Genomic DNA, 55,705 nt, shown 5'->3' on the forward strand with positions numbered 1-55,705 from the left:
CGCGGCGGGCTGACCCAAGAGCAGCGAACCCAGCTCGCCGAACTCGGAGTCGACTGGGCGGGAGGAACGGCATGAGCAGCAAGCTCTTATGCTGCGGGCCCGCTAGTGATGGACGGACCATAGGCCGTTCCAGAAAACTGGAACGGCTGGGACTGGGTCCGGTGGGGTTGCCGGGCTGCGGCCGGCTACCTGCTCGGGCGGCTGCGCCCGTGGCAGCGGGCGGGTGACTGGGCGGCCGGTCAGGTCCGCTTCACCGGGCTGTGGGTCCGGGCCCGGCTTCGGCCGCCAGGCCGTCGTCGTCCTGGTCCACGTCGTCACCACGCCGCGCACCAGCGGGCGCATCGTGCGAGCCCCGGCCAGCGAGACGCGGGCGCCGGTGCCGGTACGCGATCCGGAGTGGGTCGCCAACCGCTCCTGGGGAGAGCACGAGTAGACGGTAGGTCTCCGACTCCCTTACTGGCATTCGACTCGCTAGGACTTCGACAGGGCAAGGCCCGGACCAGATGTCCGGGCCTTCGTCGTGCCCAGGATCTTTTCTCCCGGTCGCTGCTGTCCGGGTGCCGGCTTCCGGCCCTACGGGGTGAAGGAGAAGCCGTGCCCGCCAGTACGAGACGCAAGCACCTGAGTCCTGCCACTGTCCCGCCCGCCATGTCGAACTCACGCCAGAGGCAGTACCGATGACCACCCGCCAGACACCCAGGGTGGCTTCGTTCACTTCAGCCGACAGCGTTTGTTCGTGGGTTCCGACGGCGTTCAGTGATCATCGACACTCTGAATGTTCATGAGAAATAGCGGCAGCGCCACCCTCTTGCCCATCCCACTCGTCGACCTGCTTCGCAGATCGACGCGATCGTTCTGCGGAAATGAAGCCGCGCTGTCTGCGGTAGAGCTGACACCATGCGTGTCATGGCAGATGACAGCACCAGTGGGTTTCGGGCGGGCCAGACGGGACTCATCGTCCGGATCCCGGAGGCAGAGCCGCCCGTCCGCAGGTGGCGTGAACGGCTCGACCCCTCAGCCCAGGCCGGGGTCCCAGCCCACGTCACCGTGCTCTTCCCGTTCCTCGACGAGAGCCGAATAGACGCGCTCGTCCACTCCGCACTCGCGGAGTTGGGCAGCCACCCGGCCTTTGACCTGCGGTTCGAGAGATGCGGACGGCTTCCGGAAGTGCTCTATCTCGTCCCCGAACCTGACACACAGCTGCGGCAGCTCACGGAGGCGATTGCTGATCGTTGGCCTGAGGCTCCGCCCTATGGCGGCCGATTCGCCGAGATCGTCCCGCACCTGACCATCGCTCAAGGTCAGGAGGACGCCGTCTTGGAGGAGATCGAGGCCGACCTCGCGGGCAAGCTCCCGTTCACCTCCCACGTCTCCTCGGTTGAACTCATCGTTCACGACGGGACGAAGTGGCAGGAACGGGCGTCGTTCGCACTCGGAGAATGAGGCCAGTCAAGAAGACCTGGCCAGGCCGCTGTCCGTTGGGCAGAGGCCCAGCAGAAGCCTCAGGTCAGCTGGCCTCAGCGTGTTCGGTGCGTGCGCGCGTGCTGGCGAGTCGGTAGGAGTCGGTGCCGGTCTCGATGATCGTGCCGTTGAAGGTGAGGCGGTCGACGATGGCCGCGCAGAGGCGTGGATCGCTGAAGGTCTTGGTCCAGCCGCCGAAGGACTCGTTGGAGGCGATGGCGACGCTGTTCTTCTCCTCGCGTTCTGTCAGGACCTGGAAGAGGAGTTCGGCTCCGCGGCGGTCGAGTTCCATGTAGCCGAGCTCGTCGATGCAGAGGAGATCAACGCGGCCGTAGCGGGCGATGGTCTTGTTCAGCTGCTTTTCATCTGCGGCCTCGACCAGCTCGTTCACCAGTTTCGTGGCCAGCGTGTAGCGGACCCGGTAGCCCTTCATCGCGGCCTCGGTGCCCAGGGCGATGAGCATGTGGGACTTGCCGGTGCCGGAATCGCCGATCAGGCAGAGCGGCTGACTCTTCTTGATCCATTCACAGCTGGCGAGGGTGTGGACGGTGGCGGCGTCGATGTTCGGGTGGCGTCGAAGTCGAAGGCTCGCAGGGACTTCTCCCTCGGGAAGCCCGCTGCCTTGATCCGTCGTTCCGAACGGCGCCTGGCCCGGTCGTCGCACTCGGTCATCAGCAGCTCGGCGAGGAAGCTGCGGTAGGTCATCTGGTCCTTGATCGCCCGGTCGGCGATCTCGTTGAACTCGTTGCGGATCGACGGGAGCCGCAGCAGGCGGCAGGCGGTGTCGATCGCCGCGTCGGCGGCCTGCTCGGTCAAGCCTCGCTGGCGGGGCAGGGTCACTGGACTTCTCCCTCATGATGGCCGCCGCCGCTGGTGCGACGGCGTCGTAGCAGTTGGTCGTAGGGGGTCACCGACGGCAGCGGCCGAGTGTCCGGCGGGAGGTGTGCCAGGCGCCACTCGTGCAGCGACGTGACGGTCGCCGGCGTCTCACCGGGCATCTGCGGAGCGGATGCGCCGACGACCGGCTCGTCCTCCGCCTGGGCGGCCTTGCGAGCCTCCAGCGCAACGGCATCAGCGGTCAGGTCGCCGGCTCGCAGGGCGGTGGCCAGGCCCGCGACCACGTGCTCGTGGGCGAGGTGCCGGTTCACCAGCAGGACCTCGATCAACGCCCGGGTGCCGTCCCGCTCGCCGTGGATCTTGCGGGCCTGGGCCCACCAGGCGTCATGGACCGGAGTGAATTTGCCCGCTGACCGGGCCTGTTCCAGGGCCGTGGCACCGGGGAACGCGCCGGGCTTGCGGATAAGGGCTTCGAGGTAGTGGTCCAGGTCCAGGCGGCAGCCGCCCTTCGCGATCAGCCTCTCGTGCCGGGCAACCTCCACGTTCCGGTCGTAAACCACCAGGTGAGAGGCGTGCAGGACGACGCGCACCCGCTTGCCGATGAGGCGGGTCGGGACCGAGTAGCGGTTGGTTCGGACGTTGATCTGGCTGTAGCGGTCGACCCGTGGCGTGAACAGCCGGCCCGTCTCGAAGGGCTCCTGAGGCAGCGGCATCAGCAGCGGCTGCTCGACGGCGAAGTACTCGCCGACGGTCCGAGGCCGCGAGCCGATCCGGCGGTGCCCGTCGTGCAGGTCCCACTGGTCGACCATCTCGTTCAGCTCGGCGAGGGAGTCGACTTCCGGGACCGGGGTGAAGTGGTTGCGGCGGAAGTAGCCGATCATTCCCTCGACGCCGCCCTTCTCATGGGCGCCTTCGATGCCGGGCCGGCAGTAGAAGCTCTCGATGCTGAAGTGCGAGCGGAAGGCGATCCACCGCTCGGTCTCCACCCTCGCCCGGCTCAGTCCGAGCACTTAAGCGACGGCCGACTTCAGGTTGTCGTAGCGGATCTTGGTCCGGGGAACACCGCCCAGCGTGCGAAGCGCGTGCACATGCCCTTCGAAGAACGCTTCCTGGCCGCACGAAGCGAACACCCGGTGAACGGCCTTGCCCGAGTAGGACAGGCGAAGCGAGAACAGGTAGCAGGTCACCAGCTCGCCGGCCAGGCGCACCGTCACGTCGCCGAAGTCGACCTCCGCCTCGTGACCGGGCAGGTGGGTCTGCGGCACGAATGCTTCCACCGGGGCCTTGCCCGAGGCCGCGAGGATCTCCGGTTTCCGATCGGAGACGTAGCGCCGGACCATCTGGTAGGAGACGTCGGCGCTGTGTGCTTCGACGAGTCGGTGGAAGATCCGGGTGATCGTGTGCCGTTGCTTGCGCGGTGCGTCGAGGTCCGTCCGCAGCATCTCGTCGATGACCGGCTTGTACGGATCAAGCGCGGTCCGCCGTGGCGGAAGCTTCTTGCGCGGCTCCGGCCAGACGGAGTCTGCGGCCTTCTTCACGGTCCGCCACGACACGTTGTACTTGCGCTCAAGCTCGCGCATCTTCATACCGGCACGGTGATCACGCCGGATCGCCGCGTACAGCTCGACCTTGGACATCTGCGGCATGACCAGGACCTTTCGCCAGGAGCATCCCGATGCTGCCCTGGCAAGTACCGCGGTGCTGTCGAAACTCGTGAACATCACCCGACCGTGGATCTGGGTGCCTCCCAAACCCGTGAACAACCGACGGCACTACTGGGGCTCTGGCTCATCTTCTGTGGAGCAGTGACGCTGCGTCCTGTCGAAACCCTGCTCACCCGACCTGGGTCCCAGTTGGCGCCCCTCCCGTCTCAGGGCCACGGCAGGCTTACTCCGCCGCGCGCCATCAGCTGCGTGCTCGTCGCGAGAGGATGGGGTGGTGATCCGCTATGACCCCGAGATACAGGCCCTGTACCGCCGCTATTGCCTCCCTGCGCGCCGCTACCTGAAGCTTGGCGGAGCGGTACTTCGCATGTCGCGCGAGGAGTACGAGCCATTCGTTCATGCCCTGGCCGCTGATGCGAGGGCTGTTACCGACGCCGAGCTCACCATCCTCTTCGAGGGCAGCTGGCGCGAGCGGCGCACCGCGGCATGGCTCGCCGCCGTCTCGCGCCGTGACCACTTCCGCGAGCGTCTGGGAGCGCTGCTGCTGGAGAGCGAGGTCTGCTTCGCGGGTGGGGCCTACAGCGTGGCGTTGGCGAGTTTCGGCACCGCGCGGGACGCCGACCTGCTCGCCGCTTACCTGGATCACTACCTGCATCGGCCCGACCTCGCCTACGACCAGCCGATAGCCATGGGCGCCCTGGCGTACACCGACTCCGTCCTGCACAGCGACCGGGCCAGCCGTTTCCTCCAGGAGGGCGGCCTGTGGCGGCAGTGGTTCCAGGACGCGCCCCACATGCACGGCGAGGACGGTATCTCCACCTACCTGGGCGGCATCCGCCTCGCTTGCACCGTCATCGACGAATGCGCCGACACCTGACCCCATCGGTCTTGTTCGCGTCGAAGACTCTGGCTCGTCGTCCTTGACGCGGCGACCCTCCGCCACGCCCACAGAAGTTGAGCCAGAACCACTACTGGTGAATAAAGCCACAGGGGTAAGCGCGACCAGCGACAGACGTTCGTCGTGTCCGTTGGGCCGCTGCGGGCGTGGGACCACGCGTCGGTGAGACCGGCGTTTCCGTCCTGAATCGGCAAATGGCAGGACGGACCATCTCCGACCGGGGTGGGCGGGTGTGGTGCGGTCCGTCGGTGCCAACTCCTCCATCCTCCGGCCGCCGGGATGGAAGCATGGCCCTATGGCAGACCTGCGTCGTAAACCGTCTCAAGAACCCTGTGTACCCACGCTCATCCTCGATACCTGCGTGGTCACCGCGCTGCCGTGGAACAGCACGGTCTGGGAGTTGTTCCGTGCCGTGCGCGCGGCCGGGACCGGGCGGATCGCCATCTCGGAGATGGTCCTGATCGAGCTGCTCGCTCAGAGGGGCCGGGAATACAGCTCGGCGCTCGACAAGGCCACCGCCGCCCATCAAGCCCTGTGGAAGCTGCAGTTCGTCGACATCGACGGGACACATGTCTGGCCGGCCGTCTACAGCCCGGAGGATTCTCTGCAGAAGTGGGAGGACATCTACCGCCAGACCATGGAGGTACTGCCCCTGACCCGGGAGGCTGCGGTGGAGGGCCTGCGCCGTGAGGCCCACCGACTGCGTCCTGCCCGGGCGTCCGGGAAGACGGCAACGGGCAGCAGGGACGCGGCGATCTGGATGACCGTGCTGGAGCAGGCGAAGGTTGATCCCACGTGCCCTGTGTACTTCGTCAGCAGCAATGTGACCGACTTTGGCCCGAACGGAAAGCTGTACCCCGACATGGCGGACGAGGTGAGTGCCGCCGGCGTAAGCATCGAATACCTCACCGACCTCGACGAAGCACTCAGTCGGATCAGCCGCCGCGAGGACCTCGCCCACGACGACGAGGGCCTGGCCGGGCGCGTCACCGCGGCGACAACGACGCAGGCTTTGTGGTCGTTCATCGTCGAGTCGATGGAGGGGCAGCAGGTCGCCGGCGCCGTCGTTGACTTCGACGATGAGGACCCGTTCGTCGAGTGGGAGTCCGCCTGGTCCGATTTGCAGGTGCGGATGATGGAGGTCTCGTCCTGGAGCGACGAGGCCTCCTACGCCGTCGGAACGGCCGACAGCCCGGGCAGCCCGGTCAGGACCCTGGCCGTCACCGTGAGCATCCTGGTCGGCGGCGAGGCACGGCGCTGGACCCGGCGCATGGGAACCGGTGATGTGGAGCCCGTCGCCTTCGCCATCGACCTACGCCTTCTGTTCGGTCACGGCTCCATCAGCGTCGCATCGGCCGGCGAACCGAGAACCTTCACCGCCGCGGAAGACGATGCCGCCACCGCCATGGCGGTCCGGCTGTGCGCGGATCACGGATAGTCCGTCCCCCGGCGCCCCCAGCACCAGGAAGCGCTCTAGCGTCCAAGGCGCGTCAGCGGAATGGCCCACCATCTCGTGTCAGTAGCCAGCCATCGCCATAAGCCAGAGACCCGCAAGAGGAAGCCGTAACTGATCAACCGTCACTACACCGGATCATCGACATGAAGCCAGCGCATCGCAGCTGCGGCTCCGTCTCCCGTCCCGACGGTCACGCGCACGACGAAGGGGGCCTGAGCAAGGCACAGGCAGCGTTCCAGCGGGGTCTGGCGGCCCTCAGGCAATGGTGGAGCGAGAGGCGACCGGCCGGTGCCAAGGGGGCACAGCGAAGAGATCACGGTCGACGGCGAGGCAGAGCCAGTGATCGTGCAGCTGGGCGTTGGATCTCCAACACCAAGACCAGGCGCGACAAACTCACCCAAGAATGGCAGCAGCAGGTGTCAGGCCCATTCCATGCCGAGCCCTCGTAGCGCGCTGGGCTGTTACCTCCAGGCGAAGGTCCCCCAAGCGGTGTTCCTCCAGCGCCCGCAACTGCGCGCTGGTCAGGCTGTAGTGCAGGTGAGGCCGTTCCACGCAGTCAGGGCGGAACGCCAGGGTCACCGCGGCCGCGCCCAGCCGGCCCCGGTGTCCGTCGCCGTACGGCGCGTAGAGCGCGGTCTCCAGGATCAGCACCCTTCCGGCCTCGGCGGCCGCCGGGGTCTTAACCTCCAGTTGCAGGCGCAGGCCGTGCGCGCCCAAGTCCTTGAGAATCATCAAGCCGTTGTCCCGGTGGCCGATGGCCAGGGACCCGATGGGCGCATCGAAGCGCAGTTCGTCCATCCTGGAGTGCCTTCCTGGTGGTTCGTATGCCGGGCCGATTCTCCACTCCCAGCCCGGGACGCCGCCCGGCATTTACTGCAACGACGCGGGCCCCGGCCGATGCACGCTCCTGGCCAGGCGCGGGGTCCGTCTCCGACCCGCGGGACGGCCCACAAACGGCCCGTCGAAGAAACGTCTTTGGCCTGCATCGATGTCGGAAGCCACTGATAGCATCCGCGCACTTGCGCGGAGGACACACGTTCCTTCGTGGGGAGGGGAACACCACATGGGCCTTCATGCCCTCAGACGCGAACGTCTGGCCACGGCAGTCACGGTCGCGGCGCTCGCCGTTGGCAGCGTCACCGCCTACCCGCTGATCACGGCAGCACCGAGCAGCGCCGCGACGCTCGCCCCCTGGGGTACAGCGACACCGATCACCGGCACCGGGGTCGACACCTCCGTGAATGAACTCGTCACCGCGACCGATGGCTCGGCCGTCGCCGTCTGGAACCAGTTCGCCAGTACCAGCAGCAACGAGCGGAAGCTGTACGCCGCCGTCCGCCCGGCAGGCAGCGACACCTGGGGAACTCCGGCACTGCTGGCGACAACTCCGACGGAGGGCGGATCCGTCGAACTGCATGCCTCCGCTGACGGCACGGTCACCGCCGTGTGGGTGGAGTTTCCCGACTCGCCCGCCCCAGGGGCGGGCCCGCTGAACATCCGGATCGTCAGCTCGGTGCTGTCGGCCGACCACTCCGCCTGGTCCGTCCCTGTCGAGCTCGTAGGGAAGGACGAGGCCTGGACCGACGGCGGCATCGACCTTGCCGAGGCGTCCGACGGCTCACTCACCGCGGTCTGGGGGACCAGGGCTACGTCCACCGGCAAGCTGGAGGTCAGTACCGCGACCCGAGGCCCGGACGGCGCCTGGAACGACCCCGAGCAGATCAGTACTGCCGTGGCGGACGGGGCCAACACAGCCGCGAGCCCGAGCGTGGCCGTCGCCGCCGACGGTACGACCGTCGTCGTCTACGACCAGCGGGCCGGAGAGGCTGCCTCGCTGCAAACGGTCACGAGAGCGGCTGGATCCACCGCTTGGACGGCTCCGTCCGCGGTGACCGGCACCTACCAGTCGGTGACCGCGCCCCAACTTTCAGCTGCGGACGACGGCTCGCTGACCCTCGCCTGGGAGGGGCACGCCAACGAGTCGCAGGCGGCCATCTATACCGCCACTCGCGCTGCTTCGGGGGGCGCCTGGTCGGCCCCCCAGGCCGTGACCAACACGGACTCGCTGGTCGAGACACCTGAGCCTCTGATCGCCCCCAATGGCGAGGTGACCCTCGTCTGGGTCGACTACACCACCACCTACGGCACCCGCACCACCACCCGCAGCAGCAACGGCACGTGGTCGGCCGTACGGACCCTGTCGACCAGTTACGTGCCCGAGCAGTACGACGTCGCCATAGGCGACGACGGCACCGTCCACGCCCTGTGGACCCAGGTCAGCAGCACCGGGCGCGTCCTGATGGAGTCCGCACGCAGCGGCGGCACGTGGACCACCGGCACCCAGCTCCCGGGCTCCGCCACCGCCTACGTCCGCGGCCAGGTCTCCGTCGGACCTGACGGGGGCGCCACCGCCATCTGGGCCGGCGCCACCAGCGTCAGCAGCGTCAACCGGCTCTATGGATCCCGGACCGTCTGGCCCACACTCGCCGTCAGCGGATCCGCCGTCCCGGCGACAGCCGCCCTCGTGGGCAGCACGGCCTCCAGTAGCGCCTGGGCTCCGGTCTGGCAGCTCAGTCGCCCCACCTCGTCGTGGTCGCTGACCCTGACCGACCCGGCGGGCAGAACCGTACAGACCCTCACGGGCAGCGCCGACGGCCTGAAGGCAGCGGCGAGCTGGAACGGCCGTACGAGCAAAGGCGGGTACGCACCCAACGGACCCCTGACCTGGACACTGCGCGCAACCCAGTCGGGCGCAGCCACAGCGGTGAAGCTGGCATCCGGCACGCTCACCGTCACCGGTGGCGCCGCCGTGGCCCGTGACTTCAGCGGCACCTCGGCGACCCCCGACGGCACCGGTGATCTGCTCACCCTCAATTCCTCGGGCACTCTGACGTACCAGCTGGGCAAGCGCACCACGGGAACGTTCTCCGGAAAGGCCAGTGGCGGCGGCTGGGCCACCTCCGTCAAGGCCCTGCCGATCGGGGACCTCAGCGGCGACCGCTGCAACGACGTTCTCGTACGCCTGAGCAGCGGCTCGCTCCGCCTCTACAAGCCGGGCTGCGGCAAGGCTGTCACTCCGGCTACGTCGTACACCTCGCTCGGCACGGCCTGGGACCAGTACAACGTCGTCACCTCCCCCGGGGACATCTCGGGCGACGGTAGGCCCGACGTGATCGCCCGCAACTCCTCCACCGGAGCCCTCTACCTCCACAAAGGGACGAGCTCCGGCACCCTGGCCACGCGCGTGAAGCTGGCCACGGACTGGTCCGGATACAAGAAGATCGTCGGTGTCGGGGACCTGAACGGCGACGGGTTCGGCGACCTCCTGGCCCAGACTGGCGCCAACACCCTGTACCGCTACAGCGGCACCGGAACAGGCACGTTCAAGGCTCGCGTGAAGCTGTCCAGCAACTGGGGCGGCTCGTACAACACGGCCGTCGGCGTCGGCGACATCACCGGTGATGGCAAGGCGGACCTCGTTTCGCGCGACAGCGCGGGCAACGTCTACCGGAACAACGGCGACGGCAAGGGATTCTTCGGCTCCCGTACCCAGATCGCCACGGGCTGGTCGGGATACAAGTCCCTCTCCTGACGACCGCACACCAACGGGAGCCCGGGACCCCACAGTCGCGGGCTCCTATTTAGACGTCGTTTCTTATGGCTTGATCGTTCGTTGAACCGTGCATGATGAATCTGGTTGAGCGGTTGGTGCCAGACGAGTTGTGAGTGCTGTTCCGGCGGGTGGTGCCGCCCACGGAGGCGAAGCGTCCGCAGGGTGGGGGCCGGCGGCGGGCGGGTGATCGTGAGGCCCTGGCCGCGATCATCTTTGTCGCCACCTCAGGCTGCACTTGGCGGCAGCTCCCGCCGTTGTTGGGCCCGGCCTGGCCGTCGCCCTGGAGAGGAACACGCTTTACCCGGGCTCGCCAGTGAGGCAGGCGTGGCAAAGGCATCGGTCCGGGTGCGGACTGTACGGCGCCGTCTCGGCGCGGTACTGGCGCGCATACCGCTCCAGCGTCGCGGAGGCGTCCGCTGCGTAGTCCGCGCCGAGTCCACGTTCGCGTCCTGCCTCACGCAGCCGCTCCAAGACGCGCGGGGCGTGAACGAGCTTCGGCCGGAAGCCGTGGAGGTGGCGCGTCGCCGTGTCGATGACGATCCACCGACTTGTGTGCCGCTCACGTCCGACCACCGTGACCCGATCGCCTCCCGGACCCCAGTACGCATCGGCCACGTACACCTTCGCCCCGCCCTTGAAGCACTTCGTCCCCGGGCGCAGTTCCTGGCCGCCGACTCCGCATCGACGCCAGGCCACAACGTTCGCCGCCACCAACCAGGCCGGCTCCTGCCGCGGGACATCGGACTCGTTCACACGCCCCGCCCTCCTCGCGGACACCCTGCCGGATCCGCAGCACAGCACTCCACATGGCGTTGGCCGACAGCTGTGGTGCTCAACCGTGTAGCTGGTCAGCAGAGTGGCGGGACGCACGCCCATCGTGGCGAGGTCATTGGCGTTCTCGACCAGGTTGTCGAGCGGGCCTGATGACGATGAGCATAGTGGCCCGCTCGACCAGGGAGCAGGGCAGGTCGCGTGCGGCAGGTTACGGAACCAACGCGGCTCCTGCGCCTGAGGGGTGAGACTTCGGAAAAATCCCCCAACGCCACAGGAGCCTCGTGCGTCACGGGGGTCGAGCCCGTCACCCGATCAGTGGCCACGCTGAAAGAGCTCAGTAGGTCAGCGCGTCCTCGGCGGTACCGAAGAAGCTGGTGACCTGGCTGTCGTTGACCGTGACGGGGCCATCGTTGACCGGAACGGTCATCGGGCTCTCGGAAGCGGCGAGTGCCACTTCCACCTTGTCGGCGCTCTTGCCACCCGCGGTGTCGGCGCGCGAGAACATGATCCCGGCATACGCGCTCTCGCCGGGCTTTAGAATCCAGTCCTTGCCGGCGGGTCCCATGTACCCGGCGGCGCCGTCGAGCCCCGGAATCGTGATCACCAGCTCGTTCGGTGACAGCAGACAGGGGTTGCTGCCTTTGTTGCTGGCGGTCAGCAAGGCGTGGTTGACCGGCCTGGACGCGACGGTGACGTTGTAGGTGAGGTCGGCCGTCTCGCACATGCCGACACCTCCGTCCTGATCGTCGTCGGCCCCGGGCTTCGGCGACGGCGGCGGGGTGCTGGGGCTGTCGGAGGACTTCCCGCTGCCGCTGCCACCGTCACCAGGGTCGGCGGACGAGGGCATGTCGGTGCCCTCGTCCGTACCTGTAGCGGAAGGGCTCGCGTGCGTGCCCGGGGTGGCCACGTCGTTCTCGACGTCACCGTTGCATGCGGTCAGGGCCAGGATGCCGATCGACAGAGCGGCGAGCGCGGCGGTGGTACGGCGTGAACGAGCTGTGTGAGCCATGCGAAGTCCCCCGGGATTCGGAATGTCCCGGTGATCGTGCCTCATGGGAGCGGTGTTGCCGATTGATCGCACCGAGCGGGAGCGGTCTTCGAACAGGTTCGTGACATTGTGACGGCGGCCGTGGCGAGGGAGTACCCGGCATCGAGCGGTGGCCGTACACGCGGCCGGCCCGGCTCGGCGAGGCCCTGAGCAGGGTGAGGTCGGCGTTCACGGCGGCGCGGTCGAGATATGGGCGACAACTGGGCCCACCTGTGCACAGTGGCAAAGAACGGATCGACCCCATGGACGAGCTGGGTGCCGATCCAGGCCGAGCGGCTCCGTACTGGGGTTGGGGGAACCTGCCGGATCAGTACGCCCGCCGCTCGGACAAAGACGACGGGGAGGCCCGCACGCCGGAGCGTCCTTCCCGCAGCGGCCTAGGCCGTGTCGAAAGTGGATCTTGAGCGATGGATGATCACGGTTCATGGGGCGGGGAGATCTCACGGACGAGCAGTGGGCGGTGTTGGAGCCGTTGTTGCCGAAGGGGACGAAGGCGGGGCGGCCGCCCGTCTGGCCCCGGCGGCAGTTGATCGACGGTATGCGGTTCCGTGTCCGTACCGGTGTGCCGTGGCGGGACGTGCCTGTCGAGTACGGGCCGTGGGGCCGGGTCTACGACCTGTTCCGCCGGTGGCAGCGGGACGGCACCTGGCAGCGGATCCTCACCCGGCTCCAGTCCCTGGCCGACGCGAAGGGAGCGATCACGTGGGACCTGAGCGTCGACTCCACCGTGTGCCGTGCCCACCAGCACACGGCCGGGGCCCGAAGGCAGGGTGACCTGCAGAAGGAACCACCCGGCGGTGTCTTCACCGAGCCGGTCGATCACGGGCTGGGACGCTCACGCGGCGGGTTCACCACCAAGCTGCTCCTGGCCGTCGAGCAGGGTCAGAAACCCATGTCGATCGTGGTGACCGCAGGGCAGCGCGGCGACTCGCCGCAGTTCGAACCGGTGCTGGAGAAAGTCCGCGTGCCCCGCATCGGACCGGGCCGACCGCGCGTCCGCCCCGATCGCGTGCGGGCCGACAAGGCGCGCAACCGCCAGAAGCGAGGCTACCGCGGCGGCCGGCCACCACGTTTCGATCCGGTCGACTACCGCAAGCGCCACGCGGTCGAGTGCGGGATCAACCGCCTCAAGCGCCACCGAGCCGTAGCCACCCGCTACGACAAGCTCGCGGTCCGCTTTGAAGCCACTGTCCTCGTCGCAGCCATCAACGAGTGGCTGTGACCAGCACGCTGCTACCACTCGTAGTCCTGGGCCAGCTCCCCCCAACGAATGCTGCGAAGCGCGAGGTCGGCATCCTCACCCGCCGGTACCTCCGGTGCTGGCTGGAACCAGGCGACGACGAGAGTGGAACCGTCCATTGCCGGATCGAGCGCCGTGGAGCCGAAGACACCGACGCAAGCCACGGAAGGCAGCACCTCAACGGGACCGAAGGCGCCTGCGGTCTCATCCGGGCACTCGCGCGAGGGCGGAACGAGATGGACCGGCAGGGAGGGAAATGCATGCTCGGCCTGCCGCTGGAGCCAGCTGACCTTCAGGTCGTTGATGCGCTTGCACGGGTAGCCCTCCAGCATCCCCCCGTAGGTCGAAGACATCCGTAGCTCGGTGAGCCGGATCGAGCGACCCGACAAGAGGACTATGTGACCCAGTGACATGCCGACACCCTATGCACACGGTTCACTTCCGATACACGGCCTAGGTCTCGGTACTCACCACTCTGGGACCGTGACCCCTGCCGCCGCGAACGGGTCCAGCAGCACCCGGTACTGCTCCTCCGTCAGTTTCGTACGCTTGCAGACAGCGCGCGCGGCGATCGAGCAGGCGGGCTTGATGTCGAAGCAGAGGTCCGGGCGGAAAGCGTCCAGTTCGTGGGTGCGGCGCAGGAGAGCGGTGCGGACGGCACGTTCGATCGCGGAGTTCTCGGACGCGGAAACCCTGGTCGCATGGCTGGCATCGCGGCCGCCCATGCTCCAGCGATCGAGGGAGTCCTCGTACAACGCGGCGAGCGCCGCCGGCGGCAGAGCCGTGGACTCCTCAATGAACCGTGCAGTGGCTGCCTCCATGCCCCGTCCCTCCCAGATCTCGGCCAGGGCACCCACACTACGGCGCGGATCGGACAGCCCACACCACTCCCAGCATTACTGAGTACTGGTAGCCAAACCTGTCGGTGATCGGCTTCCCCTCCCGGCGCAGGGCAAGCAACCGGCGCACGTAACGCCCGAACAGCCACAGCGGGCAACCCGGTCCATCCGAAACCCGGTGCCACTCCTCCTGCTCCTGAACCACGCATCGAGCACACCAACCACCCACCGGCCGAAGGATAGGAACTCACGAAACTGAGACAACGTCACCCGTCACGCGATAACACCCCAAGACAGGCCACCTACCCTGATCTCTCACCCCATGACAGTAAATCCGCACCGCAAGAAAGGCCGCTGACCAGCAACAAATCCTCACAAGCAACGGTCTCTCACAACCACTGTCCCGAACCCGAGAGATCGCAGCCGGAAAGTGACACCGAGCCGGAGCAGCGGTTGCTGCTGCGGTTCGGGGCGCACCGCGACCCTGTTCTGGTCGCGCGGCTGGTGCAGTACAACCTGATCGGGCCGGAGCACGCGAACTGGAAGGCCGGCCACCGGGCGGCCGTTGCGTACCGGGAGCGGGAGAGGGTCTCGCGGTGCCGTATGACCACGTCGAGGGCGGGGGTGGCGAAAGTGGGGGGCGGGTATCCGCCGGGGAGATGGCTGTCGGACCAGCGCAGGGCGATGCGGGCCGGAACCATGCTGGCGGAGCGGGCGCAGGACCTGGAGGTGCTGGGCATCGTGTGGGAGCCGGCGGACGCGGCGTGGGAGGAGAACCTCGGTGCGGCCAGGGCGTACTTCGAGGCGTACGCGACGCTGGCCGCTCCGGTCACGGCCGCGATCATGGACCGGCCGGTGGGCCAGTGGTCGGCGAACGCCCGGAAGGTCGGCGGGCTCGGGAAGGACTCCGCCCGTGCGGGCCGCAGGGCGGCGCTGCTCGGGGCGATCGATCCGGACTGGCCCGTCGACTGGCAGCGTCACTACGCCGCCCTGGCGGGCCTTGTGGCGCCCGGCAGCGTGCTCGCGCATGTGGAGCCCGGGTCGATGGTCCACGGGATGGACGTGGGCCGGTGGCTCGCCACACAACGGGAAACTGGGACCGGCTCGCCGTCGGGCAACGCGAGCGCCTGGCCCGGCTCGGTGTGAAGCCCGCCCCACGATCGGCGGGCCCGGCCCGCAAGACTCGGAGCGACCGGGGAGCAGCGGGCGGTGCGTTCGAGCGCGGTATCGCCGCGCTCACCCAGTACAAGGAACGGGAGAGGACGGTCGTCGTGTCGAGGTCCTGGGAGGGGGAGCTACCCGACGGGACAACTGTCCGGCTGGGCGTATGGCTCTCCAACACCCGCAGCAGGCGGGCCGGCCTGACCCAGGAACAGCGAACCCACCTCGCCGAACCCGGAGTCGACTGGGCGCAGTAGCAGGGCGGGGGGCGGTCCGGTTCGGCCGCCGCTCCCCACCCCGCCCGGTCATCCGCGTGAGGGTGGGTTGGAGCTGGTTGCCGGTTCATTCAGACAGGGCGGCTCGGCGCCGGTGGAGGAGCCGTCTCCGACGCCGAAGAGGAAGGCGAGCAGTGCCAGGGCAAAGGCAGCGGCCCCCAGAGCTGCCAGCAGGTCACCGCTCGCGGCTGACCTGGCGGTTGACTGCTGATTCTTTGTACAGCGGTAGACGAGCCCACCGACGGCGCAGGCGGCCGCGAAGAGCAGCGCATTCTCCGCGGAGATGTACAGGTTCACCCGAGGCCTTAGGGTCCGTGGGGCCCCGATTGCGGGAGCCCCTCGCGAGAGGTAAGAACCTCTTCCGCAGTGAGCCCTGACTAGGTCTCGAATCGCCTATGACGTTGTGACGTCAGCCGGAAAAGGTTTTTAAACCTCCCGGGCCAACTGGGCTCCAGGATCCTGCAGTCCGCGCCTGTGCGTGGATCCGAGCACTGCTCTGGGCGCCAAGCCTACCGAATCCCGGGGGCATATCCTCCGCACCCGTGCAGGCCGGTTGGCTCGCACGTCGCGCCTCCGAGGAACGTGCCCTCAGCCGTACCAGAAATCTGGAACGGCGACGGCATCGTGGCGTCTCCGGGCGAGTTACGGCTGCGGCGGTGTCGGCGTGCGGGTGTGGCCTGCTGTCGGGGTGGTGGAGCGGCATCTTGCCGCGATCGGGGAGACGCGGGGCTCGACCGCGCCCGATGGGAGCGAGCACCGGACGGGGGTGTGGACCGTGAACCAGAAGCAGCGCCGCGACCGGCTCGACCCCGGGCAACTGCGCGCGCTCGCCGAACTCGGCATCGACCGGGCCCGGGAGAAGGCGTGCCTCGCCAGCCCGGCCGTCATCTCACAGGCTGTCCTGTGACACCGAACCCTGACCGTTTGCCACTGAAGATTGGCCGATGGTCCGTAGGCAGGATGTAGCCATGGAATACGAAGTGCCGTTGTCCGGAGGACGCATCACCTCGGGCGTAGTCAGGGTCGGCAACACCGTCCGGAGGCCGGCCACCGCGTCGTCCTCGTTCGTCGCCGAGCTGCTTGGTGCCCTCCAGCGGAAGGGCTTCGCCGGCGCTCCGCGTCACCTCGGGTTCGACAGGGCCGGTCGGGAGATCCTCACCTACCTTCCCGGCCACGTGCCGACCCGATTCAAGCGTTGGACCGATCCCCAGGTGGCTGCCGCCGGCTCCCTGCTCCGCGCCTTCCACGACGCCACACGTGGCAGCCGCCTGGCCGGTCGGCACCCCGTGGTCTGCCACCACGACCCGGGGCCGAACAACACGGTCTTCGCAGACGACGTGCCGGTCGCCTTCATCGACTTCGACACCGCTGCCCCCGGCGATCCCCTCGAAGACCTCGGCTACATGATGTGGACCTGGTGCATCTCCTCCAAGCCTGACGCTCCGCCCGCTACCGTCCAGGCCGCTCAGGTACGCGTCCTCGCCGACGCGTACGGGCTCGACGCCACCTCCCGCTCATGCCTCATCGATGCCGCGCTCGACCGCCAGACCCGCAATGCCCAGTGGTGGCGCAGCCACCTCGCGGGCCCTTCCCCGCACGTCGCCGACGACCACGAGATCGCCGGGCGAGTCCGGTGGTCTGAGCGGGAGTACGCCTACACCTCAGTCAACCGCACGACCTTCGACGCAGCTCTGGACTGACAATCCGGCGTTCTGGCTGCGATCTCTCGGTTTCGTGCCAGTGGTGCTTGAGGCGATCGCAGCACCGTTCCACTACGTTGCGACGTTTGTAGAGTTGCTTGTCGAAGGCTGACGGGCGACCGCCGAGGCTGACGCGCCGGAGTCGGTTGCGGGCCTGGTCGGCCCGCTCGGGGATGGTGTGGCCGATGCCGCGCTGCCGAAGCCAGGTACGGATGGCTCTGGAGCTGTAGCCCTTGTCGCCCAAGACGTGGGCAGGCCGCACTCGGGGCCGTCCCGGGCCGATGCGAGGCACTCGTATCGCTGCCATCACGTTGGTGAACTGGGTGCAATCGGGTGGGGTGGATGCGGCAGGGCTGGGAGCGGTGTCGGGATTCGCGCGGGATGCGAAGCACTACGGAGTTCGGGCGTCGTTCTGGCTCTGTAGCCTTGATCAACATCGTTCAGTCTTGATGTCGCTCGTGCGTTCGTTCTGAGCGATGGCCGGGCCAGGGCGACCGTTCCCTCTCGTCCCTCTGCTGACGGGAGGGAACGTCCGGTGATGCCGTGCCAGGGAGGGGCTGTGGTGTTCGCTTGAGCTCTGCGAACCCGGAGCGGCCAGATCCTCCCCTCGCGCTGGAGAGTGTCGTGATGGGCGGGTATCGGTACCCGCGAGCAATCACTACGAGCTGGGGATCTCCCTGACCAGGCGGGAGGTCCAGTTGCACCAGATGCGGCCGGGCAGGAAGGGGCCGCCGACCTCGTCCAGGTGGTCTTCGACGTAGGGGATGCTCGAGTCGCAGACTTCAATGCCCTGGTCGAAGAAGCTGGTCTGTTCGGGGTCCGCCTGGAAGCTCCAGCGCGGGTTGTAGGAGGCCGGCCGGGGGATGATCCGCGTGAGCACGTGGGGCTCGTCGTCGGTTTCGCCGCTGATGAGCGCGCGTGCGTGCGCGATTTCCTTACTGCTCGTCAGCTTGATGACGAACTCCTCGCGCGTGATGTCGGTCATCACGAAGTACGCCGGGTCCGACGCGGCCGCGCGCACCGACCCCTGCAGTGGAGTGCTGGCCTGAGAGGGCTGCGCCACGGTGAAGGCGAGCACGCCGGCGGCGGCCACGCTGGCTGCCTTGGTGAACACATGTCGCATGAGGGGTCTCTTCCCGTTCCAGGTCGTCGCACCGATCGCGACTGACTACTGAGAGTATTGAATCAGTAACTTGGTGTGATCGAATTGATCTCAGCGTTTGAGTCGCGGGTGACGTTCCCCCTCGCAGCTCACAGCGTCCCGGGCAACATCGCCTTCACCACGCTCCGGCCAGGCCGCCAGGGGCCCCGGATCACGCCATGGCGCGGGCGTTACTCAGTGCCACACCCCACCCGGCCGTAGCTATACGAGAACAGGGCCATCTACTCGTCGAGCCGCGGTGCACCAGTCCCGCCTCGGCCGCCAAGGGCATCTGAAAGAACGTCAGCACGTTCACAAAGGCGCGATTACCGCATAACAGGAATTCGAACCAAAACGCGACACTTAGGTGTATCTACATGGTCGGGTGCCCGACCTCGGATAGGTAGTGGATCTCCCCTCTTCCCTGACCGAGGAGCCCTCGTGCTTTGTCGTCGTGCCCTGGGCGGGCGTGCCGTGGCAGCGTTCACCGCCGCAGCCTCCGCCGTACTCACCTTCACCGTGCCCTCCGGCGAGGCGGCCGCCGCCGACCAACTGCATACCCAGCGGCAGGCGAGCCGGCCCGCCGCGAACGGTGACGCGATCAGCTCGGAGCCGGCCGTGTTCTACCTGGACCCACTCAAGGCGATCAAGGTCAACGCGAGCGTGCACCGGATCATGTACCGCACCACCGACCGCACCGGGAAGGCCATCGCCGTCACCGGCACCGTGCTCAGCCCCACGACTCCCCGCGCCGGCCAGCGCCCGATCATCGCCTTCTCCCCCGGCACCCAGGGCCTGGCCGACAAGTGCGCCCCCTCCCGGCAGCTCGCCGACGGCACCGAATACGAGGCGCTGCCCATCAAGAAGCTCCTCGACCAGGGCTACGCCGTGGTGGTGACCGACTACCAGGGGCTCGGCACGCCCGGAGTCCACACCTACCTGGACCGCGAGGCGCAGGGCCGCGCGGTCCTGGATGCGGTCCGGGCGGCCCAGCGTCTGGACGCCGTGGATCTGCCGGACGCCGGTCCGGTCGCGCTCTACGGCTACTCCCAGGGCGGCGCCGCGGCAGCGTCCGCGGCCGAGCTGGCCCCCACCTACGCGCCCGAGCTGAAGATCAGGGGCGCGGTCGTCGGCGCTCCGCCCGCGGACATGACCAAGGTGGCCGCGAGCATGGACGGCTCGGCCTACGGGGCGTTCTTCAACTACGCCCTCTCCGGGCTCGCCACCTCGTACGGCATCGACATCGGCCCGTACCTGACCGCCCACGGCAAGCGCGTGACGAACGACCTGCGGGACAACCTGTGCACGACGCAGGCCCTCGCCAAATACCCCTTCCTCAACTCGCGTTTCCTGACCGTCGACGGGCGCCCCCTGACCGAGCGCCTCGGACGCGCCCCCTGGGACACCATCGTGGCCGAGCAGCAGCTCGGCAAGCGCAAGCCGGCCGTGCCCGTCCTGCTCTCCCACAGCTCCCTGGACGACGTCGTCCCCCAGCAGGTCGGCAAGAACCTGGCCGCCGACTGGTGCCGCCTGGGTACAACAGTCAAGTTCTCCAGCAACACCGTCCCCGGCCACATCGCCGCGGCCGAAGCCACCAGCACCGAGGGCCTGCCCTGGCTCGCCGACCGATTCCTCAACAGGACCGCACCCACCACCTGCTGAACCCGGCGTTCCCCCTCTGCCCCGCCTCCGCAGAGGGGGCATCGCACCTGACGGCTCAAGCCGGGTCTGCCTCGGGGCAGCGCGAACCAGCATGGTCGAAGCTTCGTCGCTGCCCCGGGGGCGGCCCACGCGGCGTCCTCGGCGGCGGCGCGCCCCACCGCGGTGCCAGATGCCGAGAGCGCTGCACCGGTCGAACGGCAGTCGGTAGGAGAGGCAGGGGTCAAGGGATGCGTATGGTCCAGCTCTCGGGGCGGACGTCGATCACGGGCATGCCGGCGGCGAGAGCGGCGGCGATGCCCTCGTCGGTGTTCTCGAAGGCGAGGCATCGCCGGGGTGGGGCGGCGAGCTGTGCGGTGGCGTGGAGGTAGGCGTCGGGGCAGGTTTGAGACGGGTGACGTGTTCGCGGGCGACGACGATCGGGAAGAGGTCGGCGAGGCCGTTCGCGGTGAGGCCGATGCGGACGACCTGCCCGTCGTTGGCCGAGGCCACCGCCAGCAGCAAGGGACGTCACCGGAACCCCGACACCTACCGCCGTCAGATGACCCGGCAGCTGGTCGTCCGGCGTGCCATTCGCATCAATTATTCGAACAGACGTAGCATTACAGTGCGCCCAAGAACGTTGCTCCTCTCGACTTCCCGCAGGACCTCCGCGACTCCCAGGAAGCTCTGCACCGCACCCGCGCCGCGTACGAGCAGTACGCCGCGACGCTGCCGTGGTCGGCCGAGCCGATGCCGGGCTGGGAGGGCAGCAAGCAGCTCCACTCCGACTACCGGCCGTCGAAGCCCAGCAGTCCCGGGGACACGGAGGAGCAGCGGGTGGAGGTGGCCCGTTTCCGGGCTGAGCTGCTGGAGCTCTCTGCCGTCGTGTCGACGCATGCCTTCTGGGCGCAGGTGGAGCGGGGCGACCTGGTGCAGGCCCGTATGGCGCTGAAGCATGCCCATGAGGAGGCGGCGGGCGAGGGGGTAGTGGTGGCTGACCCGACTCAGATATCTCGCCTGGACAAGCTATTGATCACCCGCGAGTACCTGCGGTTCCAACTGCAACGGCTGGATGAGGCGATCCGGGATCTGAAGGCCCAGGAGGTTCGCGACCGGCATCGTGCGGAGCAGGCGCGGGCGGATCAGGGGGTGGAAGATCCAGCCGCAGCGCGGTGAGGCGCCGCCCGTGCTGCACCGTGGCGGCTGTGCGACCTACAAGGAGCGGAGCGGGCAGTTGCTCGACCGTGCGCAGGCGCGGCTGGCGGTGACGCACGAGACGTACGTCGTCATGTGCGAGATCTGCACCCCGCAGACGGATCTCACAGACGGATAGAGGGGGTGGCAGCGGGAGCATGTCGGGGTGAGCTCCAGGCGGTGCCGGCAGCGGTCCTCCAGTGGCTGCTCCGGCTCGCGCGACCCCTGGGCGACCGGCTCGTTGAGCGGGCATGAGTCGATCACTCCGCGCCCTGGCCGTGGGCCTTACCGCTGCTGCCCTGGTCACCTCGATGGAGGTCTCATCGCTTGGAACATGGAGCAGAATTCCCACTGTTCGGTGTAGCGGGTCGCGCGGGTGCGGGAGTCGTCGGCCGCCTTGGTGAACGCGTCCTGGAGGTGGCGCAGCCGATCGGCCGTGAGATCGAGGGCTTCCACGTCAGTGCGGGAGTCCCTCAAGGCCCGTTTCGGCGGACTGAGTGCGCCGGCCATTCGCTTCCTGAAACGCCCTCACGAATGACACCTGACGAGCCTGAGCACCCGGCCTGGATCGGCTGGCGCTCAGGCCCGGCTCCGGGCTCTCGCCCGTTGATGGACGCGATCGTCCTCACCGCCCACAGGTCTCGCACGGTGGATACGGGTCTGTGTGCAGCCTTCCCTTGGCCCGTCTCTACCCCCAGGCCCAGTTGGAGTGTCGGCGGGCTGTGGCGATGGCCGGTCGGGCGGTCTTGGGGCGCGGCTGGAGCCGGTTGCGTACCCGAGGCTTCGTGGTGGGTGTGCTGGTGTCGGTGAGGGTGCGGATGCGGTCGGTGAAGCCGGGGGCGGGCAGGGGCAGGTCGAGGCCCTCGACGTGGCCGACTGCGGCGGGAACGTAGTCCAGTACCGCGCCGACCGCTGCGGGGACGGCGGCGAAGTCGCTCTTGAGGGCCCCGAGGATGCGCAGCGCGGTGGGCAGCATGCTGGCGTCGGTGGTTGTCATGGCGCTGAGGGCGTCGCCGACCACGCCGGGCACGTCGTTCGGGGCCAGGTCGGATTCGGTGTTGGTGGGGTCGTCGGTGGAGGGGAGATCGCTCTGGATCTGTTCGGTCTGTTCGTGCCACCAGCGGGCTTCGCCCTGTTCGCCGAGCGCGAGGTGGTGGAGGTAGAGGCAGTAGGAGGCGACGGGGTCGCCGGCTCCGGCGGCGTACTGCCACCAAAAGCGGGCGTTCTCTTCGGACTCGCCGAGTTGGAGGATGCAGCCCAGGACCCGGGCGCCGGGCGGTTCGGGGAGCTGTGGGGTGAGGAAGGTGTCCAGGGTGGCGAGGGCTGTGTTGCGGGTGACGACGGTTTCGCAGAGGGTCTGCAGGTTCCGCGCCGCTTCGTGTTCGGTCGGTTCCGGCTGAAGTGGAAGTGGCGGGGTGGGGGGGGCGGGGTGGGAGTGTCGAGGCGGGCGAGAAGGCGGGCTTCGGCCGCCTCGATGTCTTCCTGGGTGTAGGGGGTGGGGACGAGGCGGGCTCGGGCGAGGAACTCCGTGATGTGGGGAACCTCGCCGCCGGAACGCTGACAGCCCGCTTCCGCCGCAAACAGCTCCTCGTCGCCGGCTGGCTGATCGGGATCCCCGTACCCTTCGCCCTCGCCTGGGCGCCGTCCTGGGAATGGATCGTCGCCGCAAACATCCTGCTCGGCCTCAACCAAGGTCTGACCTGGTCGATGACCGTCAACATGAAGATCGACCTCGTAGGGCCTTCCCGCAGGGGCCTGGCCACCGGGCTGAACGAGGCCGCGGGCTACACCGCCGTCGGCGCCACCGCCCTGCTCACCGGCTACCTCGCCACCTCCTACGGGCTGCGCCCCGTCCCGGAACTCATCGGCGCCGTCTTCGTCGCCGCCGGCCTCGCTCTGACCATCGCCGTACGGGACACCGCCGCACACGTCGCCCTCGAACTCGCCCAGCACACCAAGCCCCTGCCCAACGGTGAGAGCACGGGCCTGGCTGCCACGTTCGCCCGCACCTCCTGGCGCAACCGCTCCCTGCGCGGCGCCAGCCAGGCCGGACTGGTCAACAACCTCAACGACGGCCTGACCTGGGGCGTCTTCCCCCTGCTCTTCACCGACCACGGTCTCGGCCTCGCCGCCGTCGGCCTCATCAAATGCCTCTACCCGATCTTGTGGGGCATCGGCCAGATACCCACCGGCCACCTCGCCGACCGCATCGGCCGCAAACCCCTCATCGTTACCGGCATGCTCGTCCAAGCCGCCGGCCTCGTCCTCGCCCTCACCCTGCTGGACACTCCGCTCCTGGCCGGAATCCTGTCCGCCGTCGCCCTCGGGCTCGGCACCGCCATGGTCTACCCCGCCCTCATCGCCTCCGTCTCCGACCACGCCCACCCCACCTGGCGCGCCAACGCCCTGGGCACCTACCGCTTCTGGCGCGACATCGGCTACGCCGCAGGAGCCCTCATCGCCGGAATCCTCGGAGATCTCCTCGGCCTGAACGCCACCGTCATCGCAGCCGCCGTCCTCACCGCCGGCTCAGGGCTCCTCGCCGCCCGCTGGATCACCGACACCACAAAGCACTGACGGCCCGCGCCCAGCCGAGACAGGGGCCGGCGCGGGCGGTCATGAACCTCAGCTGTCTGGTGACGAGGATTGACGCTCGGCGTCGGATGCACTGCCGACGTGGCCGCCCAACCCGCCCGCGGTTACGGAGATGAACTGGCGGAGGCCGGTACCGCCCGCATGCAGTCGCCCGGCCTCGTCACTCCGTTCCTCATGACAGTCGGGTCTGCGCTCATGGCGCGGAAGCTGCGCCGCCGCGCGGCAAGTCGGCACTCTGAGCGACCAGAGGTGCGCCTTAACGGTTTCCTGTGGGTCTGGTCCGCGCCCAGACCTCCGAGAAACCGCCTGTCCAGGAAGAAGACGTTTGACCGCCTTGGCCCTTCATCCGGTCCTTGCCTCTACGGGACCAGGTCGGGCAGGCCCGCGGAGGCGAGAACTCCGGCCCGGTCGATGGCGATGCGTCCCTCCTTGAGCACGGCGTGCACATGAGTCGGGTCGGCGAGGGCGTCGATGTCGTCCAGGGGGTTCGTGCCGCAGACGACGAGGTCGGCGGCCTTGCCGGCGACCAGACTGCCGGTGGTGTCGCCCACGCCGCACAGATCGGCGGCGTCGGGGGTGGCTGCTCGGATGGCCTGGAGCGGCGTCATGCCGCCGATGCGGACGAGGAGCCCCAGTTCCTTGAGGTTCTGCCCGTGAGGGGCGATCAGGCCCGCGTCGGCGCCCATCGCGACACGGATTCCGGCTGATGCCGGCGGCGGAATGCTGCACGGCGGGACGACGAGCCGCCCACCCGCCCCGATCCGGTGGATGGGCGGCTCGTAGACGCTGGTGTCAGGCGTGGGCCAGAGTCGGGTAGTCGGTGTATCCGGCCTCGCCGCCGCCGTACAGAGTGACCGGGTCGATCTCGTTGAGCGGGGCATCGGTGCGCAGGCGCTCGACGATGTCGGGGTTGGCGAGCGCGAAGCGACCCAGCGGGGCGATGTCGGCCAGACCCGCGTCGATGTCGTCGGCGATCTGCTCGCGGGTGCGACCGTAGCGGACCACGAGCAGGGCGGTCGGCCACACCTCGCGCAAGGAGCGCAGCAGTTCGTCGTCGCCGACGTGGTGGACGTGCAGGTAGGCGAGGTTCAAGGGCGCCAGCTCGCCGACCAGGTGGCGGTACTGGGCGCGGACGGCCTCGGTGTCGCCTTCGTCGATCCCGCCCAGCGGCATGGAGGGGGACAGGCGGATGCCGACCCGGTCCTCGCCGATCTCCTCTGCCACCGCCCGGGCGACCTCAACGACGAGGCGGGAGCGGTTCTCGACCGAGCCGCCGTAGGTGTCGGTGCGGTGGTTGGCGTTCGGGGAGAGGAACTGGTGCAGCAGGTAGCCGTTGGCGCCGTGGATCTCCACCCCGTCCGCGCCGGCGGCTATCGCGGAGGCGGCGGCGTGCCGGAAGTCCGCGATGGTGGTCTGGATGTCCTGAATGCTCAGCTCGCGCGGGACCGAGGTCTGCTTCGGGCCGGTCGCGGTGAAGATGTCCTGGTCGGCGGAGATCGCGGAGGGGGCGACCGGCTGGCGGTGGTGCGGGGTGTTGTCCGGGTGGGACATGCGTCCGACGTGCATCAGCTGGATGAACAGTGCCCCGCCGCCCGCGTGCACGGCGTCGGCGACCTCGCGCCAGCCCGCGATCTGCTCGGGAGTGTGGATGCCCGGCGTGTTCGGGTATCCCTGGCCGTCGGCCGAGGGCTGCGTGCCCTCGGTGATGACCAGCCCGAGGGAGGCGCGCTGACCGTAGTAGGTGGCCGCAAGCGGGCCGGGCGTGCCGTCGGCGTTGGCCCGGCTGCGGGTCAGCGGCGCCATGGCGAGGCGGTGCGGGAGCTCGACACGGCCGAGCTTGAAGGGCTGCCAGAGGGAGGAAGACGTGCTCATGGGATGCGTGGTCCTTAAGGTCGAGCGTTGGATCGGTCGCCGGTCGCCGGTGTCCGCTGTGGATCAAGAGGGACCGGGCGCGTCGTCGTGGGACGATGACGGAAAGCCGCATCTGATTCCCATCAGTAACGACTATACTCATAACTGAGTGCAGTCAGAATAAATTCCCCGAAAGGTACCCCGCATGCCAGGCGCTTCCCAGCCGATTGGTCGGCGCGAGCGGAACAAGCAGCTCAAGCTCGACCGCATCACCGCCGCGGCCCACGAACTGTTCGCCGAACGCGGTATCGACGAGGTCACCACCCAGCAGATCGCCGACAAGGCCGACATCGGCACCGGCACGCTCTTCCTCTACGCCAAGACCAAGGGCGAGCTCCTCCTGCTCGTCCAGAACTCCCTCTACGCCGAAGCCCTCGAACGAGGCCGGGCGGAGGCCGAAAACATTCCGGACGCACTGGACGCCGTGATGGCGATCGTCCTTCCGGTTGTCGAATGCAACCGGACCCAGGTCGACAACGGGCGCGTCTACCTGCGCGAGATGGTCTTCGGCGACCCCGCCGAACCCCACCACCACGAGGCCCTCACCATCACCGGGCGGACCGAGCAGGCCGTGGCCGCCGTGCTGTGCCGGGACGCCCAGGTCAGCGAGGCGGACGCGGCGACAACGGCGCGCGTGGTGTCCGCCGTGATGTTCCTCGCGATGGCGGCCAGCGTGAACGTCGCCGCGAGCGTCGACGAGATCCTGCGCGACATCCGTGAGCAGATCGCAGTCCTGCTGACACGTTGACGTCGGCTGCGCAGCTCACACTTCACGGGCATGCGACGCGGAACCGACTCACGCACGGTGGGGTCGGTACACCAGGCGCCGGCAGCCTTTCAACACCTCCGCCCGGCCACGGACGCTTCGGCGCCCACGCGTGCGGTCGACGTGCACCCGCACCGCGCCCTTAATCAGCCTGCTTCGGTCAAGGTTGCGTGCGCGGCGGCGAGGATCTCTTCGGAGAGCGGGGAGCCGTTGGTGGCCCGGGACAGGACCAGCGCACCGAACAGGGTGCAGAGGCGGACGATGCCGTCCTGGTCGTCGGTGGCGAGGAAATCGGCGAAGTCGGCCACCCCCTCGGTGTAGACGCGACGGGCGTCGCGCCCCCCGCCCTCGCGCGCGATGTCGGTGGCGAGGGCTGCGACCGGACAGCCGTCCGCCGGGCCGTCGCGGTGCTCGACGGAGAGGTAGGTGTCGATCAGCGCCTGCTGGGCGGCGTCGCGCCGCCCTTCATACCGCTCAAGTCCCTCGGTGTAGCGCCGAGCGAGCTCGGCGAAGGCGTGGGCGGTGGCCTCATCGACGAGCGCCTCCTTAGAGGCGAACTGCTTGTAGAAGGCGCCGTGGGTCAGACCGGCCGCCTTCATCAGGTCGGCGACGCTGACCTGCATGCCCTGCTCCCGGAACAGCCGGGATGCGGTGTCCACCACCCGCCTGCGATTTTCCTCCGCCTGCGCCTGCGATACGCGGCCCATGGCCACCTCCCGTTTGGATGTTGACTGGCATCTATCGTAGACCCGTGCTTAGATTGTACGCATAATCTAATTTGCTGCGGGTGGCCGACGGTGCCCGCCAGGACCCAGGAGTGAGCATGGAACTGAAGAACGCGGTCGCGGTCGTCACCGGCGCCAACCGAGGGCTCGGGCGGCACCTGGCAGCCCAGCTCGTCGAGCGAGGCGCGAAGGTCTATGCGGCGGCCCGACGCCCCGAGACGGTCGATGTGCCGGGCGTCATCGCGCTGCGGCTGGACGTCACGGACGAGGCGTCGATACGGGAGGCCGCCCGCATCGCCTCGGACGCGACACTGCTGATCAACAACGCGGGCATCTCCACCGGCGCGACGCTGATCGGCGGCGACCTGGACGAGGTACGTCGCGAGATGGAGACGAACTTCTTCGGCCCGCTCGCCGCGACCCGCGCCTTCGCCCCCGTGATCGAGGGCAACGGCGGCGGCGCCGTGCTCAACGTCCTGTCCGCCCTGTCCTGGTTCCACCCGGCCGGCCTCGGCTCCTACGCCGCGTCCAAGGCCGCCGCTTGGGCGCTGAGCGACGCGACCCGCGAGGAGCTGGCACCGCGCGGGATCACCGTCTCGGCGCTGCACGTCGGTTACATGGACACCGACATGGCCGCCGGCGTGCCCGCCGATCAGAAGGTCGCCGCCGCCGACGTCGCAGCCCAGGCCCTTAACGGCATCGAGACCGGCCTGCCCGAGATCCTCGCCGACGAGACCAGCCTGTACGTCAAGCAGAGCCTGTCCGCGGCACCCCAGCCGAACGCGGGCTGACGCTCACCCCTCCACCCCGGCGCGACCGCCTTCCACCCCTCATGCAAGGACATCTCATGCGTTACACGACCTTCGGACACCGGACCGGACTGCGCGTCTCCGAGTACGCGCTCGGCACCGCGAACTTCGGCACCGGCTGGGGCGCCGGCGCCGAGCCGGACGAGGCACGCCGGATCTTCGACCGGTTCGCCGAGGCCGGCGGCACCTTCCTCGACAGCGCGGACGGCTACCAGTTCGGCGAGTCGGAGGAACTGACCGGAAAGCTGATCTCCGCCGACCGCGACCACTTCGTCCTGGCCACGAAGTTCGCCCTCGGCGCCGCTCCGCAGCCGGACATCTCCAGGACCGGCAACAGCCGCAAGAACATGGTCGCCTCGGTCGAGGCCAGCCTGAAGCGCCTGGGCACCGACTACATCGACCTGCTGTGGGTGCACTTCCCCGACGAGCTCACTCCGATGGAGGAGCTCCTGCGCGGACTCGACGACCTGGTGAGCGCCGGCAAGATCCACCACGCCGCGCTGTCCAACTTCCCCGCCTGGCGCGTCTCGCGCGCGGTAACCCTCGCGGACCTGAAGAACTGGGCTCCGATCATCGGCATCCAGCACGAGTACAGCCTCGTCGAACGCACCGCCGACCGCGAACTCCTGCCCATGGCCGAGAGCCTCGGACTCGGCGCCGCCCTGTGGTCCCCGCTCGGCGGCGGACTGCTCACCGGCAAATACCGCAGCTCCGCCGAGGGACGCCTGAGCGACCTGGGCATGGTCATCCACACCGAGAGCACCGGCCAGAAGACCGCCGTCGTCGACACCGTCCTGGCCATCGCCGAGGAGACCGGCGTGACGCCCGCCCAGGTGGCGGTCGCCTGGGTGCGCGAGCGCGCCGCCCGCTCCGTGGCCACGCTCGTCCCGATCATCGGCCCGCGCAGTCTCACCCAGCTCGACAGCTACCTCGGCGCCCTCGACGTCCAGCTGACCGACGAGCAGTACACCCGCCTGACCGAGGTCAGCGCGGTGCCGCTCGGCGCGCCCTACGAGGGGATCGCCGCTTCCCTGGACCGCCTGCAGGGAGGCGCCGCCGACCGGATCACCGCCCCGGTCGTGCCGGTGGCCTGATAGGGGAACACGGCTCAGGACACAGTGCGCCCGCGCCGCAGCGAACAAAATCACACAAACTATCTCGTACTGCGTGAATTCTGGGACGGGAAATGGAGCGGAGACGACGATGAAGGCCTTCCTGGTCGAGAAGTACGGCGAAACCGGGATGCGCGGCGGAGAGGTACCGGACCCGCAGGTGGGTGCCGACGACGTCCTGGTCAAGGTTCACGCGGCCGGTGTCAACCCGCTGGATCTCAGGATCCGCAACGGGGACTTCAAGGCGTTCATGCCCTACCGACTCCCGCTTGTCCTGGGCAACGACCTCGCCGGAGAGGTCCTGCAGGTCGGGTCGTCCGTCACCCGCTTCGCTGTGGGCGACGAGGTTTACGCCCGGCCCGACAAGGACCGCATCGGCACCTTCGCCGAACTCATCGCCGTTCACCAGGACGACCTGGCACCCAAACCGGCCACCCTCACCATGGCCGAGGCCGCCTCCCTTCCTCTGGTCGCCCTGACCGCATGGCAGGCACTGGTGGAGCGGGCACGCGTGCAGCCGGGTCAGAAGGTCCTCATCCACGCGGGAGCGGGCGGCCTCGGCTCCATCGCCGTCCAGCTGGCCAAGGCCCTGGGCACGCACGTGGCAACCACCGCGAGCACCGCCACCATCGACCTGGTCAAGGAACTCGGCGCGGACGTCGCCGTCGACTACCGCACCCAGGACTTCACCGAACTCCTCGACGGCTACGACGTCGTCCTCGACTCCCTCGGCGGCGACAACCTGGCCAGGTCCCTGCGTGTCCTCAAGCCCGGCGGCATCGCCATCAGCATCGCAGGCCCACCCGACCCGGCCTTCGCCCGCGAACTCGGCGCAAATGCGGTTCTCCGCCTGGCGATGACCGCGCTCAGCGCCAAGACCCGCCGCCGTGCCAAGCGCCTCGGCGTGACGTACTCGTTCCTGTTCATGAAGGCGAGCGGCGACCAACTGCGCGAACTCACCACCCTCATCGACACGGGGAAGATCCGTCCCGTCGTCGACCGTGTCTTCCCGTTCGACGAAACCCTCCAGGCCATGGAGTACGTCGAAAAGGGCCGGGCGAAGGCCGGCAAGGTCGTCGTCTCCATGCCATAGGGCGGGCACACCGACCCGGGCACCAGCCGCCTCCCACCACAAGAAGGCGCGTCCTCCGGCAGCGGCCGAAGGGCATCCCGGCCCCGACTGACCCGACGCCACCCGCAGCGGGCGGCGAGAAACACACCAGGAGAAATCATCATGAGCAGCACCGGCACCCCGAACAGGGGCGTTATCACCTCGTACGCACAGGCCCCGGCCCGCACCGTCACCGCCGGCGGCGTCACCTACGCGTATCGCGAGCTGGGGCCCAAGGGCGGCATCCCCGTCGTGTTCTTCGTCCACCTCGCCGCGACCCTGGACAACTGGGACCCGCGCATCGTCGACCCCATCGCGAAGGGCCGTCACGTCATCGCTTTCGATCAGCGCGGTGTCGGGGCCTCCACGGGCCAGGTGCCGGACAGCATCGAGGCCATGGCCGACGACGCCTACACCTTCATCACGGCGCTCGGCTTCGACAAGATCGACATCTTCTCCTTCTCCCTCGGTGGCATGATCGCCCAGGCCCTGGTGGTGAAGCACCCCGAGCTCGTCCGCAAACTCGTCCTCACCGGCACTGGACCCAAGGGCGGCAAGGACATCGACAAGGTCGCCCGCACCACCTACTGGGACATCCTGCGCGCCACCCTGACCCGGTCGGACCCCAAGGAATTCCTGTTCTTCAACCGCAACACCACCGGCAAGCCCGCCGCGCGCGCGTTCGTCAACCGGCTCAAGGAACGCACCACCGACCGCGACGCGAAGATCAAGACCAAGGCGTTCCAGACACAGTTGAAGGCGATCAAGAAGTGGGGACGCTCCACCCCCGACGACCTGTCGACGATCACCCAGCCCACCCTGATCGCCAACGGCGACAACGACCGCATGGTGCCCTCGGTCCTCTCCGAAGACCTGCACCGACGCATCAAGCACAGCGAGCTGACCATCTACCCCGACTCCGGTCACGGCGGCATCTTCCAGTACCACCAGCAGTTCGCCCCCCTCGCGGTCGAGTTCCTCGCCCGTTGACGACCGGCGGGCACGGGACCGTACGTCTGACGACCAGGAAGAAGAGCGCAGCATCATGAGCACATCACCGTCCGCTGCTCAGCTGGGCGTGGAGAAGAAGCACCTCACCTCCTCGATCCTGCTGTGGGTACGCACCGACCAGCCCCGCCAGACCGGCATGGACCACTGGAAGGGCCCGCACTCAGGGATCATCTCCGCCACCCCTGACCTGGAGGAGTACCGGCAGATCCACCTCGCCGAGCACAACCCGGGCCGGTGGCCGGCGACGGACGGGGTGCAGACCGCGATCCCCGGCGACCGGAAGATCGACGGCGTCGCCGAGGTCACCTTCCAATCGGCGCTCGCGCCCCTGAAAGGGCGTAGGCAGACGAAGCTGGCCCACGCCGACGAGATCAACGTGTTCCGCCGCACCCTCCTCTACGCTGGCCCGCCGAACTCCTCCCGCTGGTACGAAGTCGCCGGCCCCGGCGAGACGGTCGGCGCCCGCTCCCTGATCTACCTGCGCCGCAGAGACGGGGTCGGCGCAGGCGAGTTCCGGAAGTTCGTCAACCAACAGCTCGTTCACGCAATTGCCGACACGGCAGCTTTGAAGGAACTGCGCACGCAGACATTCCTGCCCTGGAGCGAAAAGCTCTGGGACACCCCGAACGTCGCCCACGACAACCCCCACGACCAGCGATTCCACGCCTCCCTCGTCCTCGGGTTCAGCGACAGCACAGCACGGGACGCATTCTTCACCGGCAACGCGATCGAGGGCCTGACCAACCAACTGGCACCGCTCGCCTCCGCGATCCATGCATACGACGTCGCCGCCGCCTTGACCTTCGTCAAGAACGGCGAAATCCTCCCGCGCTACCAGGAGTGAACGGCCAGAGCGTGGAGCAGGTCCGACGGGCCTGCTGAGCAATCCATCCATCCGCCCCGGGCCGGCCGCCAGTCAGATACTTACAGTGCCCACCGAGAAGGTCCCAGTGGCGCGCCCTGCTCATGATCACCCGACTCAAGCAGTGCTCATCACCTGCGGAATCCGACGTTCCCGCAGCGCCCGCTGCTCATCGGCAGGCGGATCCTAGAGTCACCGCCCTTCTCGGCGACGGAGGACTCGGCGCGCCGGGCCACGTCCCGGCCGACGGTTTCGACGGCGTGGTGATCATGCATAACGCATCCGACATCGCCCCGGCCTGGCCGCAGCAGCTCGCCGAGGGGGCCCGGTTGGTGGTGCCGCTGGAGATCGGCGGCTACACCCGCTCGCTCACCCTGGTCCGGCGCGGTGACGTGCTGCACTGCGAGCACTGGACCTTCTGCGGGTTCGTGCGGGACCGCGGCGCCGCCGCTCGCACCGCCCCATCCGTGCGTCTGGCCGACGGCGAAGTCACGGTGCGGTGGGAGGATGGGGCGCCCGGCGACACCACCGGGCTCGAAGAGGCTCTGCACGGGCGTCGGCACGAGTCCTCCACCGGCCTCGTCGTCCAAGGGACCTTCAACTTCGAGACCCTGCAGGTCTACGCCGCGACCACGTTGCCCGGGTTCTTTCGGCTGACTGTGCCGAAGGGGTCCCCGCTCGTGGCGCAGCAAAACGCGGCAGCGATCATGGCGAACGGCTCACTCGCCTACCTGACCCACCGGCAGGTCAAGGACGCCGCGGGGCCGACCGACCGGCTCACGGAGTTCTTCATCCACGCCTACGGTCCTGCTGCCGAGGACCTGGCGGAGCACTTCGCCGAGTGCGTCCGCGTCTGGGACCGCGATGTGCGTGAGAGTGGCTACCCGCCGATGACCGTCCACCCGGGGGGAACCTCCGACGACCTGCTGCCGCCCGGCGATGTACTCGACAAGCCCAGCGCAAGACTGGTCTTCCAGTGGCCGGGCCGAACCCCTGCCGGCGCACAGGACCTCTTGGCCGCGGGCGAACAGCGTGGCTGACTCCGACGAGCTGGTCCCCGCGAAGCCCGTGGCATCCTGCGGTACGTCGTCCTGCTCGGTGTGTTTGCCCATCCGGACGACGAAAGCCTCCTCGCCGGCGGTGTACTCGCCCAGCACGCTGCCGCGCACGCGCGCACTGCTGTCGTCACCATGACGTGGGCGCCTGAGAGCACGCGGGCCGCCGAGCTCGCCCACGCATTGCGTGTACTCGGCGCGGGCGTGACTCGCATGCTCGGGTACGGCGACGCCCGCAACCCGCAGGCGGCCTCCGGCCGCCCCCGACTCCTCGATTCACCATGGGACGAGGTGATCGCCGCCCTGGTCCAGCAGATCCGCTCCTTCCGCTCGGACATCGTGGTCTTCCCGGCCAAGTTCTTCTGTTCAGCTTCTCGACGTCCTGGGCCAGCTGACTGGTCCCCCGGACCACCGCCGTACCCATCAGGCCGTTCTCCTCGCCGTTCAGGACGCGGGGCTCTCGAAGGCATATCGGCGGGATTCCTCGCCGGCGGGCTCACTCCATTGCTGTCGGACCGCGCGGACCGGCGCATCGGGTATCGGGTCGTCGTCCGGGTGTCTCTCCTCACGCTCGCCGTGGCGCTCGGCCTGAGCGGCCTCGGCCTTGTCTGGGTCACCATCGCCGCGTTCCTGGTCCTGGTCGGAATTCCCGAGATCACCGCCGTGATCGTGGACAACGTGTTCAACGAGGCAGTGCCGTCGCGCCACCGAGCGAGCCTGCTGTCGATGATGTTATTCGTGGAGTCGGCGCTCATCGGCATCGGCTATCTCGTCCTCGGCGCGCTCATGGACGGGATGGGCTCCAGTGTGGGCATGGCCACCTACGCCGCAGTCCCCCTCCTGGCATGTCTCCTGTGGCTCCCGGTGCTCTTCCGAGGGGCACGGGTGACCACCGAGGTCGAGAAGCCCGCCGACCAAAAGGCATCCTGAAACAGGCCAAAGGGAGGTGCCAAGAGAGCACTCCAAGAACCCCATTGAGAACTGGGATGCCGAACAAAACGGACTTTGTTCGGGGACGTGACGGCGGCTTCCCGTGTGGCCATTACGAGAATCACGGTGCGCGACGGTCGTCACGCGCCGTGAACCGCCACTTGGTGGCGGCGGCGAGGGTGAACACAGCGGCGACGTCGGGTTCAGCCTTCCAGGGCGCGAGCAGCCGTAGGACCGCTGCGCATACCTGCACGTCCAGGTCTCCCCAACTCCAGCTCTTAGTCACCCACGCAACCACATCCTGGCCACGATCGAACTCCCAGACCCAGTCCATCGGGTCGTCGTACGCGGCGATGAGGAGCGGCACATGGCGGGTCTCGGCTGCTCCCGAGGGCAGCCTGGTCAGCATGCTCTTGGCCCGCGCACGTAACACCCCGTCCTGATGGCTCATAAGGTCGAGAAGTACCCTCGCCGCTGGGATATCTCCCTGCTCAGCGCGCTGGGCGATCTCTTCGAACGCCGCCATGCGCAGCGAGTTCGGTTCACTTTCCAGTGCAGTCGCAAGCACTGCCATCGACACCAAGGGTGTCCCCAAAGCAGCATCGCCCGCGGGACGGCAAAGGTAGGAGCTCGACGGTGCCCCGGGGTTGCGCCGATTGAGCCCGGGGGGCGTAAACCTGGAGGCGTCAGCCTCGCCGTTCTCGGCGTACTGGTCGAGCGGGTAAATCAGCGCGTCCAGGGTCTCGCGCACCGCCAGCAGTTCGAGGGAAGCTCGCGGCAGCCCAGGCCAGCTGTCCTGCACCTGCATCCAGTTGCCCGTCGCCTCAGCGGCGTGGCGTTCGAAGGATGCCTCATGTCGGCCCAGGTAGCCACGCACCGTGGTGAGCATCGCGTCGACCGCGGCTCGCACGGGCTCGGGCCCCGTGACCACCAGTTCGGTGTATGCCTCCGCCAGAGCCGTGCGCAGTTCCCGCAGCGACTTGAAGACAGCTCTCCACATCTCGAAATAGAGGTCGTCGTGGAGCACTCCCTTACTGAGCATCATCCCCAGGATGCGCCCCACCGCACGCCGAGTGACCGTTCGGTCGTCGCGCGCATGCTGCAACGCGGCCAAAGCCTGTGCGATCTTGGATGTGGATGCGTCATCCAGCACCGGCAGTCGCTGATTGGCATCAACGATCTGGCGCAGCAACCGCTGAGTATCGCCGGGATCTGCCGAGGACCTGAGCCAGGCATTGCTCCGCAATCGCACCCAGGCCACCAGATGCGGGTCGTCGGCAAAGGCCCTCGCCGGCAGAGCCCACAACTCTCTTCCCTCGGGATGACCAGGGGCCTTGTCCGATTCAATGATCCCGATGAGAAGACCGTCGGCGAACAACGCCGCGCCCGACATACCAGCCCAGACACTGCTGCCACCGGGTCGCGCAAGACGGGCTCCGCCTTCGATCTGGACAACCCACCGGTCGCTCTTCACTCCCGACAACGGCGTGACAAACCCTTTGATCTGACGGGACTCACGTACCCGTCCGTCCACGTCGCCGTCCGGGAAGCCCACTGCGGTGACCTCGACCGGATCCGTACCAGTCACATCCGCCCATGTGGGAGTACTGCGCGAAGCGGGACCGTCGAGCAGGATGTGCCTCCTCCTGGTGGTATCGGTGACGACCAGCAGGGCCACATCGAACTGCGGTGACCACCACACAACGACGGCATCGACGAAAGTCGCTTGCCCGCCGCGACGCAGTTGTCGGATGCGGCAATGCGGGCGGTCCCGCGCAAGTTCCTCCAACCTCTCCTTCCAGTCCTCCAGCGGTGGCGGCGCGAGCGGACCATCATCTGTCAGCGCTCCCTCGACGACGTGCCGCGCCGTCAGCACTGTGTCCTCGCTGATCAGATAGCCCGAACCGACTGAGCCCGTTTGAGGCTCATAGATTTCGATGACCAGATCCTCATTCAGCATTGCTGCGGTCCTCCGTCTCGGCGTCCGTCACTCCGAAGCGTCAGTCCGGCTCACCCGCCGCTTGGGCGTTGACCTTGACTGATGCGGTTTGACCGTTGCCATCGACCGTGATGGGCGTGAGTGACAGCGACAGCTGGTGGGTGGCCTGGTCGCCGATCTGCCCCTTCGTTCCGAAGGACACGACGCCGAACCGCACCCCGGCATCCCCCGTGGCTTCTCGGGTGATCGCCAGTGTTACGTTCAACTCCACGGCCCCCAGCTCGAACTGCAGAGCCTCGTCGCGCCCACTGCCCATCGCAGCGGTGAGCTCCGCGCGGAGCGCCTGGATCGTCTCCGCCAGTCCGGCGGCAATCCGATCATCCATTACTGTCCTCCCTGGTTGACATCGCAATCTTCCCGGCACTCACGCTTCAGAGGTCCTCGGTCAGGCGTCCTCGTCTTCCCCGGCATCGGTCGCAGCCGCAGGGGGTACGGGCCACCATCATGGAGCCGGGATACCTGGAAGCCGTAGCGGCCAAGGCAGTTGAGACCGGAAAGCCTTTGAAGGGACAACCGCGCGACGTCCTCGTCCAGCACCGACGGCCCGCAGATGTCAGTCCTCCGCGCCGTCCTCGTCGTCGTCGACCTCAACGGCGTCCGGGTTGCGCAGGTGCCGCAGGTTCCCACCCGCCGGGACGCCGGCGGTGAATCCGAGGCCGGATACACCTGGAGCCGATACGCCGCTGGGGATCACTGGCGGTCACCACCGGGCTGAACCCCTCGCAGAACTGGTGATAGTTGATTACGAGAGCCCACCGTCATCCCCAACAACGCGGCAGACGCGAAGAAGTGCGAGCTCACCAAGGCCGTGCTCCACGCGTTCTCATGCTGAATCCTGCACGCGTTCTCAGGCTGAGTCACTGGGTGATCGCTAGCCGCGCGCCCCGCTCCACCAGGGCGGAACACTCGGAACAGTCGGAGATGACCGGGTGTACGCAGCGCACCAGGTGGGCCAGGAACCGGTCAGCCAGTTCGAGGTTCGCGATGTGTGCGGCGATCCGGGTGCGCTTCGCGTTGACCAGGCCGATGCGGTCGACCCGTTCCCCCGCGACAAGTTCACCGATCTCGGCAAGTGACAGCCCAGCACGCTGGCTGATTTGGATGAGGCGGGCCTGACCGATGGTCTGGTCGTCGTAGACGCGATGTCCGGAGGGCAGCCGGCGCGGAGTGAGCAGTCCGCTGTCTTCCCAGTGTCGGAGGACATGGGTGGCCACCCCGAGCAGGACAGCCGCACCGCCGATCTTCAACTCCACTGCGGACATCACACTCCTTTACTTCAGGTCGGCCTGAAGTTATACCGTCCCGTCATCGAACGCACCACCCGATCGCGAGAGGGACAACGTTGCTGTGTCTGACACTGTGAAATCACTGACGCTGGCCGCATGCTGTGGCGCGGTCGCAAGCCTGGCAACGGGCCTTGTCCGTCCCCGCCGCCCCGACCAGCGGTTTCTGCGCGGCTTGACCGACGCGGGGCTACCGGACACGGCGGTGTCGGTCAGCGTGTCCGCACTGCGACAGGTGCCACGGTCCGTGCCCACCGCACTGATCGTGGAGGGGCTGCGGCAGCCACCTCGAATCGCGAATTCGCTGCTGTCGTTCGTGATCACCCACCCGGAATCGACGTTCATCGTGGATCCGAGTGTCTGCCTGGATGTCGACAGCCGCGCCATTGCCGAATTGCCGGCGTTCCTGCGGGTCGCGGTGCGTCCCCCGGCCGACACCGTCGCCACCGTTACCGCGCTGCGTGAGCGGCCGTATTCCGGCCTGGATTTCGCGCTGCCGACGCACACGCATTGGGACCACGTATGCGGACTCCTCGATCTTCCCGAACTGCCGGTACATCTGCACCGCCGCGAACACGACTGGGTCATGCAAGGCTCGATCGCACCCGTGGGTGGCGTCCGCGAGGCCCTGCGCGGCCGGGGCATTGTCCAGTACGAACTGGACGGCCCGCCGATCCTCACGTTTGCCGCCAGCCACGACCTCTTCGGCGACGGTTCCGTCGTGCTCGTCGACCTCGCAGGACACACACCTGGCAGCGTCGGAGTTCTGGCGCACACGGCAACGGGCTGGGTGCTCCTCGCCGGCGACGCTGCCTGGCACACCGACCAGATCGACCTCATCCGGCAGAAGGCCGGCTACCCCGGCGAGCTCGCCGACGAAGACCGGCACGAGACCTTCCGGACGCTGCATCGCCTACACGCCGTCAAGGACCGAGTCGCGATCATCCCGACGCACGACCACCGCGCGGCCCAGCAGCTGCCGACTTGATCACTCAGAGAGACACATGCGGTCACACAGGCTGTCGTCCGGCGCATAGGGGCCGATCCGATCGTGTGCGGGAATCGGCGGCCATTGTCGCGACGAGCGGCTGCTGACCGTCCTGGAGGTGGTAGCTCCCCGGATACAGGCACACCCTGGAGGCTTCTCAGCCACGGCGGAGCTGACCGGTGTTCTGCGGTATTGGGGTCGCGATGCAGAAGGCGTAGGCGACCGCATCGTACCTGGTGGCCACTTCGCTTCCGCGTCAGTTCACTGTCATCCTCCAGGGCGGCTCGGTACGGGGCGGAGAGGTCTCGTCCCCGGCGCCACAGCCAGTCGATCCGCTCGTAGAGCGCCTACCGAGTGAGCCCTTCCGCAGCCTCCGGCATGCGGCTGGAGCCGCCTCCCCACGAACAGCCCAACAAGCATCCAAGCCGACTGTCACGGCATCAGAGGCTTCTGCCAGAGCCCCAAGAGGGCGGTTCGTGACGTGATGTCCATTTCCGGCCAAGTCCGCGCAACAGGTCGGGCGGATGGCAAACTGAACAGATGATCGACGATCTTCCCGCTGGTCTGACGGCTCGGCACCTTGCCGACGAAGACCATCTCTCGGTGCTCGCTGTACTGGACACTTGGTGGGGTGGCCTGAAAGGGAGGGCAGGGTCGACCGAACGGGCACTGCTTCTGCCCCGGCTCTACTTCCAGCATTTCACCACCACCAGTTTCCTGGTAGAACACGACAGTGGAGAGGTAGCCGCCTTCCTGGTCGGCTTCCTGTCGCCAACCCTGCCCGACACCGCCTATGTGCACTTCGTCGGCGTCGACCCGGCACTGCATGGTCAAGGAATCGGGAGCACCCTCTACCGGGCCTTCTTCGCGCTCGCTCAGTCCCATGGGCGCCGTTACGTGCACTGCATCACCAGTCCGGAGAACGTCGCGTCGCGGGCATTTCACACTCGGCTCGGTTTCGCGGCCTCAGCCGTGAAGCCGGACTACGACGGCCCCGGACTCGATCGGGTGGCGTTCACCATCGACCTCTCCGCGGACCCGGCTGCCATCCCCTAGCGGGACGGTGCCTCAGCTCAGCACCCATGAGTCGCAGACCTAAGGCCCGTCGTTTGGATCATCTGGTAGTTGGCCAAGGCTGCTGACTGAGACTCGATCGCGGTACCGATAGTGGCGTATGCGTCGGCGCGGAGGACTTCCACAGGGCTCACGGGAGCAGTTCGATGTGCGGATGGTCCGGGGATGCCGGGCAGACGTGGAGTTGGAGGTCGTAGCCGCCGATGATGTCGATCAAGGTGAAGTTGCCGTCCTGGGCGCCCAGGAGAGGCGGGGCCGGGTTCGTCCGTTCCTCCACGGCGATCCAGGTCCCGCTGCCGCCGTCCCATTCCCAGGAGGCGATGGTGAGGAGCGGGACCTGCTCGGTGCCGCACTCGGGGCAGGGGCGGGGCTTGGGGTCGGTGCGGGGCCAGCTGCTCCAGCCGCCGGTCTTCCAGCCGGGGGCGGTGGAGAGGTTGTTCTGGTAGAGCTCACCCGGGTCGTCCGCGTACGTGTTGTACCGCGCAGGATCGATCGTCTCCCAGCGGCTCATGTCGTCCAGCTGGTCCCGGAGCTCCTTGCTCAGTTCCCCGGGGTGGGGGAATTCGGTGACCTGCTCCGGTGAGAACAGACACGGCTCCGGGAGGTAGCAGTCCCGCTGGACGATGGGCGGCTCGGGCGGTGCGTCGAGAACGTCGGTGACGGTGGCGGAGGAACGCCAGAAGAGGGCTGTCCGGGGGTGGGCCATCTCGTGGTCGAAGGGGCACCAGAGGACCTGGAGGAGGTCCGCGTCGGGCGGGCACGGGAAGGGGACGTCACGGGCGTAGAGCTGGGCGACGGGCAGGAGGGGGATCGGGCCGTCGAACCACGGGCGGCCCACCTCGATCCGCTCCCAGGTCGCCCGTTCCTCGGGGGTCCACCGGGGTGCCTCGGGGTCGAGGCGCAACCGCTCGGCCGCTACGGCGCGGTCGCGGCGGAGCCGGACATCGTCCGGTGAGTAGACCATCGGCGCCGCGTGCCTGTCGTGCGGCTCGTCGCAGTGCGGCCACGGCTCGCCGGCGGGCCACAGGAGCGGGCCGCCGACGGAGCTGTCGTGCACGGTCGGCGTCCCCGGCCGCGGGTGCAGCCGGGTCGCCGTCCGCGCCAGAGGAGCCAGCTGAGGGAAGAGCGCGGTGATGTCGAACGGCCGCGGTGGGGTGGTAAAGATGGCGTTCACAGCGGTGATGCTGCCAGCAGCGTCTGACAATGGGCGTACCGATCTACGTCAGCTGACACCACACAGCTTCCCTATGTCAGCAGGCGGACCAGAGGAAGATGCCAGCAATATGGAGTCCGGCCAGGTAGATGGTCGCGGTCTTCTCGTAGCGTGTGGCGATGCCGCGCCACTGCTTCAGGCGGTTGATGCACCGTTCGACGGTGTTGCGCTGCTTGTAGGTCTCGCGGTCGAACGCTGGCCGTCTCCCGCCCCGGCTGCCCCTCCGCAGCCGATGGCCACGTCTATCTGCTGGCACGGGGATCACCGCGCGGATGCCGCGCTTGCTCAGGTGATCGCGGATCGCGCGGGAGGGAATACGCCTTGTCGGCCATGACTACGTCAGGCCTGGTTCGAGGCGGTCCGCGGCGACGCGGTACACGTAGGCCGGCCATGACGTCCATGAAGGTGGGTGCGTCGCCCGCTTGACCGTTGGTCAGGACAAACACAAGGGGACGACAGCGGCCGTCGGCAGCAAGATGGCTTCGTTGTAAGTCCCCCGCGCGACCGGCCGATGGCGTGGTCGTGCGGCTCGGCCGCCGGGGCCCCTTTTTGCGGGCCCCGGCGGCGTGCTGATGAGCGCGCACGATTGTTGGGTCCACCAAGACGACCCAGTCAAGCTCCTTGTCGGCGTGGGCCTGGGCCATCAGCGCCGTGAACACCCGCTCCCAAGTGCCATCGACGGCCCACATCCGCAGTCGGTTGTAGACGCCTCGCCAGTTCCCGTAACTTCTCCGGCAGTTGGACCCACTGCGTTCCCGTCCGGAACTTGAAGGCGATCGCGTCGATCACCTCACGGTGATCCCGCCAACGGCCACCCCTCTTCGGCGTCCGGTCCGGAAGTAACGGCTCGATCCGCGCCCACTGGGCGTCAGCCAGCGACATGCCCAGATCAACGTCCCACTGATCCAAACGAAACTGCCTGGGTGACCCGCTGTCACATTCTCGGCCATGTGACTCCCCCTCCAACTAACCGCGAGTGGGAATCCGAGCTGGCCAGAGATCCGTTCCCGGCTGTCCCCGCTGGTCCACGAGCACATCAACTTCCACGGCCGCTGTCCGATCGTCCGCAGCCACGGCGACGGGCCCTGCAGGAACCGAACGCCAGCGAGGAATGGGACGCAAGCGACTTTGGTGCCGCCCCGCAGGGAGAGGGCGGCACCAAGGCCGTAGCCCATCGTGGTGTTGACGTTGGCGTGGCCGGCGATGGCCTGCGCGATGTGAGGCGGGAGGCCGGAGCAGACGGCATCGGAGATGAACAGGCGCCGGAAGTCGTGGGGGAAGTCCAGAGGTTCGCCGGTCGAGTCGGTGCGGCCGAAGAAGGTGAGAACCTCGCCAAGCGCTCTGCGAATGAGTCCGCCGCTCATGCGGGAGTCTTCACCGCTGCGGTCCGACTGGCACAGCAGGGGGACGATCTCTCTCGCCGGTGGTGGGTAGCCGGTACGGATCATGGCCATTCGAGACCGGGGCACCATGTACCGCATGACAACGATCCGAAACGTCCATGCCGCGTAGACGGCCAGGACACATCCGCGTCGGCGCCCCCGCCAGCCACCGGACGACGAGTGTAAGGCCAGTCATCGACGGTCTGTCTTCGCGTGCACTGTCCGAGATCTTCCGTCTCGAGCACACCCGCAACTATCTGCAGCCAGGCGACGTCAGCGCGGCTTTGGGCCTGTGGAAGGACTACGTCCACCAGCCCAAGCGTGATCTGTGGCATGACTACGAGTGGGGCAATGTGCACTGGTACTGCTGCGGCAGCCCTCTCGAAGCCCGAGTCCTCCTCGACACCGTGATGCAGGCCGTATCCCCAAGAAGCGCCCGCGAACTTCGAAAGATCGTCAGCCGGTCAGACGCCATCTGGAATCTTCCGTCCCCGCCCTACGATGCGGACGGAAGATAAAGGACGAGCTCAGTAGGTATTTTTTTTACCCAGGTCGACTGAAAGATCCCGAAGGTCGCCTCCGCCCGTGCGGCAGACGAATTGGGTTGCAGTGGCCCGGTGAGCCCGGTGAGGTATCCCCATGGACGGTGCCACACAGCAGGTGCGACGGGCGAGGTCAGGAAAAGGCCGCATGGTCGCGCCACGACCGGCTCCATGGCACGGGCTGGCGGTGCTCGTTGCCCTGATGCTGGCCGCCTTCACCTTCAACACTGCGGAGAACCTGCCGATCGGCCTCCTGGAAGTCATCTCCGAAAGCCTGCGGGTGTCAGTGTCGGCGGTCGGTCTTCTGGTCACCGGCTATGGCGTGACAGTGGCCGTCGCGTCTCTGCCGCTCGCCCACGCCATGCGGGCAGTGCCCCGACGCCACGTGCTCACGGGCCTCCTGGCCGCGCTGGTCGTGTCCAGTCTCATTGCCGCGCTGGCGTCCTCATATTGGTTGCTTCTCGCGGCAAGACTGCTGACAGCGCTTGCTCAAGCGCTGTTCTGGGCCGTGATGAGCCCGGTCGCGGTGGGCCTGTTCGCGCCCGCGGTACGTGGGCGTGTGATCGGGGCACTGTCCGTCGCCGGTTCGCTCGCCCTCGTGCTCGGTGTGCCCGCCGGGACCTGGCTGGGCCGGCAGAGTGACTGGCAGGTGCCAGTCGCCATGCTTGCGGGTCTGGGGATCATCTCCCTGGTGACGATCGCCGTTCTGCTGCCGACCTCACGTCCGGAAGAAGAACACGCCGCCTACGGCATCAGCCCCGATGCCCGCCGCTTCGGGATCGTGCTGGCGGTCGGATCCTTGTCCGCTACTGGGGCTTTCACGGGATATACCTACATCGCGAAGTTCCTGAGCGACGTGAGCGGATTTCCTCCAGGCACGGTCAGTACCCTGTTCATGGCCTTCGGCGTTGCGTGTCTGGCCGGGGTGAGCATCACCGGGGCTCTGCTGGATCGCTTTCCGCATGCCGCGCTGACCACTGCCGTAGCCACTCAGGCAGTGGGCATGCTCGGCCTGTACGCGGCCGGCACCGATCCGGTGGCGGTGGTGGTGTTCCTGGTGCTGATGGGCGGTGCACTCGGGCCAGTGTTCATGGCCACCCAGAACGCGATGCTGCATTGTGCTCCGCAGCGCACGGATATCGCGCTCGCAGCGAACTCCGGCGCCTACAACGCTGGTATCGCGGCGGGCGCCGCGCTCGGGGCACTCGTACTGCCGCTCGCCGACGTGCGGGGCACCTTCCTCGTCGGCGGCCTGTTTTCTGTCGCAGCCTGTGCGGTGCTACTCGGTGCACGGCTGCTGCGTCAACGACCTGAATCCGCCGAGTAGCCCCCCTCCGACGACAGGCTGCGGGTGGCTTCCTTGCCGAGTGACTGTGCGGCCTTTGCGGGTCAGGCGTCGGTCATCCCGTGATGAGTGCCCAGTTCAGGTGGGCTTCGCAGTGTTGCGGGAGGCGCTGTCCCTGCTGATCGCCAACAAGGGCGCGATCGGACAGCTGATCCCCAACGCTGCCGACCGCGTCGTGAAAGTGGAGAACAGGGGATCTGAGCCGGACTGGGTCGAGATCCTCACCTGCCGAGGCGCATAGGGCCCCGCCGTTCGGCACTCCGGCGGGTGGGGACCGGCCGCACGCCGGGCCCCGCCCTGTGCGGCCATGGGGAGCGCCGCCCGGTCACGGGGTGGGCCAGGAGCCGCTGGTGAGCCAGCGGCAGGCGGTGATCAGCGCGGCAGCGTGTTGCTCCTCGGTCCGCCGTCGCCCCTTCGAGTCGGCCTCACCGACGGACACCGGCGGGATCAGCCACTTCTCCGTCTGACCGGGACGCGGCGCCCGAACCGGGCCCGAACCCCCTGACGATGAGCCACCCGGCCAGCCCCAGCTCCCAGGCGAACACCGGGAGCGCGGCGGCCGATCCCGCCACGGAGACCTGCGCGTAGGCCCCGAACATCACGGCGACGCCGGAGGCGCAGATCAGCGGCCCGCCGACCAGCCCGAGCACGGCGATGAAGCGCGGCACGAGCCGTGCGCGGTACGCCAGGTACGCGAGCAGGACGGTGTTCAGGCCGAGGGCGAGGTTGGGCCCGAGCAGGAACGTCCAGTCGTGCACGGCCGCCAGCGCGACGTCGGCGCCGTCCACGGCCCCCGCGTCCCGCCGCAGGGTGACGAGCGCCAGGACGGCGACGATCCCGAGGGCGATGACGGCCGCCTCCAACAGCCGCCCGAAGGCGTACCCGAGCGCGAGCCCCTCGCCGTGGCGCCGCAGGACGGGGAACAGCGCCGCCCCGGTACCGGCCACCGCCACCACCAGCACCACCTCGCAGAGCACCCCGAGCAGCGCCCGCGTGTCGGCGCCCTGCACGAGCAGGCCGTTGTCCGCGCCCAACAAGGGGCGGTACAGAACCGCTCCCGCTATCGCGGCGGCCTCGGTCAGCAGGAACAGCGACCCGGCGGCCACCGCGGTTCTCCGGTCCGGACTCATCTACTCGGTACCCCTCGCTCGACGGAGGTGTACGCCGTACACCTGGCGGCGAGCATAGGTGTACGACGTACACTCGTCAAGGAGAGGGCGCTGTCGACAAGGAAAGGGGCCGAACCGGAATGACCCCGGAGAAAGCCACGCACACGCAACGGATCCCCCTGAACAGGGAGCGTGTCCTGCGCGCCGCCGTCGCGCTCGCCGACGCCACCGGCATCGACGCGCTCAGCATGCGCAGGCTCGCGCAGGAGCTGGACGTCGTACCGATGGCCCTCTACAAGCACGTGGCCAACAAGGAGGAGTTGCTCGACGGCATGGCCGACGCCGTCGTCGGCGAGATCGACCCGCCGGCCGCGAGCCCCGACTGGCAGCGCGTGGTCCGCGGGCGGATCCTCTCGGCTCGGCGGGTCCTGCTGCGCCACCCCTGGGCGGCCCGGGTCATCGAGTCGCGGACCGGCCCCACCCCGGCCGTACTGGCGTACCTGGACTCGATGGCCGGGAGCTTCCGGGACGGCGGCCTCTCCGCCGACCTCACGCACCACGTCATGCACGCGATGGGCAGCCGCCTGCTCGGCTTCAGCCAGGAACTGTTCGACACCTCGGGCCCCTCCGGCCCGCCGGACCCCGAGCTGGCGGCGCGCTTCCCGCACATCGCGGAACTGGCCGCGACGGCCGCACACGACGGGGGCTCCACGGTCGGTGGCGGCTGCGACGACCAGTTCGAGTTCGAATTCGCCCTGGACCTCCTCCTGAACGGCTTCGAGAACCTCCGCCGCCAGGGCTGGACGTCCGCGCGAAAGGCGTAGCGGGTACTGGGGGGGCTGATTCAGCGTCAAACGAGGGAGGGAAGCCCAGCCGAGCCGGGGCCAGCGGTTGTGTGCCAGCCCGCGAATTACGAGCTGGCGCATGATTGGCGATGAGACGTCGAGCGTTGGTCGTCGATCACGGTTGCGGTGGGGAACGTGACGCGCGCAGCGATCACCAGCGCCCGGAGGATCACCGGCCTGTCAGCCGCCGTGATCGCCGAACCGGAAGGCGCCACGCCTGCAGAAGGCGACACCGGGTGTGGAGGTTTGACATGCAGCGTGGCGATCGACCTGAACGTCACGAGACCGGCCGATACTGCCGACCGCGTACGTACCTGGTGGCGCCAGGCGACGCCCCGCAGGGCACGTAGGAAGGCAGGGCCCGCCGCGGGCAGGGCCCGCCGCACAATTCGCCTGCCCCCCCCGGTCGCCCTGCCGTGGCCTTGGACTACGTGCCGGATTCGATGGAAGCAGCGAAGACGAACGAGTGAAATGCACTCTCGTCCTTGGCGGTGAAGTTCCCCTCGAATGCCAGAGGCCGAGGGCCACAACGCATCGAGCCCCCTCCTTCCGCTCCGGATCGCAGAGTTCGATCCGTGTTCGCCGATCGCTGAGACCCTCCACTACTCGGTGATACCGTATAGTGGTACTCAGTAGCACGCAGTACCAAGGGGCCCTGAGGAGGATTCGCAATGGACGACCTGACGGAGATGCTGAAGGGCACGCTCGAAGGGTGCGTGCTCGAAATCATCGGCAGCGAGGAAACCTACGGGTACGCCATCACCCGTCAGCTGAACGAGCTCGGCTTCGCCGACGTCGTCGAGGGGACGGTGTACACCATCTTGCTGCGACTGGAGAGAAAGAGACTCGTCCAGGTGACGAAGCGACCGTCAGAGGTCGGTCCGCCGCGCAAGTTCTACGCGCTCAACGACGCCGGGCGCGAGGAACTCGCGACTTTCTGGGCGAAATGGCAGTACGTCTCATCACGCATCGACAGGCTCAAGGAGGGCGGGAGATGAACTTCTGGGAGACCATCACAGGCAGCGATCTCACCAGGGAATGGAAGGCGTTCGACGCCCGGGCCGAGGCGCTGCCGGACAACTACCGGGCGGCGTGGGAAGAGATCAAGGGCCACCTCTTCCCTCACGGGAGCTTCACGGGCCGCAACCTGATGCCGATCCTCGACTCCGCCCTGGGACTGCTCGAAGAGACGGCGGCGGACGGGCAGAGCGTCCACGAGGTGCTCGGCGATGACATCCGAGGCTTTTGCACGGCTCTGGTCGGCGGAGAAGGGGCTCGAACCTATCGCGACCGGTGGCGTGAGCAGTTGAACAGGAACGTCGCAAGGAAACTGAGCCGGCTGGGAGGCTGACGTGAGCATCCAGGACATCGTCGAGGGCAAGAAGCAATGGCGGGCCCACATGGCTCGGGTCAAGGCGCTCCCACCGGACTACCTGATCGTCTACAAGGAGATGCAGAGGTATTTGTTCAAGGTCGGACCGATCGATCTTCCCGACGGGCCCCTACTCCCCGGGATCGTCGACTTCTTCGAGGAGGGCGCCGCCGCGGGCAAGGGGGTCCTGCAACTCATCGGCAACGACGTCGCCGCGTTCTGCGACGACCTGGTCAAGGACTCACGCACCTATGCGGATGTCTATCAGGAGTCCATCAGCGGGGGACCCGGCACGGCCGAGAAGTAACGTCCGCCGCCGCACGCCGGTGGGCGTATCCCGCGCGCGGCTCGTTCGCACAAGGCGCAGCGCGAACAGACGCGAGACCGGCCACCAGCAGCCGCCGAGATCCTGTCCACCGAGTGGTCGAGCAGGCCGGCGAGACCCGGCTCAGCCCTGCCAACGCCGGCAGCGCCCCGGCGAGCAGGTCTCCGGCGGCGGGCCGCTCGACACCATTTCCCAGGACGACGCGATACGCAGGCCGTAATCGTCCTCGCCCGCCGCCGAGTGAACGTCTTGTGGGCCCTGATCCGGGACCGGCGACGGCCACCGGGCCGGGACGTGGCGGTGGACGTACTACGGGAACTCCACCTCCGGAGCAAAGTCGTCGACCGGGGACTACGTCGCCGTGCAATAGGCGACGAGCGCGGACCAGTATCCCCTCGCAGAAGAGCCGTTCGGCCCCAGCACGGGCAGGCGCACTCGGGCTCCCACCGCTTCCACCGACGCTGAGTGCGGTGGACGCGGACCGACCACACGTTCGCGCAGTTCGTTGATCAGCTGTGCTCTACCCTGACGGAGCTTCGACCGTTCGAGCCAGGGGTGGGGATCCGTATGGCAACGCGCACAACCGATGACACCGGGCCGGGACGGGAGCGGCGGCTGTCGGGCCGTCAGGGAAGGGCCCTGCTCCGCCCCCTCCTCGCGGCCGTCACCGCGCTCCTCGTCGCCGGCCTCGCCGCGGGCTGCTCCGCCCTCGGGAGCTCGTTGCGGGTCGTCTGGGAGGCCCCGGTCGACAGCAACATCAGGGGCTACGGCAACGGCACGTGGCTGGTCGGTGACACGCTCGTCCACAGCCGGTATGACGCGGTCACCGCCTTCGACGCGTTGACGGGGAAGGGCCGCTGGGAGTACGCCCCACCCGGACAGGAGCACATCTGCGCCGCCAGCCGCCGGACGGCCGAGTCCGTCGTTCTGATCGCCCGGGGGAACATGACGGACGCGGGCTGCTCGACGGTCGCCGCGCTCGACCTCACGACCGGCCGCGAACGATGGCACATGCCCGGCACCCCGGGGGACCTGGCCGGGACGTTCACCCAATTGGTCGCCGTCGGCGGCGGGATCGCTGTCCTTCGGGACGCCGACGAGTGGAACCCCGACGCCCGGCCCGGCGCCTCCGGATCGAAGGCCCTGCGCGCCTTCGATCTGCGGACCGGCGCCCCGCGCTGGACAGCGGCCGTGCCTGAGGGCTGCGTGGCCGAGCAGGTCGCCGCCGGGGAGCGGCAGGTCGTGGCCGTACTGGCTTGTGCCCGTACCGAACTGCTGCTCGCCGCGTTCGATCCGGCTGACGGCCGGCAGCGGTGGACCGCGCCCCTCGGCGGCCGGACAACGCCCGTACCGGACGGGCAGATGACCCTGCTGTCCGCCGAGCCGGCGGTCGTACAGACCGGCGGGACGACGGAGGGCCAGCCAGGCGCCTTCCTCGCTTTCGGCGCTGGCGGAAAGTCCACCGGCCGGATCGAGACCACCGGCAGATACGGAACGGTCCAGGCGCACACGCCGGCCCTCGTGGCCGTCGCGGACGGGCGGCTCTATCTCGGCGCCGAGAGCAGGGAGCGCCAGGCGTACCGGGACCGCGTGGTCGCCTTCGACCTCACGAGCGGCAACCAGGTCTGGCTGGAGGACGTGGCCGTGGCGGGCGGTCTGCGCGCCCTCGACGTGACTGGCGGCCGAGTGACCGTCCTCGCCGACCGCGGCTCCCGGAACGACGGCCTCGACGAACTGCGGGTGCTCGACTCCGCCACCGGCGACGAGAAGGAGAGCATCGAGGCCGGTCTAGACGTGGACCGAGCGCAGGGCGAGCTGGCGGACCTCCTCGTTTACGAGGAGCTGATCGTCGCCGTGCGGCAAGATTCGGGGCGCCTCTTCTCCGTGTACACGCGCGAGTGACGGATCGGGGACTGCCCTGGCGATCGCGAGGGCGGGTATTACGGGGATGAGGGCTGGCTAGTGCTGTGACCGCTATGGTTCGCCGGGTTGAGATGGAGGACTGTGGTGTTTGTGGAGATCGTCTTCGCGGCGCTGCCGATCGACCGTGACGAGGTCGAGGAGGCGTTGGAAGCGGCGTTCGAGCTCGACGGCGAGGTCACGGGGGCGGGCAGCGGCATGGGTCGTTGCCACCTCGACCTTGAAGTCGCGGAGAGTCTGGACGCTGCCGTGGCTCTGGAGCGACTGCAGCGCGTGCTGTCCGAACTGGGCGTCGCGGGGTGCGCGACGATGAACGTCAGCGAATGATCAGGCTGCCATCCGGGCGCGTCCGCCCCAGCGAATCCCCTTCTCGCTGCGGATCCGGGCGCGTTCGCGGCGTTCGGCCGCCAGGACATCGCGGTGGCGGGAGTTGGCGTTGCGCCAGCGTAGATAGGCGTGCAGAGCCCTGGTCTGGACCGTTTGGTTGCGGTGGTTCGAGTTGGCGACGGTGAACTGCCGCAGCGGCCCGAAGTGCGCCTCGATCGGATTCGCCCAGGACGCGTAAGTGGGGGTGAAGCACAGCTCGACCCGGTTCTTCCTGGCCCAGGCACGGATCTTCCCGCCCTTGTGGGCGGACAGGTTGTCCAAGATCACGTAGAGCGGGGCGCCGTCCGGGCGGGCCGCGCGGATCGATCTGAGCGCGGCCAAGGTGTTGCCGGCGCCCTTCTTGCGCCGGTTGACGCCCCACAGGGTGTCGTCGCCGATTGAGTAACAGCCATGGAAGTAGCGGACTCCGTGGGTGCGGTGGTAGGTCGCGGGATGCCGTTCGGGGTGTCCGGAGGCGGCCCAGCCCGAGCCGCCGGTCGGGCGGATTCCCAGGGGTCCGAACTCATCGAACGCGAAGACCCGGTCGGGGAAGCGGTCCAGGACGTGCTCGATCCGGTCGAGCTTGGCGTCGCGGTCCGGGTCCGGGGATTCCTTCCAGGTCTTCGTGCGCTGGAAGGTGACGCCGCGGCGGGTGAGTATGCACCGTAACGCCTCCCTGCCGATCCGGATCACGCGGCCGTGAACACGTCGCAGGTAGATGACGAGTTTGCGGATCGACCAGTGCGTGAAGGGCTGGCCGAGCTTGGTCGGGCGAGTGACGGCCGTCGCGACGGCGAAGTCCTCGTCGTCAGGACTGAGCAGGCGGGGACGGCCTCCCGCCCAGCGAGGGTCCAGGCAGGCCAGGCCGATCTCGTTGAACCGGTGGATCACGTCGCGGACCGTGTCCTCGTCCGCCTGAACTAGCTGGGCGATGACTGGGACGCGGTTCCCGCCAGCCGAGGCCAGCAGCATCATCGCGCGCCGGTAGCGTACCGAACTGGTGCTGCCCCGGCGCACGATCTGCTGCAGCTTCTGCCCTTCCTGGTCGGTCAATCTGCGCACACGGACAGGCTCGGCCACCGCACCTCCACCGGTCGGATCGGACGTCACCGCACATCCAACTGCCTCGACCACCAACCCGGCGAACCAACCCGGTCAGAGCACTAGCCGAGCGCCGTACCTGGCCAGACTGACCAAGTACGGCGCTCAGTCACAGTGGCATGTCCGTTCCGATCCCCAGGTCCTTGGACGGCGGCTACCGCAAGGCGTACTTCGCCACCGTCTCCGCCGGCACGGCAGGCTGGGTATTTCGCAAGACGCAACCATGGCGAACCGATCCTGTTCGGATGAGGGCCGGGCCGTGCGGCGTGAGGGGCGCATTGCGGGTGGTGGCCGACCGCGCACGATTCATGTGGCGCTTCTGGCTCACACTTCGAGCTCACACCACCAGGGGGCCTGGAGGTAAGCATGCCGATGCCTCTGCGGACCGGCGCCATCAGCTTCGGGCTGCTCACGATCCCTATCTAGATCTGGCGATCATTTGTGCAGGTCAGCAGCCTTCCCTTTGAGTAGGGACAAAAACGCAGTGGCATCAACGATCAAGGTTGAGACGGCGCGCGAAGGCGCTGTCGGTGGCTCGTGAGACAGTCGGAGCCATGCCGGGCACTGCGGGAGGGGATGCATGAAAGCACTGCCTGAGATTGTCGGGCGTGATGAGTTCGATGCCCTGGTCATCAGGACCGACTACGACGACGAGGCTGCATGGCAAGCGGTGATGGCGGACCTGGCTCAGACATGGGGAGACGACGGAGAGTTCGAAGCCTCCGTTCACCTCATCGATGATCCTGCCTGGGCCGATCTCACGCGCGATGAAGTCCTTACCGCGGCGGGGCGGGACGAGAACCTGAGCGTCGTGTTCCTCGCCGACCGGGTCACGATGCAGTCTGCTCATCGCGCGCTGCTCGCCCTCGACCTCGCCGAGGACGAAGGCCTCGACCCGATGTACGACCAGGAGCTCATCGACTCCCCCCTGCCTCGCGAGTTCCGGACCGCTCCGGCCGGCGTCCACGACGTGCACGCAAATTTGTCGATCGCCAACTTGGACTTCGCGGAATTCGCCGAGGCAGCCTTCGCCGATCCCGACCGTATCTACCGGCCCGACTGAGCAGCTATTGCCGGTTCTCTCCCAGCTGATCTGCCGCAGGCTGGTGCGGGCCCCGGACAGGTCCCGTTCCAGTTCTCGGACGTAGTTGACGAGGGGACAAAGCTTCGACGCGAGGCAGTGAATCGACCCAAGCCCGCATGGTGGCGCTGAAGTTGTTGCTGAACACCCTCAACGCCTCGGTGAATACGGCGAAGGACTCCCGAGCTAAAGGGCGCGGAAGCAGGCGGGGACGCGACAGTCCACGCTGTGCGGCCCAGCCAGAGGAGGACGGCCGCGAAGAAGGCGGCCACGAAGAAGACCACCACCAAGGCTGCGGCCAAGAAGACCACGTCCCGGACCGCGAAGAGGAGCACGGGCAGGAAGACGGCGGCGAGGAAGCGCCCGTGCCTCCTGAACCAGCGGCTGACTTCACGGTCTGCCCGCAGCGGCGGGAGCCCGCTCGACGACCGTGGCCCGCATCCCGTGGCGCCCGAGCCAGTGGGTGAGCGCCGGACCCGCGATGCCGGCTCCCGCGATCAGTACGTTCCGGCGCGCCATGGCGCTCCCCTTCGGCTTCCTCGTGTTCTCTCGCGCCGGGCGACGGCCCGGCGCGCGGTCCGTGCGAGTCGGCCGGGGACCGCTGCTGGCAGACGGTCCCCGGCCGGTTCTCACACGGTGAGGTGCCGCTTCGTGCCGGAGCGGTCGTCAGCGGCCTCCGGGGTGATGCCGTGCTGTTCCTCTTCGGGGCGTCCCTTCTTGGGCAGCAGGAAGGTGATCGCGAGGAAGGCCACCAGCAGACATGCCTGGACGATCAGTGCGTGGTGGAAACCGGTGGTGAAGTCACCGGCCTTGGCCTGGGCGAAGAACACCGAGCCGAAGACCGCGACGCCGATGGAGCCGCCGACTGCCTGGACCGCCGTCAGGACGCCGGAGGCGGATCCGATCTCGTCGTCGTCGACCGCGGCCAGGATGAAGCTGAACAGGGCGGCGATCACCATGCCGGCGCCGATGCCCGCCACCGCTGTGCCGGGAACGATGTCCCAGATCGAGAACGAGGCGGTGTCGAGGCCGTCGAGCTCGAACCACAGAACGACCGCGCCGACCAGCTGGACCAGCGGTCCGATCTGCAGCACCTTCCGGCCGATCCTGTCCGCGAGGAACGCCCCGCTGACCGCGCCGCCGACTGCGGTTCCCACCGCGAGGGGCAGGTTGCCGAACCCTGCGTCACCGGCGGTGAAGTGCTGGCCGATCTGGAGGAACAGGGTCAGTACGAGCTGGGTGCCGATCAGTCCACCGAAGAACAGGGCGATGCCGCCGAGTCCGACGGTGAAGGCCGGTTTGCGCAGCAGGCCCAGGGTCACCAGCGGTTCGCGGCCCCCGGCGGCCGTACGGCGCTGCTGGAAGGCGAACAGGGCGAAACCGATCACCGAGGCGGCCATGCACAGCCACGTCCACAGCGGCCAGCCGTCCTCCTGCCCCTGGTTCAGCGGCAGCACCAGCAGGGCACAGGACACCACGACCAGGGTCGCGCCGACCATGTCGACCCGTACCGTGCGGTCGCCCGCCTTCTTGGGCACGAACTTCGCGGCGACGATCAGCGCCGCGATTCCGATGGGCAGGTTGATCAGGAACACCGACCGCCAGCCCAGGTCGAAGAAGTCCCCCTCGATGAGGAAGCCGCCCAGGACCGGGCCGATGATGCCGCCCAGGCCGAGGACGGGACCGAAGATCGCGAAGACCTTGGTGAGCTCGGGACCGGAGAAGTTCTCCCGCAGCAGGCCCAGGCCCTGGGGCAGCAGCATCGCTCCGGCGGCGCCCTGCAGCAGACGGAAGGCGATCAGCGACTCGATGTTCGGCGCGATCGCGCACAGCAGCGAGCTTGCGGTGAAGGCCGCCAGACCGATCAGGAACATCCGGCGCCGCCCGTAGCGGTCTCCGAGCCGACCGCCCAGGACCAGACCGGCGCCCAGGGTGAGGGCGTAGCCGCCGATCACCCATTGCAGTCCGACGGAACCGGCACCGAGGGATCTCTCCAGGTCCGGCCCTGCGACGTTGACGATTGAGGCGTCCAGGAGATCCATGATCTCCGCCACGATCATCACCACCAGGATCAGCCACCGCCACCGGTAGGGCTCGGTCGTCTCGTCGGGTGTGGGGGACGGGTCACGCACGCTAGATACCTCCATGGTGAAGTAATTCCACCGTGAAGGTAAAGTGATGGCGGTAGGTTGTCAAAGCGGGGTGACCGTGCGGACCGCACGGCAGGAGAGAAAGGCGGGATGGTCGGCATGGAGGAAGCCGTGCGCGACGGTGTCGCGGAGCAGCGTGAACGGCTGATGGAATCGCTGAGGATCTACGGCGGCCACTACGCCGAACTCAGCCGGCGCTTCGCCGCCTGGCTGGGTCTGCACTCCACCGACGCGACCGCGGTACTGGAGATCGCTGCCGCCGAGGAGCGCGGCACTCCCCTATCGCCGGCGCGGCTGAGTGAGCGGATCCCTCTGTCCACGGGAGCCACCACCGCGCTCCTGAACCGTCTCGAAGCGGCCGGGCACATCACGCGTGCCCGCGAGCACTCCGACCGGCGCATCGTTACGCTGCGCAGCGGCGAGCACATCCAGGAACGGGCGGACGAGTTCTTCGGTCCGCTCGCCCACCACCTCGACGCCGCGATGTCGCACCACCCGCCCCAACTCCTCGAACAGCTCGAAGCGTTCATGGCCGACCTGAACACCACCATGGACAACTACCTCGCGGAACAGGACTCGGTGGCACCGCACTCCCCCCGCACCCCTGGTGGCCAGACGCCCTGACCGACGCGGTGTCGAGTACGACAGATCTTCGACGTCGTCTTCCTCGGCACGAGGACCACCACGAAGCTGCCCCGCTCCGAGCGCCGCGTTGTGCTCGAAGGTCTCGGACCTACGGGTTCGCACTGGTCGACGCCCGCGTCGGTCGCGGGCACCGGACCAACGCCCTGGGTACACAGGGAGCGTCGGCACCGGCTGGAGCGATACAGAGCGCGTGACTCTGACCGAACTCCCCCACGTCGGCCAGGCCGAGCACCGCCCGTACACCCATGCGCCGCCGGCGGCAGGAGTCCGCTGGGCACTGCCACTACTCGTCGGCGATATCAGCCTTCCCCGGGTGGGCCGTTCGGCGGCGGCGGACGCTACGCAACCCTTACCCGGGCCGGGCGCCTGCGCCATCCCTCCTCGACCGAAGCAGCTTGGCGATCGGGGTGATCGAGCGGCCCGGGTCGGGCGGCAGGTCACCGGCGGCCGGCACGCCTTCAGCTCGGGACGGAGCGCGTCCTTCCCGGACTTGGACTTCCTGTCCGCGAAAATCTTCCGACACCCGCACCCGGCGCCCGGCACCCGGCGTCCGGCACCCGGTGCGTACGAGCGGCTCGGCGACGAGCGCGTCCGCGTCGTGCGCCGGCTCCTGAGTGGTCGTCATGGGCACGGCGTGGGGGGGCCTTGACGGTAGGTCTCGCGCCGACAGCAGGTTTCTGGAAGTCCGTGCGAAAACCCCTTGCTCAATGGTCAAGGATCGTTGACCATTGCTCACATGCCTACCGATGAGCTTCCCGAGACGTTTCACGTCACCACTGAGGAGCAGCTGCGCGCCGTCTCCAATTTCACGCGTCACCGGATCATGGCCGTGCTCCGCTTCGAGCCCGCGACGATCACGCAGATCGCCGAGCGGGTGGGCCTGGCGAAGGGGAGTTCCAGCTATCACGTACGGCTGCTGGAGCGGGCTGGCCTGGTGAAGGTGGTGCGGACGCGGAAGGTGCGGGGTGTCACCGAGCGGTACTACGCGATGGCCGCGCGGGCGATCGCGCTGCCGGATCCGGGCGAGGGAGGGCCGGATGTGCTGATGCGCCATGCGGTGGCGGACCTGGAGGCGTCGCCGGTGGATGACCGGCACGTACGGATGGCGCATCTGCGGCTCAACGAGGAGCAGTTCG

54 protein-coding genes and 8 pseudogenes (1 of these 62 cut by a window edge) are annotated in these 55,705 nt (G+C 68.1%); 37 read left to right on the top strand and 25 right to left on the bottom strand.

Features of this window, described 5'->3' with window-relative positions; all coding sequences use genetic code 11:
* The first annotated feature begins 223 nt into the window (after window positions 1–223).
* Together OG230_RS00005 and OG230_RS00010 are read left to right on the top strand one after the other, a co-directional pair.
* Complete coding sequence (locus OG230_RS00005) at window positions 224–433, top strand: hypothetical protein (RefSeq protein WP_328908024.1); 210 nt, start codon at window positions 224–226, stop codon at window positions 431–433.
* A 473-nt stretch (window positions 434–906) separates the two neighbouring features.
* Complete coding sequence (locus OG230_RS00010) at window positions 907–1,443, top strand: 2'-5' RNA ligase family protein (RefSeq protein WP_328908025.1); 537 nt, start codon at window positions 907–909, stop codon at window positions 1,441–1,443.
* Between the two features lie 64 nt (window positions 1,444–1,507).
* Here OG230_RS00010 and istB read toward each other — a convergent pair.
* Both istB and istA read right to left on the bottom strand, forming a co-directional pair.
* Window positions 1,508–2,301, bottom strand: a pseudogene (istB, locus tag OG230_RS00015) (IS21-like element helper ATPase IstB).
* Window positions 2,298–3,935: pseudogene (gene istA, locus OG230_RS00020) on the bottom strand (IS21 family transposase). The pseudogenes istB and istA overlap by 4 nt, the downstream one beginning before the upstream one ends.
* A 301-nt stretch (window positions 3,936–4,236) precedes the next feature.
* On the opposite strand from istA, the gene OG230_RS00025 reads away from it, so the two are divergent.
* Window positions 4,237–4,839 carry a DUF6000 family protein gene (locus OG230_RS00025; protein WP_328908026.1) on the top strand — a complete coding sequence of 201 codons (603 nt, stop codon included), beginning with the start codon at window positions 4,237–4,239 and terminating at the stop codon, window positions 4,837–4,839.
* Window positions 4,840–5,155: 316 nt separating this feature from the next.
* The gene (locus OG230_RS00030; protein WP_328908027.1) at window positions 5,156–6,298 is read left to right on the top strand and encodes a PIN domain-containing protein; all 1,143 of its coding nucleotides are present in this window, start codon (window positions 5,156–5,158) and stop codon (window positions 6,296–6,298) included.
* 411 nt (window positions 6,299–6,709) lie between these two features.
* Here the strand turns inward: OG230_RS00030 and OG230_RS00035 are convergent, their stop codons facing one another.
* A complete protein-coding gene (locus OG230_RS00035; RefSeq protein WP_328908028.1) occupies window positions 6,710–7,114 on the bottom strand; it encodes a hypothetical protein in 405 nt (134 codons plus the stop codon).
* A 265-nt stretch (window positions 7,115–7,379) separates the two neighbouring features.
* On the opposite strand from OG230_RS00035, the gene OG230_RS00040 reads away from it, so the two are divergent.
* Both OG230_RS00040 and OG230_RS00045 read left to right on the top strand, forming a co-directional pair.
* On the top strand, window positions 7,380–9,908 hold the full coding sequence (locus OG230_RS00040) for an FG-GAP repeat domain-containing protein (protein WP_328908029.1): 2,529 nt from the start codon (window positions 7,380–7,382) through the stop codon (window positions 9,906–9,908).
* A 134-nt stretch (window positions 9,909–10,042) separates the two neighbouring features.
* Window positions 10,043–10,231, top strand: a pseudogene (locus tag OG230_RS00045) (transposase); the annotation flags it as partial.
* Between the two features lie 806 nt (window positions 10,232–11,037).
* Here OG230_RS00045 and OG230_RS00050 read toward each other — a convergent pair.
* On the bottom strand, window positions 11,038–11,712 hold the full coding sequence (locus tag OG230_RS00050; protein WP_328908030.1) for a DUF4232 domain-containing protein: 675 nt from the start codon (window positions 11,710–11,712) through the stop codon (window positions 11,038–11,040).
* Between the two features lie 463 nt (window positions 11,713–12,175).
* Here OG230_RS00050 and OG230_RS00055 point away from each other — a divergent pair, with 463 nt between their 5' ends.
* Window positions 12,176–12,973, top strand: a complete 798-nt coding sequence (locus OG230_RS00055; RefSeq protein ID WP_328908031.1) for an IS5 family transposase — start codon at window positions 12,176–12,178, stop codon at window positions 12,971–12,973.
* Window positions 12,974–12,984: 11 nt separating this feature from the next.
* On the opposite strand, the gene OG230_RS00060 is transcribed toward OG230_RS00055, so the two are convergent.
* Window positions 12,985–13,404 carry a hypothetical protein gene (locus tag OG230_RS00060; protein ID WP_328908032.1) on the bottom strand — a complete coding sequence of 140 codons (420 nt, stop codon included), beginning with the start codon at window positions 13,402–13,404 and terminating at the stop codon, window positions 12,985–12,987.
* A 54-nt stretch (window positions 13,405–13,458) separates the two neighbouring features.
* Complete coding sequence (locus OG230_RS00065; protein WP_328908033.1) at window positions 13,459–13,812, bottom strand: hypothetical protein; 354 nt, start codon at window positions 13,810–13,812, stop codon at window positions 13,459–13,461.
* Window positions 13,813–14,283: 471 nt separating this feature from the next.
* Between OG230_RS00065 and OG230_RS00070 the strand changes: the two genes are divergently transcribed.
* Together OG230_RS00070 and OG230_RS00075 are read left to right on the top strand one after the other, a co-directional pair.
* Window positions 14,284–14,976: a helicase associated domain-containing protein gene (locus tag OG230_RS00070; protein ID WP_328908034.1), complete on the top strand. Its 693-nt coding sequence runs from the start codon at window positions 14,284–14,286 to the stop codon at window positions 14,974–14,976.
* Complete coding sequence (locus OG230_RS00075) at window positions 14,973–15,248, top strand: helicase associated domain-containing protein (protein ID WP_328908035.1); 276 nt, start codon at window positions 14,973–14,975, stop codon at window positions 15,246–15,248. The genes OG230_RS00070 and OG230_RS00075 overlap by 4 nt, the downstream gene beginning before the upstream one ends.
* Before the next feature lie 48 nt (window positions 15,249–15,296).
* Here the strand turns inward: OG230_RS00075 and OG230_RS00080 are convergent, their stop codons facing one another.
* Window positions 15,297–15,563: a hypothetical protein gene (locus OG230_RS00080; protein ID WP_328908036.1), complete on the bottom strand. Its 267-nt coding sequence runs from the start codon at window positions 15,561–15,563 to the stop codon at window positions 15,297–15,299.
* Window positions 15,564–16,041: 478 nt separating this feature from the next.
* Between OG230_RS00080 and OG230_RS00085 the strand changes: the two genes are divergently transcribed.
* Entirely contained in the window at window positions 16,042–16,173 is a 132-nt protein-coding gene (locus tag OG230_RS00085; RefSeq protein ID WP_328908037.1) for a hypothetical protein, read from the top strand.
* A gap of 61 nt (window positions 16,174–16,234) precedes the next feature.
* Complete coding sequence (locus tag OG230_RS00090) at window positions 16,235–16,966, top strand: phosphotransferase (protein WP_328908038.1); 732 nt, start codon at window positions 16,235–16,237, stop codon at window positions 16,964–16,966.
* Window positions 16,967–17,006: 40 nt separating this feature from the next.
* On the opposite strand, the pseudogene OG230_RS00095 reads toward OG230_RS00090, so the two are convergent.
* Together OG230_RS00095 and OG230_RS00100 are read right to left on the bottom strand one after the other, a co-directional pair.
* A pseudogene (locus OG230_RS00095) lies at window positions 17,007–17,297 on the bottom strand (transposase); the annotation flags it as partial.
* 327 nt (window positions 17,298–17,624) lie between these two features.
* Complete coding sequence (locus OG230_RS00100) at window positions 17,625–18,089, bottom strand: BP74-related protein (protein ID WP_328908039.1); 465 nt, start codon at window positions 18,087–18,089, stop codon at window positions 17,625–17,627.
* Window positions 18,090–18,548: 459 nt separating this feature from the next.
* Here OG230_RS00100 and OG230_RS00105 point away from each other — a divergent pair, with 459 nt between their 5' ends.
* Window positions 18,549–19,769 carry an alpha/beta fold hydrolase gene (locus OG230_RS00105; RefSeq protein ID WP_328908040.1) on the top strand — a complete coding sequence of 407 codons (1,221 nt, stop codon included), beginning with the start codon at window positions 18,549–18,551 and terminating at the stop codon, window positions 19,767–19,769.
* A 261-nt stretch (window positions 19,770–20,030) separates the two neighbouring features.
* Here OG230_RS00105 and OG230_RS36340 read toward each other — a convergent pair whose 3' ends face one another.
* Window positions 20,031–20,258, bottom strand: a complete 228-nt coding sequence (locus OG230_RS36340; protein ID WP_443051619.1) for a hypothetical protein — start codon at window positions 20,256–20,258, stop codon at window positions 20,031–20,033.
* A gap of 327 nt (window positions 20,259–20,585) precedes the next feature.
* Between OG230_RS36340 and OG230_RS00110 the strand changes: the two genes are divergently transcribed.
* Window positions 20,586–20,924 (top strand): hypothetical protein, encoded by a 339-nt coding sequence (locus OG230_RS00110; protein ID WP_328908041.1) that lies wholly within the window; start codon window positions 20,586–20,588, stop codon window positions 20,922–20,924.
* A gap of 10 nt (window positions 20,925–20,934) precedes the next feature.
* Window positions 20,935–21,081, top strand: a complete 147-nt coding sequence (locus OG230_RS00115) for a DUF6233 domain-containing protein (protein ID WP_328908042.1) — start codon at window positions 20,935–20,937, stop codon at window positions 21,079–21,081.
* A 164-nt stretch (window positions 21,082–21,245) separates the two neighbouring features.
* Here OG230_RS00115 and OG230_RS00120 read toward each other — a convergent pair whose 3' ends face one another.
* Entirely contained in the window at window positions 21,246–21,398 is a 153-nt protein-coding gene (locus OG230_RS00120; RefSeq protein ID WP_328908043.1) for a hypothetical protein, read from the bottom strand.
* 232 nt (window positions 21,399–21,630) lie between these two features.
* A complete protein-coding gene (locus tag OG230_RS00125) occupies window positions 21,631–21,939 on the bottom strand; it encodes a hypothetical protein (RefSeq protein WP_328908044.1) in 309 nt (102 codons plus the stop codon).
* A 536-nt stretch (window positions 21,940–22,475) separates the two neighbouring features.
* Between OG230_RS00125 and OG230_RS00130 the strand changes: the two genes are divergently transcribed.
* Complete coding sequence (locus OG230_RS00130) at window positions 22,476–23,519, top strand: MFS transporter (protein ID WP_328908045.1); 1,044 nt, start codon at window positions 22,476–22,478, stop codon at window positions 23,517–23,519.
* Window positions 23,520–23,896: 377 nt separating this feature from the next.
* On the opposite strand, the gene OG230_RS00135 is transcribed toward OG230_RS00130, so the two are convergent.
* Together OG230_RS00135 and OG230_RS00140 are read right to left on the bottom strand one after the other, a co-directional pair.
* A complete protein-coding gene (locus tag OG230_RS00135) occupies window positions 23,897–24,418 on the bottom strand; it encodes an amidohydrolase family protein (RefSeq protein WP_328908046.1) in 522 nt (173 codons plus the stop codon).
* Window positions 24,330–25,409 (bottom strand): alkene reductase, encoded by a 1,080-nt coding sequence (locus OG230_RS00140; protein WP_328908047.1) that lies wholly within the window; start codon window positions 25,407–25,409, stop codon window positions 24,330–24,332. The genes OG230_RS00135 and OG230_RS00140 overlap by 89 nt, the downstream gene beginning before the upstream one ends.
* Window positions 25,410–25,593: 184 nt before the next feature.
* Between OG230_RS00140 and OG230_RS00145 the strand changes: the two genes are divergently transcribed.
* A complete protein-coding gene (locus tag OG230_RS00145) occupies window positions 25,594–26,196 on the top strand; it encodes a TetR/AcrR family transcriptional regulator (protein ID WP_328908048.1) in 603 nt (200 codons plus the stop codon).
* Between the two features lie 164 nt (window positions 26,197–26,360).
* Here the strand turns inward: OG230_RS00145 and OG230_RS00150 are convergent, their stop codons facing one another.
* The gene (locus OG230_RS00150) at window positions 26,361–26,921 is read right to left on the bottom strand and encodes a TetR/AcrR family transcriptional regulator (protein ID WP_328908049.1); all 561 of its coding nucleotides are present in this window, start codon (window positions 26,919–26,921) and stop codon (window positions 26,361–26,363) included.
* Window positions 26,922–27,037: 116 nt separating this feature from the next.
* Between OG230_RS00150 and OG230_RS00155 the strand changes: the two genes are divergently transcribed.
* The 8 genes and pseudogenes from OG230_RS00155 to OG230_RS00190 all read left to right on the top strand — a co-directional run.
* Window positions 27,038–27,730 (top strand): SDR family oxidoreductase, encoded by a 693-nt coding sequence (locus tag OG230_RS00155; protein ID WP_328908050.1) that lies wholly within the window; start codon window positions 27,038–27,040, stop codon window positions 27,728–27,730.
* A 56-nt stretch (window positions 27,731–27,786) separates the two neighbouring features.
* Window positions 27,787–28,842 carry an aldo/keto reductase gene (locus OG230_RS00160; RefSeq protein WP_328908051.1) on the top strand — a complete coding sequence of 352 codons (1,056 nt, stop codon included), beginning with the start codon at window positions 27,787–27,789 and terminating at the stop codon, window positions 28,840–28,842.
* A gap of 109 nt (window positions 28,843–28,951) precedes the next feature.
* Complete coding sequence (locus tag OG230_RS00165; RefSeq protein ID WP_328908052.1) at window positions 28,952–29,953, top strand: NADP-dependent oxidoreductase; 1,002 nt, start codon at window positions 28,952–28,954, stop codon at window positions 29,951–29,953.
* 141 nt (window positions 29,954–30,094) lie between these two features.
* The gene (locus OG230_RS00170) at window positions 30,095–30,961 is read left to right on the top strand and encodes an alpha/beta fold hydrolase (protein ID WP_328908053.1); all 867 of its coding nucleotides are present in this window, start codon (window positions 30,095–30,097) and stop codon (window positions 30,959–30,961) included.
* 55 nt (window positions 30,962–31,016) lie between these two features.
* Entirely contained in the window at window positions 31,017–31,826 is an 810-nt protein-coding gene (locus OG230_RS00175; RefSeq protein WP_328908054.1) for a strictosidine synthase, read from the top strand.
* A 122-nt stretch (window positions 31,827–31,948) separates the two neighbouring features.
* A complete protein-coding gene (locus tag OG230_RS00180) occupies window positions 31,949–32,884 on the top strand; it encodes a hypothetical protein (RefSeq protein WP_328908055.1) in 936 nt (311 codons plus the stop codon).
* Between the two features lie 60 nt (window positions 32,885–32,944).
* Window positions 32,945–33,193: pseudogene (locus OG230_RS36345) on the top strand (PIG-L deacetylase family protein); the annotation flags it as partial.
* 174 nt (window positions 33,194–33,367) lie between these two features.
* Window positions 33,368–33,829 (top strand): annotated as a pseudogene (locus tag OG230_RS00190) (MFS transporter); the annotation flags it as partial.
* A gap of 121 nt (window positions 33,830–33,950) precedes the next feature.
* Here the strand turns inward: OG230_RS00190 and OG230_RS00195 are convergent.
* The 3 genes from OG230_RS00195 to OG230_RS00205 form a co-directional block, all read right to left on the bottom strand.
* Window positions 33,951–35,789 carry a S1 family peptidase gene (locus OG230_RS00195; RefSeq protein WP_328908056.1) on the bottom strand — a complete coding sequence of 613 codons (1,839 nt, stop codon included), beginning with the start codon at window positions 35,787–35,789 and terminating at the stop codon, window positions 33,951–33,953.
* 40 nt (window positions 35,790–35,829) lie between these two features.
* Window positions 35,830–36,153 (bottom strand): trypco2 family protein, encoded by a 324-nt coding sequence (locus OG230_RS00200; protein ID WP_328908057.1) that lies wholly within the window; start codon window positions 36,151–36,153, stop codon window positions 35,830–35,832.
* A 532-nt stretch (window positions 36,154–36,685) separates the two neighbouring features.
* Window positions 36,686–37,090, bottom strand: a complete 405-nt coding sequence (locus OG230_RS00205; protein WP_328908058.1) for a MerR family transcriptional regulator — start codon at window positions 37,088–37,090, stop codon at window positions 36,686–36,688.
* A gap of 268 nt (window positions 37,091–37,358) precedes the next feature.
* On the opposite strand from OG230_RS00205, the gene OG230_RS00210 reads away from it, so the two are divergent.
* On the top strand, window positions 37,359–38,099 hold the full coding sequence (locus tag OG230_RS00210) for an MBL fold metallo-hydrolase (RefSeq protein ID WP_328908059.1): 741 nt from the start codon (window positions 37,359–37,361) through the stop codon (window positions 38,097–38,099).
* A gap of 239 nt (window positions 38,100–38,338) precedes the next feature.
* Here the strand turns inward: OG230_RS00210 and OG230_RS00215 are convergent.
* Window positions 38,339–38,440: pseudogene (locus tag OG230_RS00215) on the bottom strand (GPP34 family phosphoprotein); the annotation flags it as partial.
* A 199-nt stretch (window positions 38,441–38,639) separates the two neighbouring features.
* Here OG230_RS00215 and OG230_RS00220 point away from each other — a divergent pair.
* A complete protein-coding gene (locus OG230_RS00220; RefSeq protein ID WP_328908060.1) occupies window positions 38,640–39,155 on the top strand; it encodes a GNAT family N-acetyltransferase in 516 nt (171 codons plus the stop codon).
* Window positions 39,156–39,303: 148 nt separating this feature from the next.
* On the opposite strand, the gene OG230_RS00225 is transcribed toward OG230_RS00220, so the two are convergent.
* The gene (locus tag OG230_RS00225; RefSeq protein ID WP_328908061.1) at window positions 39,304–40,347 is read right to left on the bottom strand and encodes a hypothetical protein; all 1,044 of its coding nucleotides are present in this window, start codon (window positions 40,345–40,347) and stop codon (window positions 39,304–39,306) included.
* A gap of 76 nt (window positions 40,348–40,423) precedes the next feature.
* Window positions 40,424–41,268: pseudogene (locus OG230_RS00230) on the bottom strand (IS5 family transposase).
* 1,190 nt (window positions 41,269–42,458) lie between these two features.
* Between OG230_RS00230 and OG230_RS00235 the strand changes: the two are divergent.
* Both OG230_RS00235 and OG230_RS00240 read left to right on the top strand, forming a co-directional pair.
* Window positions 42,459–43,637 carry an MFS transporter gene (locus OG230_RS00235; RefSeq protein ID WP_328908062.1) on the top strand — a complete coding sequence of 393 codons (1,179 nt, stop codon included), beginning with the start codon at window positions 42,459–42,461 and terminating at the stop codon, window positions 43,635–43,637.
* Between the two features lie 100 nt (window positions 43,638–43,737).
* Window positions 43,738–43,896, top strand: coding sequence for a hypothetical protein (locus OG230_RS00240; protein ID WP_328908063.1), 159 nt, complete (start codon window positions 43,738–43,740; stop codon window positions 43,894–43,896).
* A 184-nt stretch (window positions 43,897–44,080) separates the two neighbouring features.
* Here the strand turns inward: OG230_RS00240 and OG230_RS00245 are convergent, their stop codons facing one another.
* A complete protein-coding gene (locus tag OG230_RS00245; RefSeq protein ID WP_328908064.1) occupies window positions 44,081–44,785 on the bottom strand; it encodes a DUF4386 domain-containing protein in 705 nt (234 codons plus the stop codon).
* A 119-nt stretch (window positions 44,786–44,904) separates the two neighbouring features.
* Between OG230_RS00245 and OG230_RS00250 the strand changes: the two genes are divergently transcribed.
* From OG230_RS00250 to OG230_RS00275, 6 genes are all read left to right on the top strand, one after another.
* Complete coding sequence (locus OG230_RS00250; protein ID WP_328908065.1) at window positions 44,905–45,588, top strand: TetR/AcrR family transcriptional regulator C-terminal domain-containing protein; 684 nt, start codon at window positions 44,905–44,907, stop codon at window positions 45,586–45,588.
* A gap of 692 nt (window positions 45,589–46,280) precedes the next feature.
* Window positions 46,281–46,607: a PadR family transcriptional regulator gene (locus OG230_RS00255; RefSeq protein ID WP_328908066.1), complete on the top strand. Its 327-nt coding sequence runs from the start codon at window positions 46,281–46,283 to the stop codon at window positions 46,605–46,607.
* Window positions 46,604–46,960 carry a DUF1048 domain-containing protein gene (locus OG230_RS00260; protein WP_328908067.1) on the top strand — a complete coding sequence of 119 codons (357 nt, stop codon included), beginning with the start codon at window positions 46,604–46,606 and terminating at the stop codon, window positions 46,958–46,960. The genes OG230_RS00255 and OG230_RS00260 overlap by 4 nt, the downstream gene beginning before the upstream one ends.
* 1 nt (window position 46,961) lies before the next feature.
* Complete coding sequence (locus OG230_RS00265; RefSeq protein ID WP_328908068.1) at window positions 46,962–47,288, top strand: DUF1048 domain-containing protein; 327 nt, start codon at window positions 46,962–46,964, stop codon at window positions 47,286–47,288.
* A 585-nt stretch (window positions 47,289–47,873) separates the two neighbouring features.
* On the top strand, window positions 47,874–49,208 hold the full coding sequence (locus tag OG230_RS00270) for an outer membrane protein assembly factor BamB family protein (RefSeq protein ID WP_328908069.1): 1,335 nt from the start codon (window positions 47,874–47,876) through the stop codon (window positions 49,206–49,208).
* A gap of 111 nt (window positions 49,209–49,319) precedes the next feature.
* A complete protein-coding gene (locus OG230_RS00275) occupies window positions 49,320–49,553 on the top strand; it encodes a hypothetical protein (protein ID WP_328908070.1) in 234 nt (77 codons plus the stop codon).
* Here the strand turns inward: OG230_RS00275 and OG230_RS00280 are convergent, their stop codons facing one another.
* Window positions 49,554–50,672, bottom strand: coding sequence for an IS630 family transposase (locus OG230_RS00280; RefSeq protein WP_328908071.1), 1,119 nt, complete (start codon window positions 50,670–50,672; stop codon window positions 49,554–49,556). It abuts the gene before it with no gap.
* 601 nt (window positions 50,673–51,273) lie between these two features.
* Between OG230_RS00280 and OG230_RS00285 the strand changes: the two genes are divergently transcribed.
* Complete coding sequence (locus tag OG230_RS00285; protein WP_328908072.1) at window positions 51,274–51,756, top strand: DUF6924 domain-containing protein; 483 nt, start codon at window positions 51,274–51,276, stop codon at window positions 51,754–51,756.
* A 408-nt stretch (window positions 51,757–52,164) separates the two neighbouring features.
* On the opposite strand, the gene OG230_RS00290 is transcribed toward OG230_RS00285, so the two are convergent.
* Window positions 52,165–52,293: an FAD-dependent monooxygenase gene (locus OG230_RS00290; RefSeq protein ID WP_443051466.1), complete on the bottom strand. Its 129-nt coding sequence runs from the start codon at window positions 52,291–52,293 to the stop codon at window positions 52,165–52,167.
* Window positions 52,294–52,403: 110 nt separating this feature from the next.
* The gene (locus tag OG230_RS00295) at window positions 52,404–53,906 is read right to left on the bottom strand and encodes an MFS transporter (RefSeq protein ID WP_328908073.1); all 1,503 of its coding nucleotides are present in this window, start codon (window positions 53,904–53,906) and stop codon (window positions 52,404–52,406) included.
* A 117-nt stretch (window positions 53,907–54,023) separates the two neighbouring features.
* Between OG230_RS00295 and OG230_RS00300 the strand changes: the two genes are divergently transcribed.
* Window positions 54,024–54,548, top strand: a complete 525-nt coding sequence (locus tag OG230_RS00300) for a MarR family winged helix-turn-helix transcriptional regulator (RefSeq protein ID WP_328908074.1) — start codon at window positions 54,024–54,026, stop codon at window positions 54,546–54,548.
* A 757-nt stretch (window positions 54,549–55,305) separates the two neighbouring features.
* Window positions 55,306–55,705: the 5' portion of an ArsR/SmtB family transcription factor gene (locus OG230_RS00305; protein WP_328908075.1), read on the top strand. It continues 137 nt past the right edge of the window; the window shows 400 of its 537 coding nt (coding positions 1–400); its start codon is at window positions 55,306–55,308; the stop codon falls past the right edge of the window.

This window comes from Streptomyces sp. NBC_00234 (genome assembly GCF_036195325.1).
GTDB lineage: Bacteria > Actinomycetota > Actinomycetes > Streptomycetales > Streptomycetaceae > Streptomyces.

What these genes read in the sequence shown, in the direction of transcription:
- OG230_RS00060 (WP_328908032.1), bottom strand. Translation starts at nt 13,404, where the DNA reads ATGTCACTGGGTCACATAGTCCTCTTGTCGGGTCGCTCGATCCGGCTC.
- OG230_RS00260 (WP_328908067.1), top strand. Translation starts at nt 46,604, where the DNA reads ATGAACTTCTGGGAGACCATCACAGGCAGCGATCTCACCAGGGAATGG.
- OG230_RS00090 (WP_328908038.1), top strand. Translation starts at nt 16,235, where the DNA reads ATGGAATACGAAGTGCCGTTGTCCGGAGGACGCATCACCTCGGGCGTA.
- OG230_RS00160 (WP_328908051.1), top strand. Translation starts at nt 27,787, where the DNA reads ATGCGTTACACGACCTTCGGACACCGGACCGGACTGCGCGTCTCCGAG.
- OG230_RS00030 (WP_328908027.1), top strand. Translation starts at nt 5,156, where the DNA reads ATGGCAGACCTGCGTCGTAAACCGTCTCAAGAACCCTGTGTACCCACG.
- OG230_RS00245 (WP_328908064.1), bottom strand. Translation starts at nt 44,785, where the DNA reads ATGAGTCCGGACCGGAGAACCGCGGTGGCCGCCGGGTCGCTGTTCCTG.
- OG230_RS00050 (WP_328908030.1), bottom strand. Translation starts at nt 11,712, where the DNA reads ATGGCTCACACAGCTCGTTCACGCCGTACCACCGCCGCGCTCGCCGCT.
- OG230_RS00250 (WP_328908065.1), top strand. Translation starts at nt 44,905, where the DNA reads ATGACCCCGGAGAAAGCCACGCACACGCAACGGATCCCCCTGAACAGG.
- OG230_RS00170 (WP_328908053.1), top strand. Translation starts at nt 30,095, where the DNA reads ATGAGCAGCACCGGCACCCCGAACAGGGGCGTTATCACCTCGTACGCA.
- OG230_RS00125 (WP_328908044.1), bottom strand. Translation starts at nt 21,939, where the DNA reads ATGACAACCACCGACGCCAGCATGCTGCCCACCGCGCTGCGCATCCTC.
- OG230_RS00195 (WP_328908056.1), bottom strand. Translation starts at nt 35,789, where the DNA reads ATGCTGAATGAGGATCTGGTCATCGAAATCTATGAGCCTCAAACGGGC.
- OG230_RS00165 (WP_328908052.1), top strand. Translation starts at nt 28,952, where the DNA reads ATGAAGGCCTTCCTGGTCGAGAAGTACGGCGAAACCGGGATGCGCGGC.
- OG230_RS00150 (WP_328908049.1), bottom strand. Translation starts at nt 26,921, where the DNA reads ATGGGCCGCGTATCGCAGGCGCAGGCGGAGGAAAATCGCAGGCGGGTG.
- OG230_RS00010 (WP_328908025.1), top strand. Translation starts at nt 907, where the DNA reads ATGGCAGATGACAGCACCAGTGGGTTTCGGGCGGGCCAGACGGGACTC.
- OG230_RS00180 (WP_328908055.1), top strand. Translation starts at nt 31,949, where the DNA reads ATGATCACCCGACTCAAGCAGTGCTCATCACCTGCGGAATCCGACGTT.
- OG230_RS00100 (WP_328908039.1), bottom strand. Translation starts at nt 18,089, where the DNA reads ATGCGACATGTGTTCACCAAGGCAGCCAGCGTGGCCGCCGCCGGCGTG.
- OG230_RS00270 (WP_328908069.1), top strand. Translation starts at nt 47,874, where the DNA reads ATGGCAACGCGCACAACCGATGACACCGGGCCGGGACGGGAGCGGCGG.
- OG230_RS00135 (WP_328908046.1), bottom strand. Translation starts at nt 24,418, where the DNA reads ATGCCCCGCTCAACGAGATCGACCCGGTCACTCTGTACGGCGGCGGCG.
- OG230_RS00065 (WP_328908033.1), bottom strand. Translation starts at nt 13,812, where the DNA reads ATGGAGGCAGCCACTGCACGGTTCATTGAGGAGTCCACGGCTCTGCCG.
- OG230_RS00200 (WP_328908057.1), bottom strand. Translation starts at nt 36,153, where the DNA reads ATGGATGATCGGATTGCCGCCGGACTGGCGGAGACGATCCAGGCGCTC.
- OG230_RS00255 (WP_328908066.1), top strand. Translation starts at nt 46,281, where the DNA reads ATGGACGACCTGACGGAGATGCTGAAGGGCACGCTCGAAGGGTGCGTG.
- OG230_RS00175 (WP_328908054.1), top strand. Translation starts at nt 31,017, where the DNA reads ATGAGCACATCACCGTCCGCTGCTCAGCTGGGCGTGGAGAAGAAGCAC.
- OG230_RS00055 (WP_328908031.1), top strand. Translation starts at nt 12,176, where the DNA reads ATGGGGCGGGGAGATCTCACGGACGAGCAGTGGGCGGTGTTGGAGCCG.
- OG230_RS00035 (WP_328908028.1), bottom strand. Translation starts at nt 7,114, where the DNA reads ATGGACGAACTGCGCTTCGATGCGCCCATCGGGTCCCTGGCCATCGGC.
- OG230_RS00155 (WP_328908050.1), top strand. Translation starts at nt 27,038, where the DNA reads ATGGAACTGAAGAACGCGGTCGCGGTCGTCACCGGCGCCAACCGAGGG.
- OG230_RS00235 (WP_328908062.1), top strand. Translation starts at nt 42,459, where the DNA reads ATGGTCGCGCCACGACCGGCTCCATGGCACGGGCTGGCGGTGCTCGTT.
- OG230_RS00220 (WP_328908060.1), top strand. Translation starts at nt 38,640, where the DNA reads ATGATCGACGATCTTCCCGCTGGTCTGACGGCTCGGCACCTTGCCGAC.
- OG230_RS00300 (WP_328908074.1), top strand. Translation starts at nt 54,024, where the DNA reads ATGGAGGAAGCCGTGCGCGACGGTGTCGCGGAGCAGCGTGAACGGCTG.
- OG230_RS00140 (WP_328908047.1), bottom strand. Translation starts at nt 25,409, where the DNA reads ATGAGCACGTCTTCCTCCCTCTGGCAGCCCTTCAAGCTCGGCCGTGTC.
- OG230_RS00145 (WP_328908048.1), top strand. Translation starts at nt 25,594, where the DNA reads ATGCCAGGCGCTTCCCAGCCGATTGGTCGGCGCGAGCGGAACAAGCAG.
- OG230_RS00285 (WP_328908072.1), top strand. Translation starts at nt 51,274, where the DNA reads ATGAAAGCACTGCCTGAGATTGTCGGGCGTGATGAGTTCGATGCCCTG.
- OG230_RS00205 (WP_328908058.1), bottom strand. Translation starts at nt 37,090, where the DNA reads ATGTCCGCAGTGGAGTTGAAGATCGGCGGTGCGGCTGTCCTGCTCGGG.
- OG230_RS00040 (WP_328908029.1), top strand. Translation starts at nt 7,380, where the DNA reads ATGGGCCTTCATGCCCTCAGACGCGAACGTCTGGCCACGGCAGTCACG.
- OG230_RS00290 (WP_443051466.1), bottom strand. Translation starts at nt 52,293, where the DNA reads ATGGCGCGCCGGAACGTACTGATCGCGGGAGCCGGCATCGCGGGTCCG.